General features: G+C 71.1%; 47 protein-coding genes (1 of these 47 running past the window's edge). 27 read left to right on the top strand and 20 right to left on the bottom strand.

The window, feature by feature from the left end:
* On the top strand, positions 1 to 28 hold the 3' end of the coding sequence (locus DEJ21_RS10990; RefSeq protein ID WP_017885467.1) for a DUF3817 domain-containing protein. 419 nt of this gene lie to the left of the window's left edge; only the last 28 of its 447 coding nucleotides appear in the window; its start codon lies beyond the left edge, outside the window; the stop codon is at positions 26 to 28.
* Positions 25 to 1,605, top strand: a complete 1,581-nt coding sequence (gene guaA / locus DEJ21_RS10985) for a glutamine-hydrolyzing GMP synthase (RefSeq protein WP_111023308.1) — start codon at positions 25 to 27, stop codon at positions 1,603 to 1,605. The genes DEJ21_RS10990 and guaA overlap by 4 nt, the downstream gene beginning before the upstream one ends.
* Positions 1,606 to 2,038: 433 nt before the next feature.
* Here guaA and DEJ21_RS10980 read toward each other — a convergent pair whose 3' ends face one another.
* Together DEJ21_RS10980 and DEJ21_RS10975 are read right to left on the bottom strand one after the other, a co-directional pair.
* Positions 2,039 to 2,911, bottom strand: coding sequence for a Bax inhibitor-1/YccA family protein (locus DEJ21_RS10980; RefSeq protein ID WP_111038510.1), 873 nt, complete (start codon positions 2,909 to 2,911; stop codon positions 2,039 to 2,041).
* Between the two features lie 31 nt (positions 2,912 to 2,942).
* Positions 2,943 to 3,947 carry a DUF817 domain-containing protein gene (locus DEJ21_RS10975; protein ID WP_111224616.1) on the bottom strand — a complete coding sequence of 335 codons (1,005 nt, stop codon included), beginning with the start codon at positions 3,945 to 3,947 and terminating at the stop codon, positions 2,943 to 2,945.
* Between the two features lie 106 nt (positions 3,948 to 4,053).
* Between DEJ21_RS10975 and DEJ21_RS10970 the strand changes: the two genes are divergently transcribed.
* Positions 4,054 to 5,076, top strand: a complete 1,023-nt coding sequence (locus DEJ21_RS10970) for a glycerophosphodiester phosphodiesterase family protein (protein ID WP_111224615.1) — start codon at positions 4,054 to 4,056, stop codon at positions 5,074 to 5,076.
* Here DEJ21_RS10970 and DEJ21_RS10965 read toward each other — a convergent pair.
* Positions 5,041 to 5,712, bottom strand: coding sequence for a hypothetical protein (locus DEJ21_RS10965; RefSeq protein ID WP_111224614.1), 672 nt, complete (start codon positions 5,710 to 5,712; stop codon positions 5,041 to 5,043). The genes DEJ21_RS10970 and DEJ21_RS10965 overlap by 36 nt on opposite strands.
* A 57-nt stretch (positions 5,713 to 5,769) precedes the next feature.
* Here DEJ21_RS10965 and DEJ21_RS10960 point away from each other — a divergent pair, with 57 nt between their 5' ends.
* The 6 genes from DEJ21_RS10960 (at position 5,770) to DEJ21_RS10935 (ending at position 16,273) form a co-directional block, all read left to right on the top strand.
* Positions 5,770 to 8,220 carry an ATP-dependent helicase gene (locus DEJ21_RS10960; RefSeq protein WP_110863185.1) on the top strand — a complete coding sequence of 817 codons (2,451 nt, stop codon included), beginning with the start codon at positions 5,770 to 5,772 and terminating at the stop codon, positions 8,218 to 8,220.
* A gap of 99 nt (positions 8,221 to 8,319) precedes the next feature.
* The gene (locus DEJ21_RS10955; protein WP_111224613.1) at positions 8,320 to 10,299 is read left to right on the top strand and encodes a LamG-like jellyroll fold domain-containing protein; all 1,980 of its coding nucleotides are present in this window, start codon (positions 8,320 to 8,322) and stop codon (positions 10,297 to 10,299) included.
* A gap of 95 nt (positions 10,300 to 10,394) precedes the next feature.
* A complete protein-coding gene (locus tag DEJ21_RS10950; protein ID WP_111224612.1) occupies positions 10,395 to 11,819 on the top strand; it encodes a pyridoxal-dependent decarboxylase in 1,425 nt (474 codons plus the stop codon).
* A complete protein-coding gene (locus DEJ21_RS10945) occupies positions 11,816 to 13,249 on the top strand; it encodes a lysine N(6)-hydroxylase/L-ornithine N(5)-oxygenase family protein (RefSeq protein WP_111224611.1) in 1,434 nt (477 codons plus the stop codon). Before DEJ21_RS10950 ends, DEJ21_RS10945 begins: the two co-directional genes overlap by 4 nt.
* Positions 13,246 to 15,642: a GNAT family N-acetyltransferase gene (locus DEJ21_RS10940; protein ID WP_111224610.1), complete on the top strand. Its 2,397-nt coding sequence runs from the start codon at positions 13,246 to 13,248 to the stop codon at positions 15,640 to 15,642. The genes DEJ21_RS10945 and DEJ21_RS10940 overlap by 4 nt, the downstream gene beginning before the upstream one ends.
* Before the next feature lie 40 nt (positions 15,643 to 15,682).
* Positions 15,683 to 16,273: a hypothetical protein gene (locus DEJ21_RS10935; RefSeq protein ID WP_146247753.1), complete on the top strand. Its 591-nt coding sequence runs from the start codon at positions 15,683 to 15,685 to the stop codon at positions 16,271 to 16,273.
* 16 nt (positions 16,274 to 16,289) lie between these two features.
* Here DEJ21_RS10935 and DEJ21_RS10930 read toward each other — a convergent pair whose 3' ends face one another.
* The 8 genes from DEJ21_RS10930 to DEJ21_RS10900 all read right to left on the bottom strand — a co-directional run bounded on the left by DEJ21_RS10930 (position 16,290) and on the right by DEJ21_RS10900 (position 21,909).
* A complete protein-coding gene (locus DEJ21_RS10930) occupies positions 16,290 to 16,928 on the bottom strand; it encodes a pyridoxal 5'-phosphate synthase (RefSeq protein WP_111224608.1) in 639 nt (212 codons plus the stop codon).
* Positions 16,929 to 16,996: 68 nt separating this feature from the next.
* Entirely contained in the window at positions 16,997 to 17,407 is a 411-nt protein-coding gene (locus tag DEJ21_RS10925; RefSeq protein ID WP_146247752.1) for a hypothetical protein, read from the bottom strand.
* 123 nt (positions 17,408 to 17,530) lie between these two features.
* On the bottom strand, positions 17,531 to 18,115 hold the full coding sequence (locus DEJ21_RS17995) for a hypothetical protein (protein ID WP_146247751.1): 585 nt from the start codon (positions 18,113 to 18,115) through the stop codon (positions 17,531 to 17,533).
* 2 nt (positions 18,116 to 18,117) lie between these two features.
* Positions 18,118 to 18,474, bottom strand: coding sequence for a hypothetical protein (locus DEJ21_RS10920; protein ID WP_146247750.1), 357 nt, complete (start codon positions 18,472 to 18,474; stop codon positions 18,118 to 18,120).
* Positions 18,475 to 19,207: 733 nt separating this feature from the next.
* Entirely contained in the window at positions 19,208 to 19,561 is a 354-nt protein-coding gene (locus tag DEJ21_RS10915) for an SseB family protein (protein WP_111046500.1), read from the bottom strand.
* A 28-nt stretch (positions 19,562 to 19,589) separates the two neighbouring features.
* Positions 19,590 to 21,173, bottom strand: coding sequence for a putative T7SS-secreted protein (locus DEJ21_RS10910; protein ID WP_375342397.1), 1,584 nt, complete (start codon positions 21,171 to 21,173; stop codon positions 19,590 to 19,592).
* 2 nt (positions 21,174 to 21,175) lie between these two features.
* Positions 21,176 to 21,505 carry a DUF6507 family protein gene (locus tag DEJ21_RS10905; RefSeq protein ID WP_128780490.1) on the bottom strand — a complete coding sequence of 110 codons (330 nt, stop codon included), beginning with the start codon at positions 21,503 to 21,505 and terminating at the stop codon, positions 21,176 to 21,178.
* A gap of 107 nt (positions 21,506 to 21,612) precedes the next feature.
* Complete coding sequence (locus tag DEJ21_RS10900; RefSeq protein WP_071404660.1) at positions 21,613 to 21,909, bottom strand: WXG100 family type VII secretion target; 297 nt, start codon at positions 21,907 to 21,909, stop codon at positions 21,613 to 21,615.
* A gap of 107 nt (positions 21,910 to 22,016) precedes the next feature.
* Between DEJ21_RS10900 and DEJ21_RS10895 the strand changes: the two genes are divergently transcribed.
* Positions 22,017 to 26,432 carry an FtsK/SpoIIIE domain-containing protein gene (locus DEJ21_RS10895; RefSeq protein ID WP_111224604.1) on the top strand — a complete coding sequence of 1,472 codons (4,416 nt, stop codon included), beginning with the start codon at positions 22,017 to 22,019 and terminating at the stop codon, positions 26,430 to 26,432.
* A gap of 107 nt (positions 26,433 to 26,539) precedes the next feature.
* On the opposite strand, the gene DEJ21_RS10890 is transcribed toward DEJ21_RS10895, so the two are convergent.
* The 6 genes from DEJ21_RS10890 to DEJ21_RS10865 all read right to left on the bottom strand — a co-directional run bounded on the left by DEJ21_RS10890 (position 26,540) and on the right by DEJ21_RS10865 (position 31,188).
* Entirely contained in the window at positions 26,540 to 27,151 is a 612-nt protein-coding gene (locus tag DEJ21_RS10890; RefSeq protein ID WP_111224603.1) for an FHA domain-containing protein, read from the bottom strand.
* Positions 27,151 to 27,759: a hypothetical protein gene (locus DEJ21_RS10885; RefSeq protein WP_071404663.1), complete on the bottom strand. Its 609-nt coding sequence runs from the start codon at positions 27,757 to 27,759 to the stop codon at positions 27,151 to 27,153. Before DEJ21_RS10885 ends, DEJ21_RS10890 begins: the two co-directional genes overlap by 1 nt.
* A 5-nt stretch (positions 27,760 to 27,764) precedes the next feature.
* Complete coding sequence (locus DEJ21_RS10880; protein WP_111224602.1) at positions 27,765 to 28,604, bottom strand: oxygenase MpaB family protein; 840 nt, start codon at positions 28,602 to 28,604, stop codon at positions 27,765 to 27,767.
* A complete protein-coding gene (locus DEJ21_RS10875; protein ID WP_146247748.1) occupies positions 28,601 to 28,966 on the bottom strand; it encodes a hypothetical protein in 366 nt (121 codons plus the stop codon). The genes DEJ21_RS10880 and DEJ21_RS10875 overlap by 4 nt, the downstream gene beginning before the upstream one ends.
* Positions 28,967 to 29,016: 50 nt before the next feature.
* A complete protein-coding gene (locus tag DEJ21_RS10870) occupies positions 29,017 to 29,316 on the bottom strand; it encodes a hypothetical protein (RefSeq protein ID WP_035809242.1) in 300 nt (99 codons plus the stop codon).
* A 240-nt stretch (positions 29,317 to 29,556) separates the two neighbouring features.
* A complete protein-coding gene (locus tag DEJ21_RS10865; protein WP_111224600.1) occupies positions 29,557 to 31,188 on the bottom strand; it encodes a RecQ family ATP-dependent DNA helicase in 1,632 nt (543 codons plus the stop codon).
* Between the two features lie 223 nt (positions 31,189 to 31,411).
* On the opposite strand from DEJ21_RS10865, the gene sucC reads away from it, so the two are divergent.
* From sucC to DEJ21_RS10825, 8 genes are all read left to right on the top strand, one after another.
* Entirely contained in the window at positions 31,412 to 32,581 is a 1,170-nt protein-coding gene (sucC, locus tag DEJ21_RS10860) for an ADP-forming succinate--CoA ligase subunit beta (RefSeq protein WP_111024796.1), read from the top strand.
* A gap of 11 nt (positions 32,582 to 32,592) precedes the next feature.
* The gene (gene sucD / locus DEJ21_RS10855; protein ID WP_071404667.1) at positions 32,593 to 33,480 is read left to right on the top strand and encodes a succinate--CoA ligase subunit alpha; all 888 of its coding nucleotides are present in this window, start codon (positions 32,593 to 32,595) and stop codon (positions 33,478 to 33,480) included.
* A 104-nt stretch (positions 33,481 to 33,584) separates the two neighbouring features.
* Entirely contained in the window at positions 33,585 to 35,603 is a 2,019-nt protein-coding gene (locus DEJ21_RS10850) for a DUF6350 family protein (protein ID WP_111224599.1), read from the top strand.
* Positions 35,604 to 35,644: 41 nt separating this feature from the next.
* Entirely contained in the window at positions 35,645 to 36,238 is a 594-nt protein-coding gene (purN, locus tag DEJ21_RS10845) for a phosphoribosylglycinamide formyltransferase (protein ID WP_111224598.1), read from the top strand.
* Positions 36,235 to 37,869 carry a bifunctional phosphoribosylaminoimidazolecarboxamide formyltransferase/IMP cyclohydrolase gene (gene purH / locus DEJ21_RS10840; protein WP_111224597.1) on the top strand — a complete coding sequence of 545 codons (1,635 nt, stop codon included), beginning with the start codon at positions 36,235 to 36,237 and terminating at the stop codon, positions 37,867 to 37,869. Before purN ends, purH begins: the two co-directional genes overlap by 4 nt.
* A gap of 572 nt (positions 37,870 to 38,441) precedes the next feature.
* Positions 38,442 to 40,250: an ABC transporter ATP-binding protein gene (locus DEJ21_RS10835; RefSeq protein WP_027466673.1), complete on the top strand. Its 1,809-nt coding sequence runs from the start codon at positions 38,442 to 38,444 to the stop codon at positions 40,248 to 40,250.
* Positions 40,251 to 40,351: 101 nt separating this feature from the next.
* Positions 40,352 to 42,151, top strand: a complete 1,800-nt coding sequence (locus DEJ21_RS10830) for an ABC transporter ATP-binding protein (RefSeq protein ID WP_111224659.1) — start codon at positions 40,352 to 40,354, stop codon at positions 42,149 to 42,151.
* A gap of 37 nt (positions 42,152 to 42,188) precedes the next feature.
* Entirely contained in the window at positions 42,189 to 42,617 is a 429-nt protein-coding gene (locus DEJ21_RS10825; RefSeq protein ID WP_027466671.1) for a DUF805 domain-containing protein, read from the top strand.
* A 50-nt stretch (positions 42,618 to 42,667) separates the two neighbouring features.
* Here the strand turns inward: DEJ21_RS10825 and DEJ21_RS10820 are convergent, their stop codons facing one another.
* A complete protein-coding gene (locus tag DEJ21_RS10820) occupies positions 42,668 to 43,006 on the bottom strand; it encodes an MGMT family protein (protein ID WP_111224596.1) in 339 nt (112 codons plus the stop codon).
* Between the two features lie 13 nt (positions 43,007 to 43,019).
* Positions 43,020 to 43,475 (bottom strand): GNAT family N-acetyltransferase, encoded by a 456-nt coding sequence (locus DEJ21_RS10815; RefSeq protein WP_027466669.1) that lies wholly within the window; start codon positions 43,473 to 43,475, stop codon positions 43,020 to 43,022.
* A gap of 85 nt (positions 43,476 to 43,560) precedes the next feature.
* Here DEJ21_RS10815 and DEJ21_RS10810 point away from each other — a divergent pair, with 85 nt between their 5' ends.
* The 3 genes from DEJ21_RS10810 to DEJ21_RS10800 all read left to right on the top strand — a co-directional run bounded on the left by DEJ21_RS10810 (position 43,561) and on the right by DEJ21_RS10800 (position 48,650).
* Positions 43,561 to 44,865: an ROK family transcriptional regulator gene (locus DEJ21_RS10810; RefSeq protein ID WP_111224595.1), complete on the top strand. Its 1,305-nt coding sequence runs from the start codon at positions 43,561 to 43,563 to the stop codon at positions 44,863 to 44,865.
* Positions 44,866 to 44,974: 109 nt separating this feature from the next.
* Positions 44,975 to 45,958: a hypothetical protein gene (locus DEJ21_RS10805; protein WP_146247747.1), complete on the top strand. Its 984-nt coding sequence runs from the start codon at positions 44,975 to 44,977 to the stop codon at positions 45,956 to 45,958.
* A gap of 268 nt (positions 45,959 to 46,226) precedes the next feature.
* Entirely contained in the window at positions 46,227 to 48,650 is a 2,424-nt protein-coding gene (locus tag DEJ21_RS10800) for a lamin tail domain-containing protein (RefSeq protein ID WP_111224593.1), read from the top strand.
* Positions 48,651 to 48,813: 163 nt separating this feature from the next.
* Here DEJ21_RS10800 and DEJ21_RS10795 read toward each other — a convergent pair whose 3' ends face one another.
* On the bottom strand, positions 48,814 to 49,326 hold the full coding sequence (locus tag DEJ21_RS10795; protein ID WP_181435850.1) for a hypothetical protein: 513 nt from the start codon (positions 49,324 to 49,326) through the stop codon (positions 48,814 to 48,816).
* A 147-nt stretch (positions 49,327 to 49,473) separates the two neighbouring features.
* Here DEJ21_RS10795 and DEJ21_RS10785 point away from each other — a divergent pair, with 147 nt between their 5' ends.
* The 6 genes from DEJ21_RS10785 (at position 49,474) to DEJ21_RS10760 (ending at position 57,577) form a co-directional block, all read left to right on the top strand.
* Positions 49,474 to 50,028 carry a DUF805 domain-containing protein gene (locus tag DEJ21_RS10785; protein WP_111224591.1) on the top strand — a complete coding sequence of 185 codons (555 nt, stop codon included), beginning with the start codon at positions 49,474 to 49,476 and terminating at the stop codon, positions 50,026 to 50,028.
* Positions 50,029 to 50,037: 9 nt separating this feature from the next.
* Entirely contained in the window at positions 50,038 to 50,880 is an 843-nt protein-coding gene (locus tag DEJ21_RS10780) for a PhzF family phenazine biosynthesis protein (protein ID WP_111224590.1), read from the top strand.
* Between the two features lie 240 nt (positions 50,881 to 51,120).
* Positions 51,121 to 52,479 carry an extracellular solute-binding protein gene (locus DEJ21_RS10775; RefSeq protein ID WP_071404684.1) on the top strand — a complete coding sequence of 453 codons (1,359 nt, stop codon included), beginning with the start codon at positions 51,121 to 51,123 and terminating at the stop codon, positions 52,477 to 52,479.
* 107 nt (positions 52,480 to 52,586) lie between these two features.
* The gene (locus tag DEJ21_RS10770) at positions 52,587 to 53,537 is read left to right on the top strand and encodes a carbohydrate ABC transporter permease (protein ID WP_110894824.1); all 951 of its coding nucleotides are present in this window, start codon (positions 52,587 to 52,589) and stop codon (positions 53,535 to 53,537) included.
* Between the two features lie 5 nt (positions 53,538 to 53,542).
* A complete protein-coding gene (locus DEJ21_RS10765; RefSeq protein ID WP_371830315.1) occupies positions 53,543 to 54,436 on the top strand; it encodes a carbohydrate ABC transporter permease in 894 nt (297 codons plus the stop codon).
* Positions 54,437 to 54,541: 105 nt separating this feature from the next.
* The gene (locus DEJ21_RS10760; RefSeq protein WP_111224589.1) at positions 54,542 to 57,577 is read left to right on the top strand and encodes a glycoside hydrolase family 38 C-terminal domain-containing protein; all 3,036 of its coding nucleotides are present in this window, start codon (positions 54,542 to 54,544) and stop codon (positions 57,575 to 57,577) included.
* Positions 57,578 to 57,671 lie beyond the last annotated feature (94 nt).

Below are 57,671 nucleotides of genomic sequence, written 5' to 3'. Positions count from 1 at the left end.
GCAGCGTGAGAAGGAGGCCGCTCGGTGAGCGAGACCGAACAGCGTCCCGTCCTCGTCGTCGACTTCGGGGCCCAGTACGCGCAGCTCATCGCGCGTCGGGTCCGTGAAGCGAACGTCTACAGCGAGATCGTGCCGCACTCCATCACCGCGGACGAGATCCGCGCCAAGGACCCGGCGGCCATCGTGCTGTCCGGTGGTCCGTCGTCCGTGTACGAAGAAGGCGCGCCGTCCCTCGACGGTGACATCCTCGACCTCGGTGTCCCCGTGCTCGGCATCTGCTACGGCTTCCAGGCCATGGCGACCGCCCTCGGTGGCGAGGTCGCGAACACCGGTCTGCGCGAGTACGGCGCCACGGACGTGACGCTCGCCCCCGGCACCAGCACGCTGCTCGGCGACCAGCCGGCGGACCAGGTGACGTGGATGTCGCACGGCGACTCCGTGGCCAAGGCACCGGCCGGCTTCGAGGTGCTCGCCTCGAGCGCGTCGACGCCCGTCGCGGCGTTCGCGTCCGACGAGCGCAAGCTCTACGGCGTGCAGTGGCACCCCGAGGTGAAGCACTCCGTGTACGGCCAGGCCGTGCTCGAGAACTTCCTGCACCGTGCCGCGGGCCTGCCCGGCGACTGGAACTCCAGCAACGTCATCGAGGAGCAGGTCGCCCGCATCCGCGAGCAGGTCGGTTCCGCGCGGGTCATCGCCGGGCTCTCCGGTGGTGTGGACTCCGCCGTCGCCGCAGCCCTGGTGCACAAGGCCGTCGGCGACCAGCTGACCTGCGTCTTCGTCGACCACGGGCTCCTGCGTGCCGACGAGCGGAAGCAGGTGGAAGAGGACTACGTCGCCTCCACCGGTGTCCGGCTCATCACGATCGACGCCGAGCAGCAGTTCCTCGACGCCCTCGCCGGCGTGAGCGACCCCGAGCAGAAGCGCAAGATCATCGGGCGCGAGTTCATCCGCACGTTCGAGGGCGCGGCCGAGGCACTCGTGCTCGAGGCCAAGGCTTCCGACTCCGATGCCGAGGTCAAGTTCCTCGTGCAGGGCACGCTCTACCCCGACGTCGTCGAGTCCGGCGGCGGAGCGGGTACCGCGAACATCAAGTCGCACCACAACGTCGGCGGCCTGCCCGAGGACATGACGTTCGAGCTCGTCGAGCCGCTGCGCACCCTGTTCAAGGACGAGGTCCGCGCGGTCGGCCGCGAGCTCGGGCTGCCCGAGGTCATCGTCGGTCGCCAGCCGTTCCCCGGCCCGGGCCTGGGGATCCGCATCGTCGGCGAGGTCACGAAGGAGCGGCTCGAACTGCTCCGCGCGGCCGACAAGATCGCCCGCGAGGAGCTCACAGCGGCCGGCCTCGACCAGGAGATCTGGCAGTGCCCGGTCGTGCTGCTCGCCGACGTCCGCTCCGTGGGCGTGCAGGGCGACGGCCGGACCTACGGGCACCCGATCGTGCTCCGTCCGGTCTCGTCCGAGGACGCCATGACCGCCGACTGGACGCGTCTGCCGTACGACACCCTCGCGAAGATCTCGAACCGCATCACGAACGAGGTGCCCGACGTCAACCGGGTCGTGCTCGACGTCACGTCGAAGCCGCCGGGGACGATCGAGTGGGAGTAGGGCTCCCCTGAGCCACGAGGGCCCGGCACGCGTCACGCGTGCCGGGCCTTCGTGCGTCCGGTGGCGGCGCCGGGATCGGTGCCGGAGGCGCACGAACTGCCGTGTGCCGCGACGTCCGACGGCAGTCCGCGCGACCCGGGCGCTGCGCGTGCGGCGGGTTGTGCGACCTCGGGCGGCTGGAGTCGGGGGCGTGGGTGCTGCCGGGGCCGTCGAGTGGTCACGACACCCCGCGGGCCCGGTGCCGAGGGGTCACGAACTGTCGGCTGGCCCCGGCCCGGACGACACTTCGTGACCACTCGGCGGGCGACCGGCGGGGTGTCGTGACCACTGGGACCGCCCCGGGACCGCCGTCCCGCTGCCGCTCTCGCGCCCACCGGCCCGGGAACGATGAAGGGCCCCGGCAACGCCGGGGCCCTTCGCGTGTGCGGTGGTACTAGTTGCGCGAGCTGCTCGCGATGATGGCGAGGATGCGCAGGATCTCGAGGTACAGCCAGACCAGCGTCACGATCAGACCGAACGCCGCGGTCCAGGCGTAGATGCGGGGTGCGCCACGCTCCACACCGGTCTTGATCTGGTCGAAGTCGAGGATCAGCGAGTACGCCGCCATGACGACCACGAAGATGCCGATCAGCACACCGAGCGGGATGCCGAAGAGCGTCACGCCCATCAGGCCGAACGCGCTCTGCGTCACGCCGGTCCACATCAGGACCAGGTTGACGAGGGAGAACGCCATGTACCCGACCATCGCGATCAGGAAGAAGCGCGTGGCCTTCGGGGTCGCGCGGACCTTGCCCGAGCGGAACAGGAGCAGGGTGACGAAGAACACACCGAGCGTGCCGAACACCGCCTGCGCGACGATGCCGTCGGCCTTGGGGAACGCGGTCTGGAAGTAGTTCGAGATACCGCCGACGAACAGACCCTCGAAGAACGCGTACGTCAGGATCAGACCCGGCGACGGCTTCTTCTTGAAGGTGTTGACGAGCGCCAGGACGAACCCGACGAGCGCGCCGACGATCCAGACGACCGGCGGCAGGTTCCAACCGGCCACCGCGCCGACGACGAGCACGCCGAACGCGAGCAGCGTCTTGACGATGGTGTCTTCGTACGACATGCGGTCGGTGTCCACCGGGGACGCAGTCGGACGGTCGTACATGTACTGCAGCTGCTCGGGGGTCATGCCGCCCTGGGCCTGCTGCGGGGTCTGTCCCCAGCCGGCCTGCTGCTGACCAGCACCGCGCCCGCCCCAGGTGTTTGCCCCCTGTGCGTTGAAGGCGGGGGACTGGTCGAAACCGGGCTTGAAGGCCATGGTGTCCTCTTCCTAGGAGATTCGAGTCCTCTCAGCCTAGGGGCGCTCGGTCGCGGAAGGCTGAGGATTCGCGGCGAGCGGACGCGGGCCCAGCGGGCTCCGTCGAGGGAAGCCTAGGGTCGCCTGCTGCACGCGCGCCCCGAGGACGTCGAGAGTCCGCCGTCGAGCCCGTCGAGCGCGCCCGTCCCGACGGCAGCGCCGGGTACAGCCACGTGACGAGCGCGACCGAGATCGTCATGAGCAGGAACCACGCCACGATCTTCGTCGGCGCCACCGGCTGCCACACCGCGAGCTGCGCCGGGTAGCTCCACGCCCCGGCCCAGGTCGCGACGTTCTCCGCCGCCCAGATGACCACCGCGACGAGGCCCATCGCCACGAGGACGGGCATCCGCAGCGTCGCCCGGTGGATCCGGACGCGCATGGTCGTGCGGGTGAAGAGCAGCAGCACGAGCGCGAGCAGCACGTACCGGGCGTCGGCGACGAAGTGGTGGCCGAAGAAGTTCAGGTAGATCCCGCCCGCCACGACCGCCAGCAGCCACTGCCGCGGGTACCGGTCGAACCGCAGGTCGAACAGCCGGTAGACCCGCACCATGTACGACCCGACGGCGCCGTACATGAACCCCGAGAACAGCGGCACCCCGGCGACGACGAGCAGCCCTCCGGGCTCGTAGGTCCACGAGCCCATGTGGGTCTTGAACACCTCCATCACGGTGCCGACGACGTGGAACAGCAGGACGACCCGGAGTTCCCGCACGGTCTCGAGCCCGAACACGAGCATCCCGACCTGCAGCAGCACGGCCGCGATCGTCAGGACGTCGTTCCGCATCGCCGCCGGCACGGTGAGGTGCACCACGGCCATGGTCGCGAGCAGCAGCGCCCCGAACGCGCACGCCCAGGCCTGCTTCGCGCCGAACACCAGGAACTCGGTGACGAACACCCGGACGGGCCGGTGCGGCTGGTGCCCGGCGTCGAGCAGACGGCGCGCGGCCCGGTCGATCCGGGCCTCGACGGCGGTGGAGAGCGAACGGACGGTCATGCGGTGATGCTCGGCGTCGTCGCTGGGAACGACGGGCCTCGGAGCGCCGGGTGTGTCCCGCGACACAGGCGCCCCGCTGCTCACCCGCGGCAAGTAGGGTCGCGCCATGACCCTCGTGATCGCCCACCGCGGTGCGTCCGGCTACCGTCCCGAGCACTCGCGGAGCGCGTACGAGCTCGCGATCGAACTCGGCGCCGACGCGATCGAACCGGACCTGGTGCCCACGAAGGACGGTGTGCTGGTGCTCCGGCACGAGAACGAGGTCTCGGGCACCACGGACGTCGCCGACCACCCCGAGTTCCGGCACCTGCGCACGACGAAGACCGTCGACGGCCAGACCCTGACCGGCTGGTTCACCGAGGACTTCACGTGGGCCGAGCTGCAGACGCTCCGCACCCGCGAGCGCCTGCCGGTGCTGCGTCCGGGATCCGCCGAGCACGACGGTGCGCAGCCGATCCTGCGGCTCGTCGACCTGCTCGCGATCCTCGACGCGGCGCCCCGCCCGGTCGGGCTCGTCGCCGAGGTCAAGCACGCCGCGTCCTTCGACCGTGCCGGGTTCCCGATGGGCGCACTCGTCGACGCCGCGCTCGGCGAGGCCGGGTGGCGGCAGGACGAGCGGCTCACGGTGGAGAGCTTCGAGAAGGGCGTGCTGCGGGACCTGCGCGAGCGGGGGACCGGTGGTCGGCTCGTGTACCTCCAGGAGGCCCGTGGCAGCGCCGCGGACGAGGTCGCGTCCCACGGGTCGGTCGCCCCCACCTACGCCGCCGAGCGTTCCGAGGACGCGCTGGCGTCGTTCGCGACCGAGTTCCACGGCATCAGCGTCGACCTCGGCACCCTGATGGCCGGCGTCGACAGCGTCGCACTCGACGACCCGACGCCGGTGCGCAGCGCAATCGTCGACCGCGCCCATGCCGTGGGGCTCGCGGTGTACACGTGGACCCTCCGGCCGGAGAACCGGTTCCTGCCGTCGCCGCTGCGTCGTGGTGGGGACGTCGCGGCGTTCGGCGACTGGGAGCGGTGGTTCACGTCCGTGATCCGCACCGGACTCGACGGGGTGTTCGCCGACCACCCCGACCTGGCGGTGCGTGCCCGGTCAGTCCTCGAGCGCCTCGAGCGGGATGCCGGCTGACCGGAGGACCTCGGTGGCCTCCTCGCGTGCGGACGTGGCAGCGGTCCGGAGCCCGGCCAGGTCCTCGGGCCGGAAGAACCAGGTGCTCCGGTCGCCGGGCGAGACCGTCCGTTGCGCGTCCGTCAGGTCGGCGTCGTGTTCACCCTTCCGGAGGTCGGCACGAGCACGGTCGAGCGACTGCAGGACTGCCGAGGCGCGGATGACCTCGGCCGCGGGCAGGTCCCCGGGCGCGAGACGAGCGACCCGAGGGTCGATCGGTGTCACCGGGAGGGGCTGCTCCGGTGGCCGTCGCCGTTGCCGCCGATCGACGAGGATCGCGACGGCGGACGAGACGACCAGGAACACCACGACGGTGACGACGAGCCGGGCACTCCTCGGGAACGTCGACGCAGCGAGAGCCCCGAGTGCGGCGAGGCACAGCACCGCGGTGACCAGGCCGACCGACAGCGGGACCAGGCACCCCGCCGTGTCCTGTCGAGACCGCTGAGCACGGGCACGACGGTGACTCTCGATGATCGCGGCGGGGTCGTCGCGCCCGTCCGGGGGCAGGATGCAGAGGACGTCCTGGGTGGCGGGGATCGCGGCCGACATCGCAGGGAGCACGAAGACGTCAGGTCGGTCCGGTGTGATCGCCACGGCGCAATCCTGCCGCACGAGGTCGCTGTCGGGGGTCTCGCCTAGAATGTCCCGAACATGACGATCGTGCTCGACCCCTTCGAATCGACGCCCGAGCCGGGCGCCGGTGCCCGCGCGTACGAAGACCCGTTCACCGCGGGTCTGAACCCCCAGCAGAAGGAAGCCGTCGAGTACCGCGGCGAGTCCCTGCTGATCGTTGCCGGCGCCGGTTCCGGCAAGACGAGCGTGCTCACCCGCCGCATCGCGCTGCTGCTCGCCAACCGCGAAGCCTGGCCGTCGCAGATCCTGGCGATCACGTTCACGAACAAGGCCGCCGCCGAGATGCGCGAGCGCGTCCGGGCCCTGGTCGGTGGCGAGGCCGAGGGGATGTGGATCTCCACGTTCCACTCGGCGTGCGTGCGCATCCTGCGGCGCGAAGCCGAGCGGTTCGGGTTCCCGCAGTCGTTCACGATCTACGACTCCGCCGACTCCAAGGCGCTGCTGAAGCGGATCATCAAGGAGCTCGAGGCCGACTCCCTCGGGCTGACCGTCGGCGCCGCGGCGTCGAAGATCTCGAAGCTCAAGAACGAGCTGCAGGACATCGACACCTACGCGCGCAACATCAACGTGAACGACCCGCAAGAGGTCATGTTCACCGAGGTGTTCCGGCGCTACACGAACGAACTCCGCCGGGCGAACGCGTTCGACTTCGACGACCTCATCGGCCAGACGGTGTTCCTGTTCCGCGCCTTCCCGGACGTCGCCGCCCTGTACCAGCGCCGCTTCCGGTACATCCTGGTCGACGAGTACCAGGACACGAACCACGCCCAGTACGCCCTGATCCGCGAGCTCACCCGCCCGGTGCCGGTCGAACAGGTCGACAAGCTCGAGGACTCCGGCCAGCACGTCGCCCGGATGCGCGAGACCGACGGCTCGATCGCCCCCGCGTCCCTGACGGTGGTCGGCGACTCCGACCAGTCCATCTACGCCTTCCGCGGGGCGGACATCCGCAACATCGTCGAGTTCGAGCGGGACTTCCCGAACTCCAAGACGATCCTGCTCGAGCAGAACTACCGCTCGACGCAGAACATCCTCGACGCGGCGAACGCCGTCATCGCGAACAACTTCGACCGCCAGGCGAAGAGCCTGTTCACCGACGTCGGCGCCGGCGAGAAGATCGTCGGCTTCACCGGGTACACCGGCCACGACGAGGCGCAGTTCGTCGCCGACGAGATCCAGCGCCTGCGTGAAGACGGCATGGACTACCGCGACATGGCGGTGTTCTACCGGACCAACTCGCAGACCCGTGCGTTGGAGGAGATCTTCATCCGTGCGGCGATCCCGTACCGGGTGCTCGGTGGCACCAAGTTCTACGAGCGTGCCGAGATCAAGGACGCCATGGCGTACCTGATCACGGTCGCCAACCCGGCTGACCCGATGGCCCTGCGCCGCATCCTCAACGTGCCCAAGCGCGGCATCGGCTCGGTCACCGAGACCACGCTGCAGCGCTACGCCGACGAGCACGAGACCACCATGCGCGACGCCCTGCGGCACGCGGGCGAGCTCGGGTTCGGGCCGAAGGTGCGCAACGCCATCACGGAGTTCGCGGCGCTGCTCGACGCCGTGTCCGAGAAGGCCCCGACGCAGCCGGTGGTCGACACCCTGACGCAGCTGCTCGACGGCTCCGGGCTGCTCGACAACCTGCGGAAGTCGCCCGACGCGCAGGACGCCGCCCGCGCCGACAACATCGACGAGCTCGTGGCCGTCACGCGTGAGTTCCAGAAGAACAACCCCGAGGGCACGCTGTCGGACTTCCTGACCGAGGTCTCGCTGGTCGCCGCGGCGGACGAGCTCGACGACTCCTCGGGCACGGTTTCGCTGATGACCCTGCACACCGCGAAGGGCCTGGAGTACGACGCGGTGTTCCTGACCGGCGTCGAGGAGGACCTGCTCCCGCACCGGATGTCCGCCAACGAACCCGGCGGTCCGTCGGAAGAGCGCCGGCTGTTCTACGTGGGCATCACCCGCGCCAAGAAGGTCCTGTTCCTCTCCCTCGCGATGACCCGTGCCCAGTTCGGCGATGTGAACGTGGCGATGCCCTCGCGCTTCCTGCAGGAGATCCCCGAGGGGCTCATCGAGTGGAAGCAGTCCCCGGGCATGGCGAACAGCCGCGGTGGCACGCAGCCCCGCGCCCTGAACGCCAAGCGTGACGGCGGCTTCGGCGGCGGTGGTGGCGGCGGCGGTGGCTACCGCGGTGGTGGTGGCTGGGGCGGCGGCTCGTACGACCGTGCAGCAGCGGCCTCGAAGACCCGTCCGAAGACCGAGTGGGCGAACCGGGTGTCCGGGCAGGTGCGCGACAACGGCGACATGGAACTCGTCGCCGGCGACCGCATCAAGCACGTCGACTTCGGCGAGGGCACGGTGTCCGCGGTGACGGGGCAGGGCGCCAAGCGCATCGCCGAGATCGCGTTCGACTCCGCGGGCCGCAAGAAGCTCCTCATCAAGATCGCCCCGATCGAGAAGCTGTAGGAGCCCTCACCGGTCCACACCGAACCGGCAGCCGCGGCCGGTCTGGAGTTCACGGAACGGACCCGGGGCGTTCCCCCGCGATCCGTACGGTGCGGTGCTGTGCAGAACAGCCCTGACGACCGCGACGACGCCAACGACCACGCCGGAGAGCGCAGCAAGCGCATCCCGGTCTCCCGCCGGGGCTTCCTGGTCGGGTCCGGACTCGCCGGTGCCGCCGGACTCGTGGCGTCGAACGGCTTCGGCAGCGCCCCGGCCGTCGCCGACGCGCTGACCGCGGCACCCGCTGCGGCTCCGGCAGCGCTCGGCGGATCGGCCGCGGCCGCGCAGGCAGCCGTGGTGCGCGGCCACACCGGACGGTGGCGCCCGGACACGACCTCGCCACGCTTCACCGTCGCGGTGATGCCGGACACGCAGTACATGTTCGACGGCGCCGCGGTCGACCAGGCACCGATGCGCGCCTCGCTCGAGTACGTCGTCCGCGAGCAGGCCCGGCACAACACGGTGTTCCTCGTCCACCTCGGCGACCTGACCCAGAACGGTGCGGCGTCCGAGATGCGCGCATCCGGTGCGGTCTTCGACGTGCTCGACCGAGCCGGGGCGCCCTACAGCGTGCTCGCCGGCAACCACGACGTCGACTCCTCGTCCGACGACCAGCGCGGCCGCACCCCGTACCTCGACGTGTTCGGTCCGCAGCGGTTCCGGAAGGCTCCTGGCTGGATCGGTTCGAGCCCCGACGGCTACAACACCGCCCACCGGTTCACCGCGGCCGGCCGCGAGTGGGTCGTCCTGGCACTCGACTGGCGGACGAGCGCGAGCGGGCTCGCCTGGGCCAGCTCCGTGCTCGCCGCCCGGCCGCACGCTCCGGTCATCCTCACGACGCACGCCCTCGTCGACTCGGACGCCAGCGGCGGGGCGGCGTTCGACCCCTACGGCCAGCAGCTCTGGGACTCCTTCATCTCGAAGCACGACCAGGTGTTCCTGACGCTCAACGGGCACTACTGGGGTCCGGGCCGCACCACGGCGAAGAACGCCGTGGGACACGACGTCGCCCTGCACCTGACCAACTACCAGAACCGCTACTACGGCGGCGCGGCCATGATCCGGCTGTACCACGTCGACCTCGAGCGGAACATCATCGACGTCGAGACGCTGTCGCCCTTCCTGCTCGCCGGCGGACTCGGCGACGCGAACGAGCTCGCAGCCCAGGAGACCGCGCTCAGCGGCGACGTCGACCGCTTCACCATGGCCGTGGACTTCGACGCGCGCTTCGCGGGGTTCGCGCCGGTCGCACCACGGGCCTCCCGGCCGGCGGCACGCATGCTGGTACCGGGGACGCTGGCGTACTGGCGGTTCGACGGCAACCCGGACGGGGCGGCGCTCGCGCCGACGACGCGGGTGCGCGACCAGAGCGGCAAGGGCAACGACCTGGTCGTCGCCCGGCGGACCGGTGCCGTCGCAGGGGCGCTGCGCTGGACGGCGGCGCACCACCCCGACCAGCCGGGCGCCGGCAGCCTCGCGCTGCAGGGCGGCAAGACCGGCGGCGACCACCTGCAGACCGTCGACACGGCACCGCTCAACCGGACCCACTTCCCCCGCGGCTACACGGTCGAGGCGTTCTTCGCGCTGCCGACCACGTTCGACCCGAGCACGAACGGGTTCAGCGCCCTGCTGTCGCAGTACTCGAGCGCCGGCCAGGTGGGGAAGGCGACCGGAGCCGACGGCGACCCGGACGAGCCCGCGGTGACGCTGAGCCTGTCGGGGGACCGCGAACTGCAGTGGTGCGTGTACCCGGCGAGCCAGGACGGATCACTGACGAACTGGGGACACGAGTTGCCGCTCGGCGCCTGGTGGCACGTGGCCGTGGTGAACGACGGGACGCACACCGTGCTCTACGTCGACGGGTGCCCGGTCGTGCGGAACCCGTCCACCCCGAACCGCGGTCTCAGCACGATCGGCAAGCCGTGGCTGCTCGGTGGGTACCGCTACGGCGACAAGCTCGACAACGTGTTCGTCGGTTCGATCGGCGACGTGCGCATCGTCGGCCGAGCGCTGCAGCCGAGCGAGTTCATGAACGCCTGACGACCCGACAGACGGGCGTCTGACACGCCCGGCCGTTCGGCGCGCCCCTCGTTCGGGTGGCACAATGACGGTTAGTGAGGTTAGCCTTACCTAACGTGACACCTCCCATCGAACTCCTGACCACCGCCACCGCCGAGCGCTACCGCTCCGCCGTGACGTCCACGGTGGACCGTCTGGCCGACCGCTTCGCCGCCGCCGACCGTCCGACGACCGACACCGCTCCCGAGGTCCTCCGGGCCCGGGTGCAGGACGTCGACCTCGACGCCGAACCCCTCGGGACGGACCGCGCACTCGCCGAACTCGACGAGCTGTTCGTCCGCGAGGCCGTCTGGTTCCACGACCCGGCGTACCTCGCGCACCTGAACTGCCCGGTCGCGCTGCCCGCGGTCGCCGCCGAATCGGTCCTGGCCGCCGTAAACCCGTCGGTCGACACCTGGGACCAGTCCCGCATCGGCACCGAGATCGAGCGGCACGTCGTCGCCTGGCTCGCCGGTCGGATCGGGTTCGCCGCGGGGGACGGCATCTTCACCTCGGGCGGCTCGCAGTCGAACCTGCAGGCCCTGCTGCTGGCGCGCGAGGCCCTCGGCAGCAGCGGCACCGTGTTCACGACCGCGGAGACCCACTTCAGCATCGCGAAGTCGGCGCGGCTGCTCGGGCTCGAAGCCGTGGTCGCCGTCGCCACCGACCACGCCGGCCGGATGGTGCCCGCTGCCCTCGCCGAGGCGATCGCCGCCGCCCGCGCAGCCGGGCAGACGCCGATGGCCGTCGTCGCCACCGCCGGCACCACCGACCGCGGGGTCATCGACCCGCTCGAGCCGATCGCGGACGTCTGTGATCTGGAGGGAGTGTGGCTGCACGTCGACGCCGCGTACGGCTGCGGGCTGCTCGTGTCCCCGACCCGCCGGCACCTGCTCGACGGCGTCGAACGGGCCCGGAGCGTGACCGCCGACCTGCACAAGTCGTTCTTCCAGCCGGTGTCGTCGAGCGCCCTGCTCGTGCAGCGCCCGGAGGACCTGCGCCGCACCGCCTGGTACGCCGACTACCTGAACCCGGAGGACGCCGCCGAGCCGAACCAGGTCGACAAGTCGCTGCAGACCACCCGCCGGTTCGACGCCCTGAAGCTCTGGGCCACGCTGCGGGCGACCGGTGCCGACGCGATCGGTACCGCGTTCGACGCCGTCATCGACCTCGCCGCGGCCACCCACCGGATCGTCGAGGAGCACCCCGACCTGGTGCTCGTCGCGCCGACGCAGCTCAGCACGGTGCTGTTCCGCTGGCAGCCCGCCGGCATGACCGCCGAGGCCGCCGACGCGCTGGTCGCCCCGATCCGCTCGGCCCTGCTCGCCGAGGGCCGGGTGCTCATCGCCAAGACGGTCATCGACGGCCGGCCGTGCAACAAGCTCACGCTGCTCAACCCCGAGACCACCCCGGAGCAGATGCGCGCGTCACTGGAGCACGTCGTCGCGACGGCCGCCCGGGTGCGCGCAGCCACCACCGAGACCGAGGGAGCGAACCGATGACCGCCGACCGCACCGCCGCCGACCCCACCACTGCCGACCGCGCCGCTGCCGACCCCGCCGTGCACGACGTCGTCGGCATCGGCATCGGCCCGTTCAACCTCGGCCTCGCCTGCCTGACCGACCCGATCGCCGACGTCGACGCGGTGTTCCTCGACGCCGCCGACGGCTTCGCCTGGCACCACGGCATGATGCTCGACGACGCCACGATCCAGGTGCCGTTCCTCGCCGACCTGGTGACGATGGCCGACCCGACCTCGCCGTTCTCGTTCCTCGCCTGGCTCAAGGAGACCGGGCGCCTGTACCCGTTCTACATCCGCGAGGACTTCCACCCCCTGCGCAGCGAGTACGACGCCTACTGCCGCTGGGCCGCCGATCGGCTCGACACCCTGCGGTGGGGCCGCCGGGTGACGGCCGTCGAGCACGACCCGGTCACCGACACGTTCACGGTGCACGCCGAGACCGATCAGGGTCCCGAGACGTACCGCGCACACCACGTCGTCGTCGGCATCGGCACCGAGCCGTCCGTCCCCGCCCCGCTGCGCGGGATCGGCGGGCCGGCCGTGCACTCCGCCGAGTTCCTGCCGAACCGCGATGCCCTGCGCCACGCCGGGTCGATCGCCGTCGTCGGCAGCGGGCAGTCCGCCGCCGAGGTCTACCGCGAACTGCTCGAGGACATCCGGCAGGACGGCTACCGCCTCGACTGGATCACAAGGTCGCCCAGGTTCTTCCCGATGGAGGACACCAAGCTCACCCTCGAGATGACGAGCCCGGAGTACACGGACCACTTCCACGGGCTGCCCGAAGCCGTCCGCGACCGCCTGGGGCGGGAACAGCGCGGCCTGTACAAGGGCATCAGCGCCGACCTGGTCGACGACCTGTACGACCAGCTCTACCGGATCAGCGCGCGCGGCCCGGTCCCGACGACGCTCCGGACCGAGACGAGCGTCGTCGACGCCGCCTGGCTCGCCGACCGCGGCACGTACCGCCTGACGCTCCGGCACGAGCAGCTCGACCAGACGTACGAGCACGAGGTCGAGCAGCTGGTGCTGGCCACCGGGTACACCCCGCGGGTCCCGCGGTTCCTCGACCCGGTCGAGCACCTCGTCGCCCGCGACTCCCGCGGTCGCCTGGCGGTCGCGCGCGACCACCACGTCGACACCCTGGGCGGACGCATCTGGGTGCAGAACGCCGAGGAGCACACGCACGGCCTGACCGCGCCCGACCTCGGCATGGGTGCGTGGCGGAACGCGTCGATCATCCGGTCCGTCACGGGTCGCCCCGTGTACGGCCTGGAGGCTCGGATCGCCTTCCAGGAGTTCGGCCTGCCCGCCTCGGGGCAGTCAACAGCAGCGCCGTCCACGGCGCACCCGGGCGTCGCGGAGCGCGCGCCGGCCCGCCCCGCGACCGAGCGCACGGAGGTCTCCGCATGAGCACGACCGTGACCACCACCGCGCCGGACGCGACCGCGCCTGGGGGAGCCGAGCCGGGCCTCCTGACCGTCGAACCCGTGGACCCGGAACGCGACGCCGCCGTCGTGCAGTCCTGGCTCGCCCACCCGGCGTCGTCGTGGTGGGAGATGGGCGACCTCGACGTGGACGCCGTGCGTGCCTACCTGGCCGGCGTGCAGGCGGACCCCGCGCAGGCAGCGTGGCTCGGCCGCCGGAACGGTGAACCGTGCTTCCTGGCGGAGACCTACGACCCCTCCGCCGTCCTGCTCACCGACGTGTGGGCGGCCGAACCCGGCGACGTCGGCATGCACCTGCTCGTCGCGCCGGCGCCCGCTGACCGTCGTGTGCACGGCCTGACCAGCGCGGTGATGCGTGCCGTCGTCGAGCACTGTCGGGACGCCCTCGGCGCGCGTCGGGTCGTCGTCGAACCGGACGTGCGGAACACCGCCGTGCAGGCGAAGAACGCCGAGGTCGGGTTCCGCGCCCTGCGACAGGTGGACGTCGCCGGCAAGCGGGCTCTGCTGTCGGTGCTCGACACCGATCGCATCGGCGTCCCCGATGACGACGGGCCGGCCGCGCACCTGCGGCCCGAGCACCTGGAGCCCGCCGAACGGCACCTCGTCGCGAAGTCGATCGCGGAGTTCACCCACGAACGGCTGATCGCACCCGTGCCCGACGGGGATGGCTGGCGGCTCGAGGCGGGGGAGTCGACCTACCGGTTCCGGGCGCGGCAGCACGTGCTCGAGCACTGGTCGATGGACGAGGCCTCGCTGACGCGGACCCGTGCGGGGGCGCCGGCGCCGCTCAGCGCGCAGGAGCTCGTGCTCGAACTGCACGAGGTGCTCGGGATCCCCGACGAGTTGCTCGGGACGTACCTGGAGGAGATCGCGTCGACGCTGGCGAGTGCCGCGGCGAAGCACCGGCGGGGCGGGCGGTCGGCCGGGCAGCTGGCGCGGGGGCGGGGCGGGGCGTCCGTTTCGTCCGGTTCGACCGGTTCGACCGGGTCCGTCGAGGACGTCGTCGCGTCGTTCCAGGACGTCGAGGCGGCGATGACCGAGGGGCACCCGGCGTTCGTCGCCGCCAACGGTCGGATCGGGTTCGGGCTCGACGAGTACCGGGCGTTCGCGCCCGAGTCCGGCGGCCGGTTCCGGTACCGGTGGCTCGCCGCCCGACGCGAGCACACGCACCTGGCGCTCGCCGCGGACCGGACCGAGCAGGCGCACTGGGAGTCGGAGCTGTCGGCGGCGGTCGTGGCCGGGTTCCGTGCCACGCTGGAACGTCGCGGGCTCGACCCCGACGACTACGTGTGGCTGCCCGTGCACCCGTGGCAGTGGCAGCACCGGATCGCCGTGACCTTCGCACCCGACCTGGGCCGACAGGACCTGGTCGACCTGGGCGAGGGACCCGACGAGTACCAGCCGCAGCAGTCCATCCGCACCGCGTTCAACCGCACCGAGCCGGCACGCTCGTACGTGAAGACGGCGCTCGCCGTGCAGAACATGGGGTTCCTGCGGGGGATGTCGCCCGCCTACATGCGGAACACCCCGGCCGTGAACGACTGGGTCGAGTCGATCGTCTCCGCCGACCCCACGCTCGCCACCGCCGGGTTCTCGGTGCTCCGGGAGCACGCCGCCATCGGCTACACGGGCGACGCCTACCACCGGGTCGACGTGTCCTCGCCGCAGCGCAAGATGCTCGCGGCGCTGTGGCGGGAGAGCCCGCTGCCGCGGGTGGCGGACGGCGAGCGACTGCTGACGATGGCGGCGCTGCTGCACCGCGACGCCTCGGGGAACGCCGTGGTCTCGGCGCTGATCGAGGCATCCGGTCTGCCCGCCGACGTCTGGGTCCGGCGCTGGCTCGACGCCTACCTGCTGCCCGTCGTGCACTGCCTGACGGTGCACGACCTGGTGTTCATGCCGCACGGCGAGAACCTGGTGCTCGTCGTGCGCGACGGCGTCGTGGTCCGGGCCGTGATGAAGGACATCGGCGAGGAGGCCGCGGTGCTCGGTCGGCACGACGACCGCCCGGTCCCCGCCGACATCGACCGGATCGTGCACCCGGTGTCCGATGACGAGGCCGCGCTCGCGGTGTTCACCGACGTGTTCGACGGGGTGCTGCGGTTCGTCGCCGCGATCCTCGACGACGACGGGGTGCTGCCGGAGTCCCGCTTCTGGCAGGTCGTGGGGGAGTGCATCGACGCCCACGCCGCCGCGCACCCGGACCGCCGTCGTCCCCTGGACCTGCGGGTGCCGACGTTCGAGCACTCGTGCCTGAACCGGTTGCAGCTGCGGAACACCCTGTCGATGGTGGACCTGGCGGACCAGTCGGCGTCGCTCATCCGGGCGGGGGCGATGGTGAACCCGATCGGGCGGTAGGGGCGTGGGCGCTCGGTGCGGGCGCCGGTTCCGTTGCGCCGTGAGCGAGACTGGTCCGATGGAGACCGGTGCGGGCGCGGGTGTGGGGGCGATCTCGGTTGCGATCGAGGACGTCGCCGAGGCACGCTGCGTCCTCGCACGAGCGTCGCACCGTGCCGAACGCGTCGCGGGCATCGGATGGGTGCTCGGCGTCCTGGGGTTCGTCGTCGGGGTCTCCGGCATCGATCGCATCCCCGCGGTCGATCCCGACGCTGGACTGTGGGTCGTGACCGTTGCGGCGATCGGCCTCGTGGTGATCGGGTACCTCGCCGCCTACTGGATCACCCGGAACCCACGGGCGGAACGGTCCGCCGCCGTCGATGCCGCAGCAGAGCGCATGATCGCGGCAGCGCGCGCCGGGGGATTTCCGGAGCTCGATCCGAAGAGCGTCCGGCGCGCGTTGCGCGAGGACGACAACGGGCCCGCGCCGTGGTTCGATCCCAAACTCGGGCCGCACTCGTGGCCGGTGTGGCGGATCGGTACCGTCGGCCCAGCGGAGAGCCACTTCGTCATCGCGGAACGATCGAACGATGCTCGATCGTTCACGGTCCGAGTCGAACCCGCTCAGCCGGGGTGGTGGTCCAGGGGCTGAACGCCGACCGTCGGCCTCAGGGCTGGAGGCGTGTGGCCGTCCAGGCGCCCTCGGCGAGTGCGTACTGCAGTCGTCGGTGCATCCGGTCACGGCTACCGTGCCAGAACTCCACGATGTCGGGCTCGAGACGCCAGGCAACCCATCGTGCAGGTCGGGGGACGTCGTCGCCGGAGTCGTCGAGCAGGTCGTTCGCGTCGTCGATCAGGTCCTGCAGGGTGCGGGGTTCGAGCACGGCGGACTGGTCGGCGATGGCCGTCGCGGCGCGTGACTTCGGGGAGCGGTCCGCGAACAGGGCGTCGGACTCGGCATCCGACAGCCGGACGACGTGGCCCTCGAACCGGAGCTGCTGCATCGTCTCGCGCCAGTACGCCTGCAGGGCTGCGTGCGGGTTCTCGGCGAGCTGCCGGCCCTTCGGGCTGTCCTCCGACGTGCCGAAGACCAGTCCGTCGGTCGCAATCCGCTTCACGTCGACGGTGCGAGCGGACACGCGGCCGCCGGCACCGGCCGTGGCGAGGGTCATCGAGAGCGGCTCGGAGACCTCACGGTCCTTCGCCGCGGACAGCCACTCGCGAGCGAGGTCGAGCGGAGATGCCGGTGGGTTGTCGAACTCGGGCAGGTGCAGGGAGTCGTCACCGGAGAGTGGGGCAGAGGACATGTACCCACCCAACCGTGCGCGGGGGCTCGGTGTTCAGGGAGTCACGGACGGTCGTCGCCGGCACCCGGTCAGGCGTCGGGGAACTTCGCTGCGACGAACGCGCGTTGCGCCTGCACGGTGCCGAGGTGTTCGTCGGCCGGGGCGAACACGTCGACGAGGTCCTTGAACCGGGGACGACGACCGCGGCGGAGTCGGTACGCCCGCGTGCCACCGCCCTGCTGTCGCGCCATCCCACTCGGCCACACGTCGACGCGGGCCCCCTGCACGCCCAGGAGCCAGCCTTCGTCGTCGAGCGCCTCGCGCACCAGGCTCAGTGCCTCGAAGGCGTCGTACGCCGTGGCCGCGTGCTCTGCGCCCAGCAGCAACACGGTCACGGTGTAGCGCACCTGATGGTCGGGGTTCGTCAGGTCCATCTCGAGGATCACGGTCGCCGGCGCGCTCGTGCCGTTCCGGTGAGCGGTTCGTTCGTAGGTCGTCATGTCACGCACCGAGCCGCAGCGAGGCCACGGCGCGCACACCGTCTTCCGTCCCGAGCACCCACAAACCGAGATCGACAACTCGTCTCCAGCCTGCGCGTCGTCGGCGGTCGAATGTGGAGGGCGTCAAGCGCTCACCTCGGCGGCCAGGAGATGACGGGCGGCATTGCGCCAGATTCGCGGAACTTCGTCGAGGTCCTCGACGACCGTTATCTCCGGGTGTGGCCTCTGCCCCAGCGCCGTGGTCGCCCGCGCCCGCCACTCGGCAGGATCGCGGTCGATCACCAGGTTCAGCGTCGGACGGGAAGCAGACTCGAACAACCGCCAGGCCGATCGCGGTCGTGCCGTGTCGCGGACGATCTCGGCCCAGATCCCCTGGATCGCTGTGATCGGCAGTGCATGAACTGCGCGGGTCGGGATCGGCAGGAGCCCATGATGACGAACGGGTCTGTCCACGACTGGAAGCCCCTCGAAACGATCTGCTGCTGCGTCGACTTGGACGATGTACCGACCGCTGGTCTCATCGTCGATGAGTGATTGACGGCTCACCTGCCGAGTGGACGTGCCCCGCCCAGCGGGCCGATCGCCTGCAATGGAGTAGGCGAACTCCACCATGACGCCCCGGTCGTACGGTTCGGTGACGCGCTCGCCGCTTGAGCCCACTGCGAGGTGGAGCGTGTCGGGGACAGCTACCGCGGGGATACGCTTCAAAATCAGTGATCCGTGTAGAACGGGCGCGTTTCGCTTTGCATCGACTCCGTCAATTCGTAGGTCGTCATGTCACTCACCGAGCCGCAGGGCATGGACGAAGGGGATGCCCGGGTGCACGAGCGCGCCTCCTGGGGTCGCGATCGGCTGAGCACAATGTCGACGACCAGTCGTCCGTCGTCGGTGAACTCTCGATTCACGGCATGCCCCACCACGAGCACGTTCGGCAGGCACTCGCGGATCATCTGGCACTCCCCGCGATCGGTCGAGGACCTGCTGTCGCGCGTGGCGGTGCACGATGGGTATCGATGCGCATCGGCATCGGCATCGGCATCGGCATCAGCAACGGGACTTGCGGTCACGATTCGCCGCTCAGGAGCAGGGCGTTGAACGGGCTTCCGGGGAGATCGAGGTCCGCCCCTGGCCCGATCCTCACCAGCATTCCGGAATCGGGGTCGCTCACATGATTGCGAGGTGTCGCGGAGTAAACGTTCCGCCCGAACGTCGGGAAGCGAACTCGCGGCGCAACGTCTTCGAATCGAGCTCTCCCATCCAGACGAGCCCCGTATCCAACATGCAGGTGACCAAGAGTGTCGACGTACTCGACTCGCTGGAAGGTCCGCGGCACCTGGGCAGTATCGCGGGGGGAAGACAAGACATCCGCCAAGCGAGCAAGTACTAGGCAGAGGGCGATCCGGGACGCAAGTGGTCCGGCCGGGATCTCGCGGACGAGGTCGTGCGTGAAGGGGAGATCGGTAGTGCCGCCCGAGTTCTTGACATGGACCGGGGTACTGGTGGTGATCTCCGCAGGTAGTTCGGCGTGTCGCGCGAAAGGAACGTAGGGCGGGAGCGGTGCTTCGCGGAGGTTACCGTCGTCATCGCGCCAGGATGTCTGGAGGTCGTCAGGGATGTCTTCTTCCCCAACGACGACGAGTGATCGGTCGTACAGGCTCCAGTAGGTATCGCAAGCCACGCAGCGGAAGTACTCACTCTGCTGCACCCGACTCACCCCGATGGAGAGCTCGACGCGGCCGTGACGTTGCGTCGCCGCGGTGCAGACGGAGCACCCTGGCTCGATGAGTCCGGCCGCTGGCCTCAACCCAGCCGCCGGATGTAGTCAGCAATGGAGGTAGGCAGGAATTCCATGCCGAGTTCGAACGTCCGAGGATTCAGGACGACGCCGAACTCGGGGCGCAGTCGGCGGAAAAGCTCCCCGCCCGTCATGAGCAAGAAGTAGCCGGCCTTCTCCCCGACCTCACCGATCCGACTTGGATCGGAGAACGCCGCCACCATCGGGGTTCCGTCACGGTCGAACAGCACGGGTGCGAGATCCTCGAAACCCTTGGCGGGAGTCGCTGACGACACCGCAATCGGCGTGTTCCATACCGCGTCCGCCACGACAAACTGGTCCGCTCGCCCGGCCCGTCCCTCAAGGATCAGCTGTTCCAACCGGTTGCGGGGTTCTACCTGGGCAGCTTCATCCAAAGCGGCGGACCACCATTCGTTCTCCGTTGTCCATGAGCTGGAACACCTCAGACCCTGCCGGAACTGGGCGACCACCGTCGATCACGAACTCGCGTGTCTCGTTGATCATGTGCCCTTCCTCGAACGCCACGGCGGTGTGCCCCCCGGGCGTGTAGTTGAGGTTCCCACCAGCATCCGCTGCCGAAGGGAGCCGGGGGGAGGTTCCTTCCAGAGGGAACCGAATCCCGTACACAGGCTCATTGTGCATCACAGCCTGGCGTACAGAGGGGGCCAAGCCTGTCTGCACCATGGCATCGATGGGGTTGTGCACGTACTTCAGAGCGTCCTCTTCCGGCATGAGGAAGAAAGGCCCGCCGGGAGCGCCGATGGTGCTGTCGCCGGCTTCGTAGTAAGCGTGGTAGCTCGTTGCGTCGAAGTAGGAGTGCCCCATCCCCTGGACTGACGCACGCTCGCGCTCGCCCTTCTGGAACGCCTGAGTCATGCGCTCGATCACGACGGATGCCTTGGTCTTCAGCGCCGTGTTCAGACCTCGGATGCCCGTGATCGCTCTCTGCCCCGCTCCAACGACGCGCGCAGCAGTGTTGGAGAGTGCTGCGAGCTTGGTCGCTCCCTCCGCAAGACGCGCGGTTCGAGCTGCAGCGGCGACCGCGCCGCCTGCGGGGACGCAGTCGAGCAGGGAGAACGCGAGGTCCCACCCGTCGGCTTCGCCCTTGCTCATCTTGTACAACGTGTCCGCCAACACCACGAGCGCGATCGCCGCGATGACCAACGTCCACGGCCCCGGGATGATCATCGCGATGATCCCACCCACCGCCACGACGACCTTCGCCACCGACACGATGGTCTCCCACGCCTCGGACCCGAAGATCTTGTCCCACGTGGACTGCTTCCCGAGGCCCGCGTCCGCAGCTTCACCGATCTTCGTCGCGGTCCGCTGCTCCGCGTCCTGCCAGTCACCCTTCGCATCCGCCACGAGCCGCTTCGCCGCATCGATCCGCGACTGCGCCGCCGAGATGTCCCCCTGCGCCGAGCTCACGGACCCCTGCGCGACGGACGCGTTGTCGGACGCTGCCCGCAACTGCGCCGGCGAGGGAACATCCACCCCGTCCGGCACGTCGGAACCCGCCGGGTACTCGTCCGCGACCTTCGACAGGTCCTTCGACGCCGACTCGTAGTGCGACAACGTCGACTGCGCATCCGCCAACCGGTCCTGCGCCGCGGCGAGGTCCCCGGTGGCGTCCTTCGCATCCGCCAACGCACCATCAGCCCGGTACTGGGTGTCATCGACCGTGTCAGCCCACCCCGACAACGCCGTCGCGGCGAGTTCGTACGAATCGACGAGCTTGGTCAAGTCCGACGGGGTGTCCTCGATCGCGTCGACGAACACATCAGCGGCCTCACCCTCCCAGTCGGTCAGCCACCCGGACCCCTTCACCGACTGCAGCCGGGTCGAGGCGTCATCGGCCGCGTCGGAGATGCGCTGGTACTCCCGCGCCATCATCCGCAACGTCGACGGATCACCCTTGACCGGATCATCACCCTGATCGACAACGTCCCACCCCGACGGTCGCCCCACGACTACTGCGCCCTCGAGGCAGCGGGTCCGCCGCCGCCGTTCTCGTCGTTGACCTGCAGGGCCTGTGCCAGCTGCTCGTCGGTCTCGGTGTAGGTCTCGATGGACGAGCTCAGCATGTCCGCCAACGCCTTCGTCGACTCGCTGATCTTGTCCCGCTTGTCGCCCCAGCGGTGGTCGAAGTCGTGCAGAGCGTTCTGCACCGTCCCCGAACCGATCTCGTCGTCGGACGCGTCGACACGCTTGTGCGCCTGCTCGAGCGTGCTGTGCACGGTCGTCAGGTCGTTCTGGAGCTCCCCGAGCCCCATCAGGTCAACCAGCAGTTTGCCTGCCACGGAACAATCCCTCCCCGATCACGAACCGGCGCCGTCAGGACGGCGCCACAGGAACCGCGACGACCCCGTGCCCCACGCGATCGCGGGGCACGGGGTCGACGACGGTGTCAGCCCTTGAGGCCGGAGGCCAGCGACTCGTCCGTCTCGGACAGGGTCTGCGAGGCCTTGGAGAGGAACGTGGAGAGGCCTTCGAGCCCCTGGACCGTCTGGGTCACGCCACGGTTGAACTCGTCGTAGGACTCGCCGAACGCGACCGACGACTTGTCGGTGACGTAGCCGTCCGAGATGAGCTGCTGGATCTTGCGCTGCAGTGCCGACAGACGGTCTTCGATGTCTGCCTGGCCCGCCTTGAGGTCGGAGGCTGCTGCCTCGAGGTCTGCGTACGAGACGTTGATGTTCGCCACGGTGTGACTCCCTTTCCCCGGAGTTTCGTTTGTCCCCCCAACGGGGCGTGTTGCAGGGGACACTACCATCGTCCTGCGACACGAAGTCAACGCTACGGGGGAATGCCATGACCTTCACGTTCACGATGGTCGACCGCGAGAGCGGCCAGACCGCGAACGTCTACGTGGACGGGGACGACTCCCGGGCGGTGCGCGAGCTGGTGGCCGAGGCCGAGCGCCTCATCGCCACGGACGTCGTCGCCTCCGGCCGGACCCCCGTGTACTTCGTCGGGGAGCAGCCGCTCGACCTCTCGGCGTCGGTCGCCGAGTCGGGCGTCCGCGAGGGCGTGGTGGTGCGCCGGAGCCTCGAGCAGGTGCCGCCGCCGCCGCTCCGCCCGCTGACCGACGCCGAGGTCCGGATCGTGTCCGGGCTGCACGCGGGGACGATCGTGCGGGTCAGCACCGGCACGGTGACCATCGGCACGGCACCGTCCGCGCACGTACGGGTGCCGGTGAGCACCACGGACGAGGTCGAGGCCGAGGCGTCGGGGTCCGACACGGTGCCGGACATCGCCCTGCTCGTCACGGTGACCGCCGACGGCGCGAAGGTGCGCCCGGCGAACGGCTACTCCGGCGCGCTGCTGGACGGCGAGCCGGTCACCGAGGAGACCGACTGGCCCGAGACCGCACAGCTCGCGGTCGGCGGGGTCCTGCTCGGCTTCGGCCGTGCCCCGAACCGCGGCGCCCACCTGTCCCTGGCGGACGACGGCATGTCGCTCGAGTACAACCGGCCCCCGCGCATCCTGCCGCCGGACGAGCACACCCGCTACCAGCTGCCCCCGCCGCCGACCGAGCCCCCGGCCCGGGCGCTCCCCATCCTGATGGCGCTGGCGCCGATGGGCATGGCGGTCATGTTCGTGTCGACCACCGGTCGCTGGATCTACCTGCTCATCGCCCTGCTGTCGCCGATCCTGATGATCATCACGGGCCTCCAGGGCCGCCGGCAGGGCAAGAAGACGTACCGGCAACGCGTCGTGGAGTACGAGGACACCAAGGCGCGGATCGAGGCGGACGCGACCGAGAGCCTCCAGTCCGAACGTGCACGCTGGATCGCGAGCGCGCCGGACCCCGCCGCCGTCTACGAGACGGCGGTCACGCCCCTGCCACGCCTGTGGGAGCGACGCCGGACGGATCCGGACCACCTGCTGGTCCGCGTCGGCACGGCGACGCAGCGCTCCGAGGTCACCATCGAGGACCCGGAGCAGCTGTCCCACAAGCGGACCGTCGCGTGGGACGCGACGGACGTGCCGGTGCGCATCCGCCTGGCCGAGCGCGGCGTGATCGGCATCGCCGGCCCGGACGACGACGCCCGACGACTCGCGAACTGGGTGGTCGCGCAGCTCGCGACGCTGCAGAGCCCGAAGGACGTCACCTTCACGCTGCTCACCGACACCACACGCACGTCGCTGTGGGAGTGGATGTCCTGGCTGCCGCACGTCCGCCGCGACGGTGCGGACCAGCCGATGACGAGCATCGCCTCGAACGCCGCGTCGACCGCGCGGGCGATCGCCGAGCTCGCCGCGATCATCGACGCCCGCAAGGAAGCCGGGATCGGCAAGAAGACCCCGCCGGCCGACGAGATCGTCGTCGTGATGGACGGCGCGCGCCGGCTCCGCGCGATGCCCTCGCTCGTGCAGGTGCTCAAGGAGGGGCCGTCGGTCGGGGTGTTCAGCATCTGCCTCGACCTGGACGAGCGGCTCCTGCCCGAGGAGTGCGACGCCGTGGTGGTCGTCCGCGACGACCGGGTGCGGGTCACCCAGCAGCGCAGTGAGCGCATCGACGACGCACGCCCGGACCTGGTCGACCAGGACTGGCTCGAGTGGGTCGCCCGGTCGCTGTCGCCGATCGTCGACGCCAGCCCGGACGTGCAGGACGGCGCCATCCCGTCGTCCGCCCGGCTGCTCGACGTGCTCCAGCTCGAACCGCCGACGTCCGAGGCCGTGCAGGCACGCTGGCTGCTCGGCGGCCGCAGCACCACCGCCGTGGTGGGGGCGTCGATCGACGGGCCGTTCGCGATCGACCTGCGGAACGACGGCCCGCACGGCCTGGTCGCCGGGACCACCGGTTCCGGCAAGTCGGAGCTGCTGCAGACGATCGTGGCGTCCCTCGCCGTGGCGAACCGGCCGGACGAGATGAACTTCGTGCTCGTCGACTACAAGGGCGGTGCGGCCTTCAAGGACTGCGTCGACCTGCCGCACACGGTCGGCATGGTCACCGACCTCGACACGCACCAGGTCGAGCGCGCGCTCGAGTCGCTCGGCGCCGAGCTCCGCACCCGCGAGCACGCCCTCGCCGAGGTCGGTGCGAAGGACCTGGAGGACTACCAGGACCTGCAGGCCAAGCGCGCGGCGAACGGGGACACGATCCCGAGCCTGCCGCGGCTGCTCATCGTCATCGACGAGTTCGCCTCGCTCGCCCGCGAGCTGCCCGACTTCGTCAAGGGCCTGGTGAACATCGCCCAGCGCGGTCGCTCGCTCGGCATCCACCTGATCCTCGCCACGCAGCGTCCTGGCGGCGTCGTGTCGCCCGAGATCCGCGCGAACACGAACCTCCGCATCGCGCTGCGCGTCACCGACCAGTCGGAGAGCCAGGACGTCATCGGCGCGAACGACGCCGCGCGGATCGCGAAGTCGACCCCGGGGCGCGCCTACGTGCGGCTCGGCGCTGCCTCGCTGCTGCCGTTCCAGTCCGGTCGTGTGGGTGGGCGCCGGCCCGGCTCGGACGACCAGGAGGCCCGGCCCGCCCTGGTCCGCGAGCTCACCTTCGCCTCGTACAGCGATCCAGCCCCCCGCCCGGCCGCCGTCGAGGCCGCGGCCAGCGACGTGGAGGTCACCGACCTGAGCGTCCTCGTCGCGTCGATCGACGACGCCACCCGCGCCCTCGGCACCCCCGAGCAGCGGAAGCCCTGGTTGCCGCCGCTCGGCGAGGTCGTCGGGCTCGACGACGTCGAGGCGACCGGCACCGGCGACCTGGCACCGCTGGCGGTCGCCTGGGGCGTCGAGGACCACCCGGGTGACCAGCGGCAGCGCCCGGCGGTGTTCGACCTCGACGCGGACGGCCACCTGTTCGTCATCGGCTCGCCGCGCTCCGGTCGCAGCCAGACGCTCCGCACCCTGGCGGGGGCGATGGCCCTGCGGCTCGGCGTCGGCGACGTGCACATGTACGGGATCGACTGCGGCAACGGCGCGCTGCTGGCCCTCGGGGCGCTGCCGCACTGCGGTGCCGTGGTGCAGCGGCACGAACCCGACCGGGTCTCGCGGCTGCTCGGCATCCTGCTCCGCACCGTGCAGGAGCGCCAGGCCGCCTTCGCCGCCGGCGGGTACTCGTCGATCGCCGAGCAGCGGACCGACGCGGGCACCGTGCCGATGCCGCACATCGTCGTGTTCCTCGACCAGTGGGAGAGCTTCATGGCGACCCTGGCGGACGCCGAGAACGGTGCGCTGCACGACGCCGTCCAGACCCTGCTGCGCGAGGGCGTCGGCGTCGGCGTGCACCTGGTCGTCTCCGGCGACCGCACCCTGACGTCCGGCCGGATGTCGAGCCAGGTGGAGCGGAAGCTGCTGCTCGCCCTGGCCGACCGTGGCGACTACAACTACGAGGGCATCAACGGCAAGAAGCTGCCGGAGTCGATCCCACCCGGGCGCGGGTTCCGCAACGCCACGGCGACGGAGACCCAGGTCGCCGTCCTGCCCGGCGGACTCGGGGGCCGCGACCAGGCCGCCGCGCTCCGGGGCATCGGTGACGAGGTCCGTGCGCACGTGCCGGCCGACGCCCCGAAGCCGTTCCGCATCGACGTGCTCCCGCGCTCCATCACCTTCGCGGACGCCGTGCGGTACCTGCCGTCGGCCGAGGCATCGGTCGGCCGGGTCGCACTCGGCGTCGGCGGCGACGAGCTCCGGCTGTTCACGCACGACTTCGTGCAGGACACCCCGGTCTTCATCGTCGGCGGCAGCCCCCGCTCGGGCAAGAGCACCGCGCTCGTCGCGATGGCCCGCCACGTGCTGTCGGCGGGTGGGTCGGTCGTCGCGGTGACACCGCGGGAGTCCCCGCTCCGAGCACTCGACGGAGCCCCTCGCGTCACGGTCGTGACCGACGGCGCCATCGGGGCCGAGGGGCTGTCCGCCGCGATCGACACCGGCTCGGACGGCTTCACGCTCGTGCTGGTCGACGACGCCGAGGCCCTGAAGGAGTCGCCGGCCGAACCGGTGTTCCGGGCGATCATGGACTCCGACCGGGGTCGTTCGGTCGGGCTCGTCCTGGCCGGTGACGTCGAGGGCGTGGCGAGCGGGTTCCGCGGCTGGCAGGTCGACGCGAAGAAGGCGCGTCGGGGCATGTTGCTCGCGCCGCTCAGCACCGTCGACGGCGACCTGATCGGCGCGAAGCTGTCGAAGAGCCTGGTCACCCAGGACCGCGTCGCGGGTCGGGCGCTGCTGAACGACGCCGACCAGGCGCTCCGACTCGTGCAGGTACCGGCGGGCGACTAGCGCCGGCCGCAGGGCGTCCGTCGCGGGGCGCCGGCCGCCGGGGCACCGGCCGCGGGGGTGCAGCCCGGAGCCTGCGCACCCCGGAGCCGGCCCGGTCCGGGGCCTGCTCAGCCCAGCGGCGTCTCGCTGACGAGTCCGACGGCGGGTTCGGCGCGGAGCGTGTGCCCGCCGAACACCACGGTGTCGCCGGGCTGCACGGTCGTGCGCTGCGACGGCACGAGCATCGCCGCGGGGAACCCCGGGCGCTGCAGCTCGACGCCGTTCGCCGACGCGGTGTCGAGCACCCAGAGGGAGCCCTCGGCGCCGAACCCGAACTCCAGGTGCGTGCGGCTGAGCAGCCGCTCCGGGTCCTCCAGGGCGATCATGTGGGCGTGTCCGCCGTCCGGGTGGGCGCTCGCGGGGTCACGGCCGATCAGCCCGCCGCCGGACACGGTCACCCGCTGGGCGCCGTCGAGGACGAGCACGGCAGCCGCTGCCTGGCGGGCGGGGGCGGCGTCACGACGGGCGGTGGTGCCGCCGGACGACCCGAGCGGTCGGCCGGGCATCTGCGCCACGGTCGCCCGGACCCGGTCGGCACTCGCACGCGGAGCAGGGGGTGGTGTGGTGACCGACCGGGCGAGCTCGCCGCGCTGGGCCATCTGTGCCAGGTCACGCTCGTCGACCCGTTCGACGACGGGTTCGACGACCTTGCGCTTCTTCCGGAACGGCCAGAGGCGCATCAGGACGCCTCGCTGCCGACCGCGGCGGAGTCGATGAGCTCGAAGGTGTCGGTCACGGTCTCGAACAGTTCGTACAGGGGCTCGGCCAGGTCGGTCGCGGGCGACGAGACGCTGACCAGGGCGACCTGGTCGCCGGCGGGCACGAACGTCTGCATGAGCACGACGTCGAACGACCCGCGACCGTCCGGTGCCTGCACCGTCGAGACACCCCAGACGCGCGGCACCCGGCCGACGCGGGGGACCTCGTGCACGTCGACGTGCATGCCGTCGTCGTCACCGCCGAGTGCTGCGACGTGGTCGGTGAGCGCGGCGAGCGGGTCGCCGCCGGCCTCGGGCGCGGGCAGGACCGTCACGGTGAGCGCACCGGAGACGATGCCGTCCTCGCTCGGCTCGGCGAACGCGGCGCAGTACCGCGCGCCGCTGTCCCACGCCGAGCGGGCGAACCGGCGGAGCACCCGGACGATCTCGGTGCGGTGGTCCCACAGTTCCCGGTGGTCCTCGATGCGTTCCTGCACGAGGGCGCTGATCCGGTCGTCACGGCGTTCCGGTTCGACCGGGAGCTCGAACCAGGACCGCGGGACCGTGATGGCGAAGTGGTCGACCGACATGCCCGCTACCGTACCGTGGCGTGTCGCCTCGCGGTCCGCCGCATCGCCCGCAGCAGCAGCGGCCCCGGCAGCCGCAGCAGGGCCCCCGGCACCAGCGCGCGCACCCCGGCCACCACCCGGACGGTGCGCCGGAAGCGCCGTTCCTCCCGCGGCCCCCACGCGAAGCCGTACGCCGTGCGAACCCGTTCCGGCAGCATCCCCACGGTCACGATGCGGACGAGTGGCATCGCCGCCCGCACCCACAGCGGCGCGAACCGCGGGTGCAGCAGGTCACGGACGACCCCGCGGGCGTCGTCGGTGACCTCGAGTCCGTCGAGCGTCTGCTGCCAGTACCGGTCGAACGCCGCCACCGAGGTCGGCCAACGCTCCGGCGGCACCCGCAGCGCGGTCGCGATCGGGGCGTAGGCGGCGAGGACCTGCTCGGCGCGGGCCGCGGAGACGCGTGTGCCGAACAGGTCGTGCGCCCGCCGCGCGGAGTCGAACAGGGTCGCGGCCACCCAGAGCTGCCGGTCGACGTCGTCGGCGCCCGCGACGGGCCGGTGCGCACGGTTGACGAAGCCCGCTGCGGTCGCCGAGTCGGTCTCCGTGCCGATGACGACGGCGTAGACGAACATCAGGGTGTGGGCGAGCCGCTGCTGGGGTCGCCGGGCGAAGTCCGAGTGCCGTCGGACACCGGCCGCGACGACCGGGTCGGCGATCTGCAGCAGGATGGCGCGGCCGCCCGCGGCCACTGGGGTGCTGTCGGCGAGGAACCGACGCAGGTGACGGTCGTGGACGCGCCCAGCAGGCGGACGGGAGGCACGGTGCGGGTCGTGTGTCGCGCCTCCAGGCCGTGGGGTGGTCACGCAGCACCCCGTCGGCGTCGCGCCCGCAGGACAGGTCTCAGGTCCACGGCGATCGCCGCCAGGAGCGCGACTGTGCCGACGACCAGGGCGACCAGTGCGGACGAGGTGTCGACGGGTGCATCACCGGTCAGGGCGAGGAGCGTCGCGACGAGCCAGATCGCGGGGAGCGGCCAGAGGCGGGTCGGTGATCCGGTGACGACCGCACCGACGACGCCGACGACGAGGAGCGGGACCCAGCGGCCACCGGGCTCCGAGCGGGCGGCGAGGTGTGCCGCGGCGGCGACCAGCAGCATCGCCGCGACCGCCAGGAGCCGCGCTGCCGAGGGCATGCTGCGGACGCTGGAGCGGACTCGTCGGAACACGGCCCGATGCTACCGAGCCGTGTTCCGGGGGAGCCTGATCAGGTCAGCGCTCAGAGCGGCTTCGTGCCGAGGTCGTTGCCGAGGTCGGCGCGGTCCTCGTCCTGCTCGTTCTCGTGCTCCCACAGGTCGGGGGAACCCTCGCGCGGGGAGCCACCGGTCGGACCGTCGTCGGAGCCGTCACCGGGCTGCGGCTCCACCGTCTCGCCGGCGACCGCGTCGTTCGTCACCGTCTCGAGGGACTCCTCGGCCTCGTCCACCTCGTACGGGCCGACGTGCTCACGGTCGATGTCGTCGTCGCGACGCTGCTGGGACTCGAAGTCGTCGACGGGGCTGATGCCGGGGTCGCTCATGGTGGTTCCTTTCCGTTGCGGGCTTCCTGCCTACCCGCCGGCGCTTGGCGGTCGTCCGGTTTCGTGTCGTGTTCACCCGGGCGTCACCTGCCGGTCACACCGCCACGGCAGCATCGCCGATGCTCGGGGGAGTGGAGCGCGGTCGCCGACGGGTGGTCGAGCGACCGCGCCTTCCCCGCCCGGGTCGTCCGGACCGGTGCGCCCCGCCCGCGCTCCGTGCGCGATCCGTCCCGGTTCCGGTCAGACGCGTTCGAGTAGGTCGCGTTCCTCGACGTCGGCGAGTGCGAGGGTGCGGTACCCGGCGGACTCGAAGAACACCGTGATGCGGTCCTCTTCCGTGCTCATCACCACGCCCGTGCCCCACTCGGCGTGCTCGACGCGGGCATCCGGCGGCCAGGCGGCGTCGTTCGCACCGTCGGCGACGTGGGCGGAGGCCTCGCGTGCCGTGCCGGACGAGCAGGTGTCGCAGTTGCCGCACGGCTCCGGCAGCTCGTCGCCGAAGTAGCCGAGCAGGAACTGCCGGCGGCACCCGGTCGTCTCGGCGAGCTGGCGCATCATCGCGATGCGGGACTCCTCGACCCGTTCCCGTTCGGCGGCACGGTCGGCGATGGCACGGGCAGCACGGTCGGCGTCCTGCGGGCCGTCCGGCACCCGGGAGACACCGTCGACGTCGTCGCGCAGGGCGCCGGCGTCGAGCAGGGCGTTGAGTGCTCGACCGGCGGTGCGGGCCGACAGGCCGGAGGCCTCCACCAGTGCGGAGCGGGCGATCGAGCCGGTCGTCGGGACGGCGTCGAACACGGCCCGGACCGAGGCGGGCCGCGGCGAGCCGGACGCGAAGAACGTGCGCAGGCCGAAGTCCTCGGCGCGGTAGTGCAGGGTGGCGCCGGCCGGTTCGGCATCCCGTCCGGCCCGCCCGATCTCCTGGTAGTAGGCGTCGATCGACTCGGGGACGTCGGCGTGCACGACGAACCGGACGTCGGGCTTGTCGATGCCCATGCCGAAGGCACTCGTCGCGACCACCACCTCGACGTCGCCGTCCAGGAACCCGGTGTGCACGGCCTCGCGCTCCGCCACCCGCATGCCGGCGTGGTAGGGCTGCGCGCGGCGACCGCGGGCGGCGAGGGCGTCGGCGTACTCCGTGGTCGCGGCGCGGGTGGCGACGTAGACGACCGTCGGCCCGTCGAGCTCGGCGACCTGGTCGACCACGGCCTGGCGCTTCTCGGCGTCCTCGGCGTGCCGGACCACCTCGAGCCGGATGCCGGGACGGTCGAACCCCGAGGCGAGCACGAACGGGTCGCGCATGCCGAGCCGCTCGACGATGTCGTCCCGGACCGGAGCGGAGCCCGTCGCGGTCAGGGCGAGCACCGGCGGGCGGCCCAGGCGCTCCGCGACCTCGCCGAGCGCCAGGTAGTCCGGTCGGAAGTCGTGGCCCCAGGACGAGATGCAGTGCGCCTCGTCGACGGCGACCAGTGCGACCCCGGCGTCGCGGAGGCGCTCGAGCACGTCGTCCTTCACCAGCTGCTCGGGGGCCAGGAACACGTAGCCGACCTCGCCCGCGGCGACGGCGTCCCACGCGTCGGCGACGTCCCGTGCCTTCTTCGTGGCGTTCAGGGCGACGGCGCGGGGCGCGTCGGGATGGTGCTCGAGCCCGACCACCTGGTCCTCCTGCAGCGCCACGAGCGGGGAGACGACCACGACGAGGCCGTCCAGCCCGAGGCCGGCGACCTGGTAGATCGCGGACTTCCCCGATCCGGTGGGCATGACCGCCAGGGCGTCGCGGTGTTCGAGCACCGCGTCGATGACGGACTCCTGGTCGGGGCGGAGCTCCCAGCCGAAGACCTCGGTGGCGCGGGTACGGAGTTCGGGTTGCACCGATCCACAGTGCCGAGCGCCAGCTCGGGCCCGTCCCAGCGGTGCGCGCAGCGGCTCATCCGCGTCGGAGCGGACCGGGGCCTGGCATCCGTGCACCGGCCGTCCACCGAGCAGCGCTAGGCTGCGTGGCGGCCGTTGTCTCGACATCGAGCGACCCTCGATGTGGAGTGCGCGACCGGGAAACCGATGCCGATCGCACGAACCGTGCGGGAAGAAGAACAGCGTGGATCTTTTCGAGTATCAGGCCAGGGACCTCTTCGAGTCCTACGGCGTCCCCGTGTTGCAGGGGATCATCGCCGACACCCCCGAGCAGGCGAAGGCGGCGGCCGAGAAGATCGGTGGCGTCGTGGTCGTCAAGGCGCAGGTGAAGGTCGGCGGTCGCGGCAAGGCCGGCGGCGTGAAGGTCGCGAAGACCCCGGACGAGGCGTTCGAGCACGCGCAGGCCATCCTCGGCCTCGACATCAAGGGCCACACCGTCCAGCGCGTCATGGTCGCCCAGGGTGCCGACATCGCCGAGGAGTTCTACTTCTCCGTGCTGCTCGACCGGGCCAACCGCTCCTACCTCTCGCTCACCAGCGTCGAGGGCGGCATGGAGATCGAGCAGCTCGCCGTCGAGAAGCCCGAGGCGCTCGCCCGGGTCGAGGTCGACCCGCTGACGGGCATCGACAAGGCCGCCGCGCTCGAGATCGCTCGGCAGGCGAACTTCCCCTCGGAGCTGCAGGACGCCGTCGCCGACGTCTTCGTCAAGCTCTACGACGTCTACAAGGGCGAGGACGCAACCCTCGTCGAGGTGAACCCCCTCGTCCGCACCGGCGACGGCCAGATCCTGGCACTCGACGGCAAGGTCTCGCTCGACGAGAACGCCGACTTCCGCCACGAGGGCCACAAGGACCTCGAGGACACCGCCAGCGAGGACCCGCTCGAGGCCAAGGCGAAGGCCCACGGGCTGAACTACGTCAAGCTCGACGGCCAGGTCGGCGTCATCGGCAACGGCGCGGGGCTCGTCATGTCGACGCTCGACGTCGTCGCCTACGCCGGTGAGCGCCACGGCGGCGTGAAGCCCGCCAACTTCCTCGACATCGGCGGCGGCGCCTCGGCCGAGGTCATGGCCAACGGCCTCGACGTCATCCTCGGCGACCCACAGGTGAAGAGCGTGTTCGTGAACGTCTTCGGCGGCATCACCGCCTGCGACGCCGTCGCCAACGGCATCGTCGCCGCGCTCGGCATCCTCGGCGACGCGGCCACCAAGCCGCTCGTCGTGCGCCTCGACGGCAACAACGTGGAAGAGGGTCGCCGGATCCTGGCGGAGGCAGCGCACCCGCTCGTCACCGTCGCCGCGACCATGGACGATGCGGCCGAGAAGGCCGCCGAACTCGCCGCCGCAGCGGCCTGAAGGGACTGACCATGTCGATCTTCCTCAACAAGGACTCCAAGGTCATCGTCCAGGGCATCACCGGTGGCGAGGGCACGAAGCACACCGCCCTGATGCTCAAGGCCGGCACGAACGTCGTCGGCGGCGTGAACGCCCGCAAGGCCGGCACCACCGTCACCCACGGCGACGTGTCGCTGCCGGTCTTCGGCTCGGTGCGCGAGGCCATCGACACCACCGGTGCCGACGTCTCGATCGTCTTCGTCCCGCCGGCGTTCGCGAAGGACGCGGTGATGGAGGCCATCGACGCCGAGATCCCCCTCGTCGTCGTCATCACCGAGGGCATCCCCGTGCAGGACTCGGCCGAGTTCTGGGCGCACGCCAAGGCGAAGGGCGGAACGACCCGGATCATCGGGCCGAACTGCCCCGGCATCATCACCCCGGGGGAGTCCCTCGTCGGCATCACCCCGGCGACGATCACCGGCAAGGGCCCGATCGGGCTCGTCTCGAAGTCCGGCACCCTGACCTACCAGATGATGTACGAGCTCCGGGACCTCGGCTTCTCGACCGCCATCGGCATCGGCGGCGACCCGGTCATCGGCACCACGCACATCGACGCGCTCGCCGCGTTCGAGGCCGACCCCGAGACCGAGGCCATCGTGATGATCGGTGAGATCGGCGGCGACGCCGAAGAGCGTGCGGCCGAGTTCATCAAGGCGCACGTCACGAAGCCCGTCGTCGGCTACGTCGCGGGCTTCACCGCTCCCGAGGGCAAGACGATGGGCCACGCCGGCGCGATCGTGTCCGGTTCGGCCGGTACCGCCGAGGCGAAGAAGCAGGCGCTCGAGGCCGCCGGCGTCAAGGTCGGCAAGACGCCGTCCGAGACCGCCGCGCTGCTGCGCGAGGTCGTCGCCGCTCGCTAGCGACCAGCGCCCGGCAGACGGTCGGGACGAAGCCGGGAGGCTCGGTGCGGGTTCCGCGCCGAGCCTCCCGTCGTTCCGGCTGCGGCTCACGTATCCTCGCTGCGATGAACCGCCTGGGAACCGCTCTGCTCGCCGCGATCGAGGCGGTCGTGACGGTCGGCGTCGGCATCGGGATCGCCCTCGTGCCCCTGACGCTGCTCTGGGGGTTCGAGTACGGCCTACAGGTCGACTGGGACGTGTTCTGGAAGGCCACCGGCAGCGTCTGGCTGGTCGGGCACGGCGTCGACGTCTCGTTCCTGCTCGGGTCCGCTCTCGCCAAGAGCACCGGGATCAGCGGCGCAGCCGACCCCATCCACGTGACCCTGGCGGCCCTCGGGTTCGCGGTCGTGACGGCCTGGCTCGGCGCCCGCGCCGGACGTCGGTTCGCGGAGACCGAGCACCGCAGCACCGGGCTGCTGGTCGGGACCGCCGTCGTCGCGCTCCTCGGTCTGGCCGTCGCACTGTCGTCGACCTCGGCTGCCACCCGCCCCACGCTCTGGCAGGCCGTGGTGCTGCCGGCGCTCTGGTTCGGGATCCCCGCGCTCGCCGCCTCCGAGGTCTGCCGTCGTCGCCGTGACCTGCCCGCCGACGCCGGCACCCAGCGGGTCATCGACCTGGTCGACCGCATCCCCGCGGTCTGGCGTACCGTCGCCGGGTTCGGCCTGCGCGCCGGGACCGCCGCGACCGCCGTGGTCGTCGGGGTTGCCGCAGTGCTCGTCGGCCTGCTCCTCTTCACCTCGTTCGCCGAGGTCATCACCCTGTACGAGCAGTCGCACGCCGGGGTCATCGGCGGCGTCGCACTCACCGTCGGACAGCTCGCCTTCCTGCCGGACTTCGTCGGGTGGGCCACCTCGTGGCTGATCGGCCCCGGGTTCGCGATCGGCACCGGGTCGAGCGTGTCCCCGATCGCCACGACCCTGGGCCCGATCCCCGGCTTGCCGGTCTTCGGCGCGCTGCCGACCTCTGGGCACACCTTCGGGCTCGTCTGGATCCTCGTGCCGGTCATCGCCGGGTTCGCGATCGGCGGCTCGATGCGGCCGCGGTTGGTGCGGGCCCTGGGCGCCGCCGACTCCGCGCTGCACCGTGCGCTCGGCGGTGTCGTCGCGGGACTCGTGGCCGGAGTCCTCACGGGGCTCATCGCCTGGGTGTCCTCCGGTTCGTTCGGCCCCGGGCGCCTTGCCGACGTCGGTCCGCACGCCCTCGCGGTCGGCGGGTTCGCCGCACTCGAGATCGGCCTGCCGGCGATCATCGCGCTCGCCGCGGGCAGTGACCTGGTCCGGCTGCCGGACCGCGGTTGGACGCGAGAGCGCTGGACCGAGGCCGAGGAACCCGACGATGCCCACGACACGGCGCGTGCCGGGGTCGACGTCGGTGAGGGTTCCCTGCTCGCCGCGCTCGACCAGGCCGGTGCCGGGCGCACCACCGATGTCCACCGCTTCGTGGTCGAGGAGTCCCACGACGGGTCGACCGCTGCACGGCCCCGTGCGACGACCGAACACGTGACCGAGCCGGTCAGCAGCGAGCCCGCCTCCGCACCCGCACGGCCCGCCTCCGCACCCGCAGCCGTCGCACCGCGCGCGGGCGACACCGACCACGACGTCGAGCTCCCCGACTGGGCGAAGACCGACGCGGTGGCCGCCGAGCGCCTGGCCGCTGAGCCCGAACCGGAGCGCCGCAGTGCCGGACGAGCAGCGCTGGGTGGCCTCCGCGACCGCCTGGCCGGCGCCGCCGAAGGGGTCCGAGGTCGAGCCGGTGCACTCCGCGACCGCGTGACCGGCTCCGACGCCGAGCCGGAGCAGCCCGGCTCTGAGCGGCCCGCAGCCCAGACAGCCGCGTCCCGCCCCGCACCCACCCCGGTGCCGACCGACGCCCAGCCCGCGTTCCCGTGGAGCACCGAGGAGTTCGTCGCCGGCCGCGACGACGTGGACGAGACGGCCGAGGCGGACCGCGTGGACGTCGAGCCCGGCACCCGAGCGCCCGCCTCGAAGCCGGCGGAGCCGTCCCGTCCGGCGAAGTGGGACGTCACCGACCAGATCCCCGAGGACGAGCTGCCCTGGTGGCGGCAGCCGAAGGACGACCGGTAACAGCGCCCGTCGCGTGCCTGCCTGCCGGTAGGGTTGGTGCCGTGCTCGAACTGGTCGTCCTGATCTCCGGTACCGGGTCGAACCTCCGAGCCCTGCTCGAAGCGACCTTCGACGCCGAGTACCCCGCCCGTGTCGTCGCCATCGGTGCCGACCGTGACGCCGAGGGTCTCGGCCTGGGCGAGGAGTTCTCGATCCCGACCTTCACGGTGCCGTTCACCCGCTACGACTCCCGCGCCGAGTGGGGCCAGGCCCTGGCGGAGCAGATCCGCCCGTGGTCGCCCGACCTGCTCGTGCTCTCCGGCCTGATGCGCCTGCTGCCCCCGGCCGTGGTGTCCGAGTTCGCCCCGGGGATCATCAACACCCACCCGGCGTACCTGCCCGAGTTCCCCGGCGCCCACGGCGTGCGGGACGCCCTGGCCGCCGGGGTCACCGAGACCGGTGCGAGCGTCATCGCGGTCGACGACGGCGTCGACACGGGGCCGATCCTCGCGCAGGAGCGCATCCCGGTGCTGCCGTACGACACCGAGTCGACGCTGCACGACCGCATCAAGCCGGTCGAGCGCCGCCTGCTCATCCAGACCATCCTCGACATCGCCAACGGCACCACCGACCTGAAGGGCACCCCGAGCGCATGAGCGTGCACGCAGCCGACCCCAGCCTCTACCGCGACCGTGACGTGGTCCCGGTCCGCCGTGCACTCATCTCGGTGAGCGACAAGTCCGGCCTGCTCGAGCTCGCCGGCGCACTGGCCGACTCCGGGGTCGAGATCGTGTCGACCGGCTCCACCGCCCAGACCATCCGTGACGCCGGGTACGCGGTCACCGACGTCGCGAGCGTCACCGGGTTCCCCGAGTCCCTCGACGGTCGCGTGAAGACGCTGCACCCGTCGGTGCACGCCGGCCTGCTCGCCGATCTGCGGCTCGAGTCGCACGAGCAGCAGCTCGCCGACCTCGACATCGCGCCGTTCGAGCTCGTCGTCGTGAACCTCTACCCGTTCGTCGAGACGGTGGCGTCGGGTGCCGACACCGCGACCGTGGTCGAGAACGTCGACATCGGCGGCCCCGCGATGGTCCGCGCCTCGGCGAAGAACCACCCGAACGTGGCGATCGTCGTGTCCCCGGCGTCCTACCCCGAGGTCGTCGAGGCCGTCCGTGCCGGCGGCACCACGCTCGAGCTCCGGAAGCGCCTCGCCGCCCAGGCCTTCGCGCACACCGCCGCGTACGACACCGCAGTGGCGTCCTACTTCGCGAGCGACGTCGTCACTGCCGCTGCGGCCCCGACGACCGCCGGCGACATCCGGACCCCCGGTGCGTTCGACGAGCACCTGGCGGTCGAGGCCGAGCTGTCGGCGACCCTGCGCTACGGCGAGAACGCGCACCAGGCAGCGGCGCTCTACACGACGTCGGACGGCACCGGCATCGCGCAGGCGACGCAGCTGCACGGCAAGGAGATGTCGTACAACAACTACGTCGACGCCGACGCAGCGGTCCGTGCGGCCTTCGACTTCGACGAGCCCGCCGTCGCGATCATCAAGCACGCCAACCCGTGCGGCATCGCGATCGCCCCGGCTGAGTCCGCCGACCCGATCGCCTCCGCCCACGCCGCCGCGCACGCCTGCGACCCGCTCTCGGCGTTCGGTGGGGTCATCGCCGCGAACCGCCCGGTCACCGTGGCCATGGCCGAGACCGTGAAGGACATCTTCACCGAGGTCGTCGTCGCCCCCGGGTTCGACCCCGAGGCGCTCGAGATCCTGTCGCGCAAGAAGAACATCCGCCTGCTCACGCTGCCGGCCGACTTCGCGCTCGCCGACCGCGAGGTCAAGCAGATCTCCGGCGGCTTCCTGGTGCAGGACGCCGACCGCTTCACGGGCTTCGACCAGTCCACCTGGACCCTCGTCGCCGGCGAGCCCGCCGACGAGCAGACCCTCGCCGACCTGGCCTTCGCGTGGCGTGCGAGCCGTTCGGTGAAGTCGAACGCCATCCTGCTGGCGAACCAGGGCGCGAGCGTCGGTGTCGGCATGGGCCAGGTCAACCGGGTCGACTCCTGCCACCTCGCGGTGAACCGTGCCGGTGACCGTGCGACCGGCAGCGTCGCGGCGTCGGACGCGTTCTTCCCGTTCGCCGACGGCCTGCAGGTGCTGCTCGACGCCGGTGTCCGTGCGGTGGCGCAGCCCGGTGGCAGCGTCCGCGACGACGAGGTCATCGCCGCGGCGAAGGCCGCCGGCGTCACGATGTACTTCACGAGCGAGCGCCACTTCTTCCACTGATGTGAACAATCGGTGGCGAACCATTGCGCGCCGTGAGTCACTGTGAATAGTCTGTAAGGCTCCGCGGCAGGCAGCCGACGATCTCTCGGGACCGGCGGCACCGCGGACACAACGGTGACGAAGACGACGACTGGAGTGACGATGGACAACATGACCGGAACCGTGGCGACGGCCGCCCGTGCAGGTCTCGTATCCGTCGTGGGGACCACTCCCGCACGGCGATCCCTGATCGCACCGCGGCCCCGCGCCGCGGCCGCCGTCTAGTCGGGCCGTTCCCACGGCCCCGCGACGCAGCACCACCGGCGTCCGCGAACCACCCGCCTGAACCCGGGGGACGACTGTCCCTCGGTGCCTCCGGCCCGACCGACGTCACGCGAGTGACGGCGGAGACGCGACCACGCGCCCGGCCGATGATCACCACGCAACGCCACACCGAGCCTCCAGGCCGAAGCCGCGCGACGCGAGCAAGCAAGCAAGCAGCAAGCAAGCAAGCAAGCAAGCAGCAAGCAAGCAGCGAGCACGCACCGCGCAGCGCGACCCGGGGACCCGGCAGACGCATGAGGACGCAACGCATGTCCAAGTCGCCCACCACGGCGCGCCCGTCCACCTTCCGCGCGATCGCGCGGATCTACCCCTACGTGAAGCCCTACCAGGGGCGCCTCATCGGCGGCATGGCCGCAGCGATGGGAGCCTCCCTGGTGGCGCTCGCAATCCCCTACGTGCTGCAGTGGCTCGTCGACGGTCCGCTGTCGTCGCGCGACTCGGCACAGATCTGGCCCGCCGGGCTCGGGGTGCTCGCCCTCGGTGTGCTCGAGGCGTTCTTCATCGCCTCGCGCCGCCGGCTGGTGATGCGCCCCTCGACCCGCATCGAGACCAGCATGCGCAACTCGCTCTACGCGAAGCTGCAGGACCTGCCGGTCGCGTTCCACGACCGCTGGGAGTCCGGGCAGCTGCTGTCCCGTTCCGTGTCGGACCTGTCGCTGATCCGGCGCTGGCTGGCCTTCGGCGTCGTCCTGCTCGTCGTGAACATCGTGACGATCGTCGTCGGCTTCGTCGTGCTGTTCACCTTCGGGTGGATCCTCGGACTCATCTTCCTGATCGCCTCGATCCCGCTGTGGATCAACGGCCTGCTGTTCGAGCGCCGGTACTCCGCCGTCGCACGCCGCAGCCAGGACCAGGTCGGTGACCTCGCCACGAGCGTCGAGCAGTCGGTGCACGGCATCCGCGTGCTCAAGGCGTTCGGTCGCGGCGGCGCGAAGCTCGAGGAGTTCAGCGAGCAGGCCGAGGCCCTGCGCGGCACCGAGATCAAGAAGGCGAAGGCCATCGCGGGCATCTGGCTGTGGCTGCTGCTCGTGCCGGACGTCGCGTTCGCGCTGTGCCTGCTCGCCGGCATCTGGCTGGCGTCGCAGGGGCAGCTCAGCGTCGGCCAGCTGTTCGCGTTCTTCGCGACGGCGACGGTGCTGCGGTTCCCGATCGAGTCGATCGGCTTCCTGCTCTCGATGACGTTCGACACCCGCACGGCGGTCGACCGCTTCTTCGAGGTCATGGACTCCGAGAACACCATCACGGACCCGGAGCACCCGAAGACGATCGCGGAGCCGCACGGTGCCCTGTCGTTCAACGGCGTGCACTTCCGGTACCAGGACTCCGCACCGCAGTACCCGGACCTGATCAACGGCGTCGAACTGCAGCTGCAGCCGGGCGAGACCATGGCGCTCGTCGGGCTCACCGGCTGCGGCAAGACGACACTGCTCTCGCTCGTGCCGCGTCTGTACGACGTGACCGGCGGTTCGGTGACGATCGACGGGGTCGACATCCGCGACCTCACCCGCGAAGAGCTGCGCCGGCACGTCGGCGTCGCCTTCGAGGACGCCACCCTGTTCTCGTCGACCGTGCGTGAGAACGTGCTGCTCGGTCGACCGGACGTGCAGGGTGCCGAGGCCGAGGCGCTCATGCGCGAGGCGCTCGACATCGCGCAGGCGTCCTTCGTGGACGACCTGCCCGACGGCGTCGACACCCGGGTCGGTGAAGAGGGGCTGTCGCTGTCCGGTGGGCAGCGCCAGCGTCTGGCGCTCGCCCGCGCGATCGCCGCGCGGCCGTCGGTGCTGGTGCTCGACGACCCGCTGTCGGCGCTCGACGTCGACACCGAGGCACGGGTCGAGGCGGGCCTGCGACGCGTGCTCGCCGACACCACGTCGCTCATCGTGGCGCACCGTCCGTCGACGGTGACGCTGGCCGACCGGGTCGCCCTGATGGAGAACGGCGTCGTCACGGCCGTCGGGACCCACCACGACCTGATGGCCACCAACGAGCACTACCGCTACGTCATCTCGTCGCTCGACGACGACGACGCGACCGCACGACAGGAGGCGATGGCATGAGCCAGCAGACCGACCAGAACCTGCCGGGAGGAACGGCGTCCGTCCCGCAGGAAGCTCCGGACGAGCAGGCTGCCGCCCCCGTCACCGCCTCGATCACCACCATGGGCGTGCGCGGCGAGGAGCGTGAGGACTTCACGAAGGCCGAGAGCAAGCGCCTGCGGCGCCGGTCCCTCGCCCTGCTCGGGTCCCTCGCCGCACCGCTGAAGCTCCGGCTGGTGCTGCTCGGCATCGTCGTCGTGGTCTCGACCGCCGGCACCGTCGCGGGTCCGGCGCTCATCGCGTGGGGCATCGACAACGCCCTGCCCGCGGTGATGGACCAGAACGACTGGGTGCCGGCGTTCGGGGTCGTCGCGACGTACATCGTCGTGGCCGTCCTCGGCGCGGTGCTCACCGCCTGGTACACGGTGCTCGCGGCACGGATCAGCCAGGCGATCCTGTTCGACCTCCGCAAGCGGGTGTTCCTGCACACGCAGCGGCTCTCGCTCGAGTTCCACGAGACCTACACGTCGGGCCGGATCATCTCGCGCCAGACGAGTGACCTCGACTCGATCCGCGAGCTGCTCGACTCCGGGCTGAACCAGCTCATCCAGGGCGTGCTGTACATGGCCTTCACCGCCGTGGCCCTGGTGCTGCTCGACCCGACGTCCGGGCTCGTGCTCGCGGTGTCGCTCGTGCCGCTCTGGTTCCTGATCCGCTGGTTCCAGACGAACTCGCAGACGCTGTTCCGCTCCACCCGTGTCACCTCGGCGCGCGTCATCGTGCACTTCGTCGAGACGATGACGGGCATCCGCGCGGTGCAGGCGTTCCGCAAGGAATCCCGCAACCGGGACGAGTACGGCGGCTACGTCGAGGACTACCGGGTGGCGAACACGAAGGTGTTCAACCTGTTCGGGACCTTCGACCCCGTGCTCGTGCTCATCGGCAACGCCACGCTCGCCGCGGTCGTCATCGTCGGCGGCTTCCGGATCGTCGGCGGGACGCTCGAGGTCGGTGCGCTGCTCGCGGTCGCGCTGTACGCCAAGCGCTTCTTCGACCCGGCGCAGGAACTCGCGATGTTCTACAACGGGTACCAGTCGGCCTCGGCGGCGATGGAGAAGATCTCCGGTGTCCTCGAGGAACGGCCGAGCGTGCCGGACCCCGTGAAGCCCACCCGCCTGGCGGACGCCACCGGGAGGATGGACTTCGACGGCGTCGTCTTCGCCTACAACAAGGGCAAGGTCGTGCTGCCGGAGTTCGACCTGCACATCCCGTCGGGGCAGACCATCGCACTCGTGGGGTCCACCGGTGCCGGCAAGTCGACGCTCGCCAAGCTCATGGCGCGCTTCTACGACCCGACCCAGGGCTCGGTCAAGCTCGACGGTGTGGACCTGCGCGACCTCGACACGAAGGACATGCGCCGCGCGATCGTCATGGTCACGCAAGAGGCGTACCTGTTCTCCGGCACCGTCGCGGACAACATCGCGCTCGGCAAGCCCGGTGCGTCGCGTGAGGAGATCGAGGCGTCGGCCAAGGCCGTCGGCGCGCACGAGTTCATCATGGCGCTGCCCGACGGGTACGACACCGACGTGAACAAGCGCGGTGGCCGTGTCTCGGCGGGTCAGCGGCAGCTGCTCTCGTTCGCGCGGGCCTTCATCGCGGACCCGAAGGTGCTCATCCTCGACGAGGCCACGGCGTCGCTCGACATCCCCTCGGAGCGACTCGTGCAAGAGGGTCTGGAGACCCTGCTCGCCGACCGCACCGCGGTGATCATCGCGCACCGGCTGTCCACCGTCGCGATCGCCCACCGGGTGCTCGTGATGGAGCACGGCCGGATCGTCGAGGACGGCACCCCCGCCGACCTCATCGCTGGCACCGGGCGGTTCGCCCAGCTGCACGCGGCCTGGCGCGACTCGCTCGTCTAGGCCCCGAACGGGCTGCACCACGTGGTTGGCTTGCTCCATGAGCAACGACAGCGTGGTGCAGCCCGGCGGTGTCGCCCTGCACGACCCCTTCTACGGTGCCCCCTTCACCGAGGCCGTCCGACGGTTCTGGCGGAAGTACACCGTGTTCACCGGACGGGCATCGCGCGCCGAGTTCTGGTGGTGGTGGCTGACGTCGTTCGCGATCGGGCTCGTGCTGCAGCTCGTGCCACAGGTGTTCACGCCGGACACCCCGGCGCTCGAGAACCCCGTCGGCTCCTACCTGTTCATGCTGTGGGTGCTCGCGACGCTCATCGGGTCGCTCGCGCTCGGCGCCCGACGGCTGCACGACGCCAACTTGTCCGGCTTCTGGCAGTTCCTGCACGTGCTGCCGGGCCTCGGCTCGCTCATCGTGTACGTGCTGTGCCTGCTGCCCGCGAACCCGAAGGGTGCGCGTTTCGACCGCTGACGGTGGACCCTGACGGTGCACCCTGGCGGGCCGACCTGCGCGGCCGGGGATCAGAACGGGTCGTCCGCGTCCGTGGCGGGTGACCAGCGGGCACGACGCATGTCGAGCCTCCAGGCCGTCGTCCCCTGCACGAGCGGCGTCCCCTCGACGCGGTAGTGCTCGAGCGCCCGGGCCTCGTGGTGGAGCGGCGGGTGCCCACCCGCGCGCACCACGCGCCACCACGGCAGGTCGGCGCCGTCGTGCGCCATCACCTTGCCGACGGCACGTGACGCCCGCGACCCGAGGGCTGCGGCGACATCGCCGTACGTCATGACGTGCCCCGGCGGGATCATCCGCACCACCTCGGCGACGGCGGCGCCGAAGTCGACGGGGGCCTCGTCGGATGCCACGTCGTCGGGCGTGCTAGAGCGTCAGGACCGCGAAGTGGTCGCCGTACTGGGTCTCGCGCACGACCTCGAAGCCCACGGCGCGGAAGAACGCCTCGGGGCTGTCGTCGCCGCCCGGCTCGTACACGACCGTCAGCCGCTCGAACCCACGGCTGCGTGCCTCGTCCGCCAGACCGTGCACGGCGAAGCGACCGACGCCCCGGCCCTGCGCGCTCGCCGCCACGTTGACGCGCCAGATGCAGCTGCGCAGCTCTTCCTGCGCGTTGTCGGCGTCGAACGAGCCGATGATCAGGCCGAGGACCTCGTCGTCGTCGAGGACGACACGGGTCCACGCGGAGCTCGGCTTGACGTCGGACTCGGCGACCCCGTAGGTGGTCGGCTGCACGAACTGTTCCTGGCCCGGCTTGAGCGTCAGGGAGTTGGCCGCGGCAGCGGTCTTCGCGGAGAGTTCTTCCAGGCGCAGGTCGGACATGCGGCCAGGGTAACGGTGCGACCCCTGTGGGGGCCAGTGACGACGGCAGACCGAGACCGCACCGTTGTCACGGTATCGTCGCGGCATGGCAGAGCATCGACGGGGAGCGAACCTCCCGTCGATCGGCGGGTTCAACCGCACCGTGGTCCTCGATGCCGTCCGCCGCTCGCCCGACGGCCTGAGCCGCGTCGAACTCGCAGCCCGCACGGGGCTCAGCGCGCAGACCGTGTCGAACGTCACCCGGTTCCTGATCGAGGCCGGGATGATCGCGGAGTCCGGCACCATCGTCTCGGGTCGTGGCAAGCCCCGTACCATCCTGCGGCTCGAGCCGGGCAGCCGGTACGCGGTCGGCGTGCACGTCGATCCGGCGGTCGTCACCTACGTGCTGCTCGACCTCGCCGGCACCGTCGTGGCCGCGTCCACGACCTCGACCCCGACCGCCGACGATCCGTCTCAGGTGGTGCGCACCATCGCCTCGGCCGTCGACGGGCTCGTGGCCGACGCCGGGGTCGCCGTCGAGAGCGTGCTGGGCGTCGGGATCGCGAGCCCCGGACCCATCGACGTCGAGGCGGGCATCGTGGTCGACCCGCCGTTCCTGCCCCGCTGGCGGGACGTGCCCCTGCGCGACGCGGTCGCCGAGGCCACCGGCTACCCGGTGCTGCTCGAGAAGGACGTGACGGCCGCCGCGGTCGGCGAGATGTTCCTGGCGGGGGAGTCTTCGGCGCGGAACTTCGCGTTCGTGTACTTCGGTACCGGGTTCGGCGTCGGGCTCGTCGTCGACCACGAACCCGTGCGCGGGGTGGGGTCGAACGCGGGTGACGCCGGGCACATCATGGTCGACCAGGGGTCGCTCGCGGGCACCCCGGACGGCTCGGGTACGCGCGGCGAGGTCGGTGCAGCCGTCGCGCCGGACCGGTTGGTGCGGGTCGCGCGGTCGCGGGGGCTGGCGTTGTCGGGCGGCGGCGCGGTCAAGGAGGCCGGTGCTGGTGCCGATGCCACCGATGCCACCGATGCCACCGACGCCGCGGATGTCGACGCCGTGAACGCCGCATGGGACGAGCTCGCCGCGGCCATCGCGGACGGGGACGACACCGCCGTCACGCTCGCGGCCGATGCCGGCACCGTCATGGGCAACGCCGTCGTCCTCATCGTGAACCTGCTCGACATCGACCGCGTGGTGTTCGGCGGCCCGTTCTGGTCACGCATCGCGAGCGCTGCCCTGCCGGCCGCGCGGACCGCCATCGTCGGGTCGCCGCTGCTCGTGCCGAAGCACGCCGTGCAGGTGGTGGAGAGCGACCGCGGTGCCGACGTCGCCGCCGTGGGTGCCGCCTGCCTGGTGCTCGACGCCGCGCTCTCGCCGCGGGCCAGCACCCTGCTCATCCGGCGCTGACGGCACGGACGCCGTCGCCCGGCGCCCTGCCCGGCCGGAGCACTCCGCCCCGGCCCGCTACGCTGCGATCCGACGCAGCCGCCAGGTGTGCGGGATCGACGGGGGACACATGACGGACAGCACGGACACCACGGACAGCACGGACAGCACGGACAGCGCGAACGACACGGACGGCACGATGGACCCGCGGTGGGCGAGGGTGCGCCCACTCGTGTTCCGGACGATCATCGGCGCGGTCGTCGCCGCGGGCCTGGTCGGCGTCGCCGCGGTGCTCCTCGGCGACTTCGGCATGGTCGCGGTCCAGCTGCTCCTGACGATCGTCGTGGTCGTCGTCTTCGCGCTGCTGTCCTGGTACGACGCCGACGTGTCGTCCAGGCGGTCCGGGATCTTCGCGTTCGCGAGCATCGCCACGTCGATGTACCTGCTCGTCGCCGGTCTGTACAAGGTGTGGATCGTGCCGACGGGCGTCTCCGGTGACGGCATCTGGTTCGTCCTGGAGCACTTCTGGCACTGGATCTGGCTCGCCGGCGTCGCCCGGGTGGCACTCCTGCACGTCCACCTGCTCCTCGTGATCCACCGGCGCTACCCGACGCCCGTCCTGCAGGTCGTCGCGAAGGCCACCGTCGGCGTCATCGCCCTGCTCGCACTGCTGCTCTCGATCCCGCTGCTCGCGCCGGACGTCGACTACGCCCGGGGCTACTGGCGGCTCGTCTGGGTGGTGGTGATCCTCGACCTGCTCGGGACCGTCGTGGTGCCCCTGAGCAACGCCCTGTTCCGTCCGCGAGCCACGCTGCCGTCGGCGACGTGGTCGGTGCCCGAGCAGCAGCCGGCGTGGAGCGCGACGCCGACGCCCGCCGCTCCCGCTCCCGCACCCGCACCCGAGGTGCCGCTGCCGCCCGCTCCCGCACCTGCGCCCGCTCCTGCCTCCGCCCCCGGTCCCGCGCCCGAGACGGTCGTCGCGTCCGACGGGCGTCGCTACGCGTCCCGTCCGTCGGCCTCCCGCGCCCTGGCCTGGCCCCGCTACGTCGACGGCACGCCCCTGCCCGCGCTGCCCGACGGGACGCCCGACTTCTCGGAGGTCACCGAGCGCTGACACCTCGAGCAACGAGTGTGCAGAAGACGTCGGGTTCGCAGTGCGGACCCGACGTCTTCTGCGCACCGGATGCGGTGAGCGCGACCGCAGGGCGGACGGGAGGCGCGGTGCGGGGCCGCACCGCGCCTCCCGTCCGCCCGCGGCGGGTCCAGGGCGCCGGGCGCGACCCGGGACACCGTGCGTTCACCCCGCGGCCACCGGCCGGTCGCGTGGATGCTGAACAGTCGTGCAGGTCTCCGCCCGCTCGCTCCCCCGAGAAGGACCCTGCATGCGCGCTCCCGCCCTGCGCCCGCCCACCCTGCGCCCGCCAACACTCCGCATCGGCGCCGCCGTCGCGACCGCCCTGGTCGTCGCCGCCGGTGTCGTCACCGCCAGCCCGGCCCTCGCGGCCGTCGGTGACGACGACCCGGCAGTCGGCGCCGTCGCGGCGAACGGCCTCGTCGTCAACGAGGTCGAGTCGAACGCCGACGACACCGACTGGGTCGAGCTCAAGAACACCTCGGGCACCGCGATCGACCTGACCGGGTACGCGTTCCTCGACTCCGACAACTCGCACGACGCGTACGTGCTGCCCAGCGGCTCGACGATCGCCGCCGGCGGGTACTTCGTCGTCGACCAGCTGTCCGCGACCGCCCCCGGCTTCGACTTCGGGCTCGGCGGTGCGGACACCGCGCGCCTGTACGACCCCGCCGGCGACCTGGTGCTCCGGTACGCCTGGACGACCCACGCGGGTGTCACCTACGGCCGCTGCGCCGACGGCGTCGGGCCGCTCGTGGACACCACGGCCTCGACCAAGGGGGCTGCGAACGACTGCTCCTCACCCGTGCGCATCAACGAGGTCGAGTCGCAGGACGGTACCCCCGGCGACTGGGTGGAGCTGACCAACACCGGCAGCACCACCGTCGACCTGGGCGGGTACGTGCTGCGCGACAGCGAGGACGACCACACGTACACGATCCCCGCGGGCACGACCGTCGCGGCCGGGGGCTTCACCGTCCTCGACGAGGCGGCGTTCGGCTTCGGACTCGGCAAGGCGGACTCCGCGCGGCTCTTCGACGCCCGCGGTGCGGTCGTCGACTCGACCTCGTGGACGGCGCACGCCGCCACCACGTACGGCCGCAACCCCGACGGCACCGGCGACTTCGCCGAGACGGCAGCACCCACGAAGGGTGCGGCGAACCGGTTCGCCGGCGTCGTCACCGCCGAGGCCTGGCCCGGCGGCCCGGACGAGACCGTGCTCGACGACGAGGACACCTTCACGGGCGACTTGAGCGGCCTCGACTGGACGACCTCGAAGACCTCGCGGGACGGGCAAGTCTGGGCCGTGCAGAACGGCGACGGCCTGCTCTACCACCTGACCTCGGACGGCGCGGGCGGCTGGGCACCGTCGAACGCCGCGGGCACCGACCTGCGCTACGCCGACGGCACGGGCACCCCGGACGCCGAGGGCGTGACCGTCACGAGCGACGACCCCGGCGCCGTCTACGTGTCGACCGAGCGCAACAACGACGTGTCGAGCACGAGCCGCCCGTCGGTCCTGCGCTACGCCACGACCGACGGCTCCGAGGGCACCCTGCGGGCCACGGACGAGTGGAACCTCGCCGCGGACTTCCCCGGGCTCGGCGCGAACGCCGGGCTCGAGGGCGTCACCTGGATCCCGGACACCTGGCTCACCGCGCACGGCTTCGCCGACGAGCGCACCGGCGCCGCCTACGCACCGTCGAGCTACGCCGGACACGGCGAGGGGCTGTTCTTCGTCGGGGTCGAGGGCACCGCGAGCGTGTACGCCTACGCCCTGATGGACGACGGGTCCTCGGCGCGGGTCGCCACGATCGCGACCTCGCTCGCCGTCGTCGCCGACGTGCAGTTCGACCCGACGCTCGACGCGCTCTGGGTGGTCTGCGACGAGGTGTGCTCCGGCCGGACCGCGCTGTTCGAGGTGACCGACGGGGCCTTCGCCGCCTCGACGCTGTACGAGGCGCCGTCGGCCGCCGACCGCACGCTCGCCAACGAGGGCTTCGCGATCTCGGGCGTCTGCACGGACGGGGAGCGCGCGACCTTCTACGCGGACGACAACGACACGGACGGGTTCTCGCTCCGCACGGGGACGTACCCGTGCGAGGGCGGCGACACCGACCCGGGCGCGGAGCCCACGCCGACCCCGACCCCGACCCCGACCCCGGGCGACGGCGGCACGACGCCGACGCCGACCCCGGGTGGGACGCCCACAGCGGTCCCGACCCCGGGTCCCTCGGCTGCCCCGGTTGTTCCGGTGGCGCCGTCGGAGTCGTTGTTGACGGAGGCGAACCGTGGCGGGGTGTCGGCTCCGGCGACCGCTCGTGCGGGGGAGACGATCACGGTGACGGTGGGCTCGGCTTCGGCCGGTGACACGGTCAACGTGTGGCTGTTCTCGGAGCCGACGCTGATCGGCGCGGCTGTGGTCGCTGCTGACGGGACGGTTCGGGTGACGATCCCGGTGGACACGGTGGCTGGTGCGCATCGTCTGGCGGTGACGGCTGCGGACGGGAGCCTGATCGGGTGGACCCCGATCACGATCACCGTGGATGGGCAGCTCGCGTTCACGGGTGCTGCGGGGCTCGGTGCCGGTGCGCTGGTGGCGTTCCTGCTGCTCGCGGCGGGCGCGGGCGTGCTGATCGTGCGTCGCCGACGGACCGCGGCCGCCGCGGGGTAGTCCCCACGCCCCCCGTCGGGGCGATGAGTGTGCAGAAGACGTCGGGTTCGCGGTGCGGACCCGACGTCTTCTGCTCACCCATGCGCGGTGGGCGCGACCGCGCGACGGACGGGAGGCGCGGGGCGGGGCCGCCACGCGCCTCCAGGCCGGTGGGTGGCTGCGGTCAGTGCTCGGTGCCGTGCATGGTCTGGGTGTCGTCCTGACCGGGGATGGCGTCCTTCGTGGTCCAGCCGTACCAGCGGCCGTCGATCTCGGTGACCGCGCGGCCGTCGCCGCAGGTGACGAGACCCTTGGTCGGGAGCTCCTCGGGCAGGAAATCGGCGGTCATCGCCGTGCCGCCGTACGACTCGTCGAGCGGGGTGCAGTCGTCCACGTCGACGCCGTCCTTCGACGCGAACCCGATGACGTACCCGGGCTGCGAGACGTGGAGGCGCACGTCGATGTCCTTCGCGTCCTTCGGCACCCACTTCGGCATGAAGAAGGCCAGGTCCTCGGACTCCCCGGAGCGTGGGGCGTCGGAGTACGCGTCGAAGTGCTTCTGCGGGGTCTTGTTCGGCACGATGTCCTGGATCGCGCTGCAGCCGGCGGTCAGCAGCAGGGCGGACACCGCGGCGGTGGAGGCGAGGGCGATCCGGAGGGTGCGGCGGGCGGTGGTGGGGCGCGTGTCGGTGCTCATGGATCCAGTCTCACGACGGACGCGGCGCTGAAACATCACGTGCGCACCCGGAATCGGTCGGGGGTTACCCCCACCCGGGGACCGCAGTACGCCGGGCCTGCCGAGGAGTGCTCAGGAGGGCCCAGGTCGCCCCGGTAAGCAGGTCCGGTGCACCAGACGCAGCAGCCACCGGTCGGGGTCCCCTGGCACCAGGCCACCTTCCCCGCCTCGTTCTCGCGGTTCTGGCGGGGGTGCGTCGTGTTCCGGGGTCGTGCCGCTCGTGCCGAGTTCTGGTGGTGGGCGCTGTGGTGGGCGATCATCTCCGCTGCGATCAACATCGTGTACGGCATCGGACTCTTCACGACGCCCCCACCGATGCCGAGCCCGGAGGAAGCGCGCGTCCTCGACCAGGCGATGCAGTCCTTCAACCCGTTCCCGGTCTGGTGGTTCCTGCTCACGTCGATGCCGGTCTTCGCCCAGATCGCACTGGGGGTCTTCGTGGTCGTCGGGCTCGCGGCGTTGCTGCCCTGGATCGCCATCGCGGTGCGGCGGCTCCACGACACGAACCGCTCCGGGTGGTGGGTCCTGCTCTGCTTCGTGCCCGCCGGCTACATCGTGCTCGCCGTGTTCCTCGCGCTGCCCTCGGAGCCACCCGCGGCACCGCAGCAGTCCGGGCCACCCGTCGGTGATCGGCCCGCACACCCGGTCGTGACGCCGCAGTAGCGTCGGGGCATGCAGCAGGAGATCCTCCGGTACACCGCGTTCGCCGCCGAGCCGGGCGGTGGCAACCCCGCCGGGCTCGTGCTCGACGCGGCCGGACTGTCCGACGACCAGATGCTCGCGATCGCCCGGAAGGTCGGGTACCCCGAGACCGCATTCGTCGTGGGTGCGACGTCGACCGGGCCGCGGGTCCGCTACTTCTCGCCGAGCGCCGAGGTGCCGTTCTGCGGGCACGCCACCGTCGCCCTGGCCGTCGCGCTGGCCGAGCGCGAGGGTCCGGGCCGGCGGGTGTTCACGACCCTGGCCGGCGAGGTCGCGCTCGACGCCACGGTCGGTGCGGACGGAGCGGTGCAGGTCGCGATGACGAGCGTCGAGCCGGCGACACGGGACATCGAGCCGGGTCTGCTGGTGCGGCTGTTCGACCTGCTCGGGCTCTCGGCCGCGGACATCGCTCCGGGGTTCCCGGTGCTGGAGTCCTTCGCCGGCAACTGGCACCCGGTGCTCGTGCTGCACGACCGCGAGCTGTTCCACCAGTTCGGGTTCGCGCCGGGGCCCCTGGCCGAGCTCAAGCGCGAGGCCGGCTGGGCGGGGACCGTCACGGTGCTGCACCGCACCGGCGACCGGGAGTACGAGGCGCGCAACCTGTTCCCCGCCGGGCGCATCACCGAGGACCCGGCGACGGGATCGGCAGCGGCGTCCACCGGGGCGTACCTGCGGCAGATCGGGGCAGTGCAGCCGGGCGACCGCGTTACGATCCGGCAGGGGCGGCACGTCGGGCGTCCGAGTCTGCTGCTCGTGGACGTGCCCGAGGCCGGCGGGATCACGGTGACGGGGAGCGCGACGCCGATCTCCTGACGGACGTTCCTTCCCAGAACGCACGCGATGGGAAGTGGAATCGGGCGTACCTGGTCGAAACTTCCGACCCGGTACGCCCGATTCCACTCGGTACGCCCGATTCCGCTCGGTACGCCCGGATCCACCCGGTACGCCCGAATCCGCGCGAGAAACTCCTTGACAGGTTTAAGTCAATACGGTGGACTAATCCTGCGCGCGGGCGATGGTGCCCGCGGACATCACCCGTGCAAAGGAGCACCGATGAAACGCACCCGCATCATCGCCGGACTCGCAGCTGTGGCCGTGGCCGCAGTCGGTCTGGCTGGCTGCTCGAGCTCGGGGTCCGCCTCGAGCGACACGATCAAGATCGCGTACCAGAAGTTCGGCGCCTTCCAGCAGCTCGACGCCCAGATGAAGGTCGTCAAGAAGCAGTACGAGAAGGACAACCCCGGCAAGAAGGTCACCCTCGTGCCCATCCAGGCACAGGGCAACGACTACTACACGAAGCTCGCGCTCATGAACAAGGCGCCGGCCACCGCCCCGGACGTCATGTACGAGGACACGTTCCTCGTCAAGGCCGATGCCGAGGCGGGCTACCTGCTGCCACTCGACAAGTACACGGACAAGTGGGACGAGTGGGACCAGTTCTTCGACAACGCCAAGCAGGCCGGGCAGGGTGACGACGGCAAGATCTACGGCGTCCCGATGGGCACCGACACCCGAGCCCTCTGGTACAACAAGGACATCTTCAAGAAGGCCGGGCTCGACGTCCCGTGGAAGCCGAAGACGTGGGACGACGTGCTCGCGGCGGCGAAGACCATCAAGGAGAAGCAGCCCGACGTCATCCCGTTCAACATCTACTCGGGCAAGGCGCAGGGCGAGGCCTCGACCATGCAGGGCTTCGAGATGCTCCTGTACGGCGCCGACGGCTCCGGCAACACCCTGTATAAGGACAAGAAGTGGGTCACCGGCTCGAAGCAGTTCGAGGACTCGCTCAAGTTCGTGAAGGACGTCTACCAGGGCGGCCTCGGCCCGACACCGCAGCAGGCGCTCGACACGAACGTCGGCACGACCATCGCCCAGACGTGGCTGCCGAAGGGCAAGCTCGCGATCGACCTGGACGGTTCGTGGCAGTCCGGCACGTGGCTCAAGTCCGGCACCGCGCCGTGGCCCGAGTGGAACGACGTGATGGGCCAGGCACCCATGCCGACCCAGAACGGGCAGGCTCCCGGCTACAACTCGATGTCCGGCGGCTGGACCCTGGCGGTCGGCGCGAAGTCGAAGAACCCGCAGGCGGCGTTCGACTTCATCACGAGCTTCCTCGACAAGGACGGTTCGCTGAAGTACGACACCGAGAACAGCCAGATCGCCGTCCGGAAGGACGTCGCGGACGACCCGGCCTACACGGCGGCGAACCCGACGTTCAAGTTCTTCTCGGGGCTGGTGGAGAACACCAACTTCCGCCCGGCGACGAGTGACTACTCGCAGGTGTCCAACGCGATCCAGGTCGCGATGGAAGCGGTCATGACCGGTCAGCAGTCGCCGAAGGACGCGGCTGCCGCCTACGACAAGGCCGTCACGCAGGTGGTCGGCAAGGAGAACACCGTCTCCGCTGGTTGACGGACGTCACCCACTGACGGACTGGAGGCGCGGGGCGGTCCCGCACCGCGCCTCCCGTCCGCTCTTCCCCACCTTCGGAACCCCTCCGCACCCGGAAGGCACCCATCGTGTCCAGCACCCCCCTCGCGCCGACGCTGTCGGCGCCCGGTGCGCCGAAGCGCACCGATCCACCCGTGCCGCGCAAGCGGCGACCACTGCGGAACGTCGGACGAGCGGTCCCGCTCCTGCCCGCCCTGGTCCTCCTCGTCATCTTCCTGCTCGGCCCCGTCATCTCGTCGTTCTACGGGTCGTTCACCAACTCGGCCCTGACCGGTGCCAGCGCGGCCGACCAGCAGTTCGTCGGCTTCCAGAATTACGTCGAGCTGTTCCAGGACCCGGACTTCCCGAAGTCCGTCATCCTGACCGTCGTCTTCCTGCTGGCCTCGGCCGTGGTGGGACAGAACGTGCTCGGCCTCGGACTGGCCCTGCTGATGCGCTCGGCGAACAAGGCCGTCCGGGCGATCGTCGGCACCTTCGTGGTGGCCGCGTGGGTCCTGCCCGAGATCGTGGCGTCGTTCGCGGCGTACGCGTTCTTCAACGACGAGGGGACGCTCAACACGTTCCTCGCGTCGATCGGGATCACCGGCGCGAACTGGCTCTACACGTACCCGATGCTCGCCGTGATCCTGGCGAACATCTGGCGCGGCACCGCGTTCTCGATGCTCGTCTACTCGGCCGCCGTGCAGGAGGTCCCCGAGGAGATCACCGAGTCCGCCGAGGTCGACGGAGCCACCGGCTGGCAGCGGCTCGTCTACATCACGCTCCCGGTGATCCGCCGGAGCATCTCGACGAACCTCATGCTCACGACGCTGCAGACCCTGTCGGTCTTCACGCTGATCTTCGTGATGACCGGCGGCGGTCCGGGCACGAACTCGTCGACCCTGCCGATCCTGGCGTACCAGGAGGCGTTCAAGTTCTCGCAGCTCGGCTTCGGGACGGCGATCGCGACCATCCTGCTCGTGGTGGGGGCGGTCTTCTCGATCATCTACATCCGAGCCCTCAAGCCGGAGGTGGACTGATGGCCATGACAGCCCCGTCCCTCGACCAGACCACGACCCGCTCGGTGACCGCACCGGGGTCGATGCACATGACGTCCCCGCGCGGCCGCACCATGCGGTGGGTGTCGAACGTCGTGCTGCTCGTCATCGCGGTGTGCTTCGCGGTGCCGCTGCTCTGGCTCGTGCTCGCCTCGTTCGACACCCAGGCCTCGCTGTCGGTGAAGCTGCCCTCGCAGTTCACGCTCGACAACTTCGCGAAGGTGCTCACCCCCGAGCTGTCGTTCATCCCGCTCGCGAACAGCCTGCTGCTCTCCGGCGGCACCGCGGTCGTCACCGTGGTGTTCGCGCTGCTGGCCGCGTACCCGCTGTCCCGGTACAAGATGCGGGTCAACAAGCCGTTCCTGTACAGCATCCTGTTCGGCACCGGCCTGCCGATCACCGCGATGATGGTGCCCGTCTACGCGCTGTTCGTGTCGCTCAACCTGATCGACAACGTGTGGGGCTGCATCTTCTTCCTCGCTGCCACGTCGCTGCCGATGGCGATCTGGATGGCGAAGAACTTCATGGACTCCGTGCCGATCTCGCTCGAAGAGGCGGCGTGGACCGACGGCGCCTCGATGCTCACCACCCTGACCCGCATCGTCATCCCGCTCATGCGTCCGGGCATCGCGGTCGTGTTCATCTTCGTGTTCATCCAGGCGTGGGGGAACTTCTTCGTCCCCTTCGTTCTGCTGCTCTCGCCCGAGAAGGTGCCCGCCGCGGTGAGCATCTTCAACTTCTTCGGGCAGAACGGGGCGGTGGCGTACGGCCAGCTCGCCGCGTTCTCGATCGTCTACTCCGTGCCCGTCATCGCCCTCTACGTGATCGTGTCCCGAGGCCTCGGCGGCGGCAACGCCCTCGCCGGCGGCATCAAGGGCTGATCCGCCGGTCCACGCCCCGCAAAACACCGGTGTTCGCGCGTCGAACACCCGCGAACCGCGGTTCCGTTCGCGAACACCGGTGTCTTGCAACCAGAAAGGAAGCACATGCACCAGGACGAACCGCTCGTCGAGGCCCGGATCGCCCGCCTCGTGCGCGACCGTGTCGACCCCGCCGTCCTCCGTCGCTCGGCGCCGGTGACGATCGAGGCGTGGGAGGTGCCGGGCGAACCGGTGCCGTTCGACGCCGCCGTGGGCGAGACGTACACACCGTTCACGGTGGGGTCGCACTGGGGCGGACGCCCGTGGGGCACGACGTGGTTCCGGGTGACCGGGACCGTGCCGGCGGACTTCGGCACCGCGCCGGGGACCACCGCCGAGCTCCTCATCGACCTCGGGTTCACCAAGCGGCAGCCCGGCTTCCAGGCCGAGGGACTCGCGTTCCGCGCCGACGGCTCCACGATCAAGGCGATCGAGCCGCGGAACGACACCGTGCCGCTCGAGGTCGGCCCGGGGGAGTCCTTCGAGCTCTGGATCGAGGCCGGGGCGAACCCGGACATCGGCGGCGACTCGTTCCAGGGTGCGACGCCGCTCGGCTCGCGCTCCACCGCCGGTGACGACCCGATCTACCGCCTGAAGGCCCTCGAGGTCGTCGAGCGCGACGACACCGTGTGGGAACTGCAGCAGGACCTCTGGGTGCTGCGCGGGCTGATGGCCGAGCTCCCCACCGACGGCACCCGCGGCGCCGACATCCTGCGGGCACTCGAACGCGCCGCCGACGCCCTGGACCCGGACGACGTCGCCGGCACCGCCGCGGACGCCCGGCAGGTCCTGGCGCCCGTGCTCGCCGTCCCCGCCAGCCCCGCCGCCCACCGCGCGATCGCCGTCGGGCACGCCCACATCGACTCCGCCTGGCTGTGGCCCGTGCGCGAGACGAAGCGCAAGTGCGCCCGGACGTTCTCGAACGTGCTCGACCTGATGGACCGCGACCCCGACTTCACCTTCGCCTGCTCGTCCGCGCAGCAGTACGCCTGGATCCGCGACGAGTACCCGTCCATCTGGACCCGCATCAAGCAGCGGGTCGCCGAAGGGCGGTGGATCCCCGTCGGCGGCATGTGGGTGGAGTCGGACACCAACCTGCCCGGCGGCGAGGCCCTGGCCCGCCAGTTCGTCGCCGGCAAGCGCTTCTTCCTCGAGGAGTTCGGCATCGACACCCCCGAGGCCTGGCTCCCCGACTCGTTCGGCTACTCGGGCGCCCTGCCGCAGATCGTCCGCGCCGCCGGGTCGAAGTGGTTCGTCACCCAGAAGCCGTCGTGGAACGAGACGAACGTCATCCCGCACACCTCGTTCCACTGGGAGGGCATCGACGGCTCGCGCGTCCTGACGCACCTGCCCCCGGCCGACACCTACAACTCCGACGTCTCGCCCGCCGACCTGCGCCGCGGCGAACGGAACAACAAGGAACGCGGCACCGCGAACACCTCGATGCTGCTGTACGGCTTCGGCGACGGCGGTGGCGGTCCCACCCGCGAGATGGTCGGCGCCGCACACCGCCAGCACGACCTCGACGGGTCACCCCACGTCACGCTCGGCACGCCGGCGCAGGTGTTCGAACAGCTCGAAGCCGAGCTGCCGACGCCCGGGGTCTGGTCGGGGGAGATGTACCTCGAGTTCCACCGCGGCACCTACACGTCGCAGATCCGCACGAAGCAGGGCAACCGCCGCTCCGAGCACCTGCTCCGCGAGGCCGAGCTCTGGGCGGCGACGGCGGCGGTCCGGCTCGGCAGCGAGTACCCGTACGCCGAACTCGAGGACGCCTGGCACACCGTCCTGCTGCAGCAGTTCCACGACATCCTGCCCGGGTCCTCGATCGCGTGGGTGTACGAGAACGCCGAGGAGCAGTACGCCCGGGTCGCCGAGGTGCTCGAGGGGCTGATCGGCAGCGCGACGACGGCGCTCGCCGCAGGCGGGACCGCAGCCGCTGCCGGCGCAGCCGACGACGCCGCGTCGGTCGTGCGCTTCAACGCCTCGCCGGTCGCGGCAGGGGACGTGACCGCCCTGGCGGGTTCGGTCGTCCACGCGCCGCGACCCGTGCCTCCCGTCCGGAGCGGCGACCGCTTCGTCTTCGACACCGGCGTCGTCACCGCGACCATCGACGCTGCAGGCCACGTCGTGTCGTTCGTCGACCACGCCACCGGACGCGACGCGATCGCACCAGGCGCTGCGGCGGCGGAGTACACGGTCTTCCGGGACACCCCGAACCAGTGGGAGGCGTGGGACATCGACCGCGCCTACCAGCGCAACGGCACGGTGCTGTCGGCGTCGTCGGTCGCGATCGCGGGCGACGAGCTCGTGGTGGAACGGTCCTTCGGATCGTCGACGCTCACCACGCGCTACTCCGCCGTGCAGGGCGAACCGGAGCTGAGCGTCGAGACCGAGGTCGACTGGCACGAGCACCAGAAGCTGCTGAAGCTCGCGTTCCCGATCGACGTGCTCGCGTCGTCGGCCTCGAGCGAGATCCAGTTCGGGCACATCGACCGGCCGACGCACCAGAACACCTCGTGGGACCACGCCCGCTTCGAGACCTCGGCACACCGCTGGGTGCACGTCGCGGAGCCCGGGTTCGGCGTCGCCGTGGCGAACGACTCGACCTACGGCCACGACATCACACGCGAGACCCGGGCGGACGGCGGGATCACCACGCTCGTGCGGGAGTCGCTGCTGCGCGGACCGACGTTCCCGGACCCGAACGCCGACCAGGGGCACCACGTGTTCCGGACCGTGCTGCGGATCGGGGCCTCGGTGCTCGACGCCGCCGACTCCGGGTACCGGCTGAACCTGCCGGTGCGGAGCGTGCCCGGGTCGGCCGAGGTCGCGCCGCTCGTCACGGTGTCGTCGCCGCAGGTGTTCGTCGAGGCCGTCAAGCTCGCCGAGGACCGCTCCGGAGACGTCGTCGTGCGACTGTACGAGGGGCTCGGGGGCCGGGCTGCTGACGTCGGGGTCTCCTTCGGGTTCGACGTCGAGTCGGTGTCGCAGGTCGACCTGCTCGAGCGGCCGCTGGAGCGCACGTGGTCGGCCGGGGAGCCGGTCGTGCTGACCCTGCGTCCGTTCGAGATCGTGACGCTGCGCGTGCGTCGGGCCTGAGGCAGCGGGCCGGGCGTTCGGTCGGGGAGAGACCGCGGCGCCGGACGGGACACGGGTGCGTTCCGTCCGGCGCCGTGTTGCGTGGGGGTGGATG

This window comes from Curtobacterium sp. MCSS17_006 (genome assembly GCF_003234215.1).
GTDB lineage: Bacteria > Actinomycetota > Actinomycetes > Actinomycetales > Microbacteriaceae > Curtobacterium > Curtobacterium flaccumfaciens.
Note: the sequence above shows the minus strand (reverse complement) of the source record. Positions and strands in the feature narration are given on the sequence as shown.

Coding starts and splice junctions, on each gene's coding strand:
- DEJ21_RS10765 (WP_371830315.1), top strand. CDS start 53,543: ATGACAGCCCCGTCCCTCGACCAGACCACGACCCGCTCGGTGACCGCA.
- DEJ21_RS10975 (WP_111224616.1), bottom strand. CDS start 3,947: ATGACCGTCCGTTCGCTCTCCACCGCCGTCGAGGCCCGGATCGACCGG.
- DEJ21_RS10760 (WP_111224589.1), top strand. CDS start 54,542: ATGCACCAGGACGAACCGCTCGTCGAGGCCCGGATCGCCCGCCTCGTG.
- DEJ21_RS10800 (WP_111224593.1), top strand. CDS start 46,227: ATGCGCGCTCCCGCCCTGCGCCCGCCCACCCTGCGCCCGCCAACACTC.
- DEJ21_RS10850 (WP_111224599.1), top strand. CDS start 33,585: ATGAACCGCCTGGGAACCGCTCTGCTCGCCGCGATCGAGGCGGTCGTG.
- DEJ21_RS10940 (WP_111224610.1), top strand. CDS start 13,246: ATGAGCACGACCGTGACCACCACCGCGCCGGACGCGACCGCGCCTGGG.
- DEJ21_RS10780 (WP_111224590.1), top strand. CDS start 50,038: ATGCAGCAGGAGATCCTCCGGTACACCGCGTTCGCCGCCGAGCCGGGC.
- DEJ21_RS10930 (WP_111224608.1), bottom strand. CDS start 16,928: ATGTCCTCTGCCCCACTCTCCGGTGACGACTCCCTGCACCTGCCCGAG.
- DEJ21_RS10890 (WP_111224603.1), bottom strand. CDS start 27,151: ATGCGCCTCTGGCCGTTCCGGAAGAAGCGCAAGGTCGTCGAACCCGTC.
- DEJ21_RS10925 (WP_146247752.1), bottom strand. CDS start 17,407: ATGACGACCTACGAACGAACCGCTCACCGGAACGGCACGAGCGCGCCG.
- DEJ21_RS10835 (WP_027466673.1), top strand. CDS start 38,442: ATGTCCAAGTCGCCCACCACGGCGCGCCCGTCCACCTTCCGCGCGATC.
- DEJ21_RS10960 (WP_110863185.1), top strand. CDS start 5,770: ATGACGATCGTGCTCGACCCCTTCGAATCGACGCCCGAGCCGGGCGCC.
- DEJ21_RS10895 (WP_111224604.1), top strand. CDS start 22,017: ATGACCTTCACGTTCACGATGGTCGACCGCGAGAGCGGCCAGACCGCG.
- DEJ21_RS10830 (WP_111224659.1), top strand. CDS start 40,352: ATGGGCGTGCGCGGCGAGGAGCGTGAGGACTTCACGAAGGCCGAGAGC.
- DEJ21_RS10885 (WP_071404663.1), bottom strand. CDS start 27,759: ATGTCGGTCGACCACTTCGCCATCACGGTCCCGCGGTCCTGGTTCGAG.
- DEJ21_RS10810 (WP_111224595.1), top strand. CDS start 43,561: ATGGCAGAGCATCGACGGGGAGCGAACCTCCCGTCGATCGGCGGGTTC.
- DEJ21_RS10945 (WP_111224611.1), top strand. CDS start 11,816: ATGACCGCCGACCGCACCGCCGCCGACCCCACCACTGCCGACCGCGCC.
- purH (WP_111224597.1), top strand. CDS start 36,235: ATGAGCGTGCACGCAGCCGACCCCAGCCTCTACCGCGACCGTGACGTG.
- DEJ21_RS10825 (WP_027466671.1), top strand. CDS start 42,189: ATGAGCAACGACAGCGTGGTGCAGCCCGGCGGTGTCGCCCTGCACGAC.
- DEJ21_RS10870 (WP_035809242.1), bottom strand. CDS start 29,316: ATGAGCGACCCCGGCATCAGCCCCGTCGACGACTTCGAGTCCCAGCAG.
- DEJ21_RS10805 (WP_146247747.1), top strand. CDS start 44,975: ATGACGGACAGCACGGACACCACGGACAGCACGGACAGCACGGACAGC.
- DEJ21_RS10980 (WP_111038510.1), bottom strand. CDS start 2,911: ATGGCCTTCAAGCCCGGTTTCGACCAGTCCCCCGCCTTCAACGCACAG.
- DEJ21_RS10815 (WP_027466669.1), bottom strand. CDS start 43,475: ATGTCCGACCTGCGCCTGGAAGAACTCTCCGCGAAGACCGCTGCCGCG.
- sucD (WP_071404667.1), top strand. CDS start 32,593: ATGTCGATCTTCCTCAACAAGGACTCCAAGGTCATCGTCCAGGGCATC.
- DEJ21_RS10775 (WP_071404684.1), top strand. CDS start 51,121: ATGAAACGCACCCGCATCATCGCCGGACTCGCAGCTGTGGCCGTGGCC.
- DEJ21_RS10970 (WP_111224615.1), top strand. CDS start 4,054: ATGACCCTCGTGATCGCCCACCGCGGTGCGTCCGGCTACCGTCCCGAG.
- DEJ21_RS10795 (WP_181435850.1), bottom strand. CDS start 49,326: ATGAGCACCGACACGCGCCCCACCACCGCCCGCCGCACCCTCCGGATC.